General features: G+C 60.8%; 43 protein-coding genes and 2 pseudogenes (2 of these 45 cut by a window edge). 13 read left to right on the forward strand and 32 right to left on the reverse strand.

From position 1 onward, the window contains the following. The 6 genes from SOP85_RS07790 to SOP85_RS07815 form a co-directional block, all read right to left on the reverse strand. A protein-coding gene (locus SOP85_RS07790) for a tetratricopeptide repeat protein (protein WP_274076979.1) crosses the window boundary here: on the reverse strand, positions 1-285 show its 5' portion. 1,449 nt of this gene lie to the left of the window's left edge; the window shows 285 of its 1,734 coding nt (coding positions 1-285); the start codon lies at positions 283-285; the stop codon falls past the left edge of the window. Continuing rightward, positions 282-1,361 carry a vWA domain-containing protein gene (locus tag SOP85_RS07795; protein ID WP_274076978.1) on the reverse strand — a complete coding sequence of 360 codons (1,080 nt, stop codon included), beginning with the start codon at positions 1,359-1,361 and terminating at the stop codon, positions 282-284. Before SOP85_RS07795 ends, SOP85_RS07790 begins: the two co-directional genes overlap by 4 nt. Then, entirely contained in the window at positions 1,354-1,848 is a 495-nt protein-coding gene (locus SOP85_RS07800; RefSeq protein WP_274076977.1) for a DUF4381 domain-containing protein, read from the reverse strand. The genes SOP85_RS07795 and SOP85_RS07800 overlap by 8 nt, the downstream gene beginning before the upstream one ends. Beyond that, positions 1,845-2,789, reverse strand: coding sequence for a DUF58 domain-containing protein (locus SOP85_RS07805; RefSeq protein ID WP_274076976.1), 945 nt, complete (start codon positions 2,787-2,789; stop codon positions 1,845-1,847). The genes SOP85_RS07800 and SOP85_RS07805 overlap by 4 nt, the downstream gene beginning before the upstream one ends. A 5-nt stretch (positions 2,790-2,794) precedes the next feature. Then, positions 2,795-3,754 carry an AAA family ATPase gene (locus tag SOP85_RS07810; RefSeq protein WP_008150800.1) on the reverse strand — a complete coding sequence of 320 codons (960 nt, stop codon included), beginning with the start codon at positions 3,752-3,754 and terminating at the stop codon, positions 2,795-2,797. A 301-nt stretch (positions 3,755-4,055) separates the two neighbouring features. Beyond that, the gene (locus SOP85_RS07815; RefSeq protein WP_274076974.1) at positions 4,056-4,409 is read right to left on the reverse strand and encodes a hypothetical protein; all 354 of its coding nucleotides are present in this window, start codon (positions 4,407-4,409) and stop codon (positions 4,056-4,058) included. Between the two features lie 356 nt (positions 4,410-4,765). Between SOP85_RS07815 and SOP85_RS07820 the strand changes: the two genes are divergently transcribed. After that, the gene (locus SOP85_RS07820) at positions 4,766-6,160 is read left to right on the forward strand and encodes a hypothetical protein (protein WP_323626586.1); all 1,395 of its coding nucleotides are present in this window, start codon (positions 4,766-4,768) and stop codon (positions 6,158-6,160) included. Between the two features lie 502 nt (positions 6,161-6,662). Beyond that, positions 6,663-11,552 carry an NAD-glutamate dehydrogenase gene (locus SOP85_RS07825; RefSeq protein WP_323626588.1) on the forward strand — a complete coding sequence of 1,630 codons (4,890 nt, stop codon included), beginning with the start codon at positions 6,663-6,665 and terminating at the stop codon, positions 11,550-11,552. Between the two features lie 65 nt (positions 11,553-11,617). Here SOP85_RS07825 and SOP85_RS07830 read toward each other — a convergent pair whose 3' ends face one another. The 5 genes from SOP85_RS07830 to pdxR all read right to left on the reverse strand — a co-directional run bounded on the left by SOP85_RS07830 (position 11,618) and on the right by pdxR (position 16,578). After that, positions 11,618-12,868 (reverse strand): delta-60 repeat domain-containing protein, encoded by a 1,251-nt coding sequence (locus tag SOP85_RS07830; protein ID WP_323626590.1) that lies wholly within the window; start codon positions 12,866-12,868, stop codon positions 11,618-11,620. 314 nt (positions 12,869-13,182) lie between these two features. Continuing rightward, positions 13,183-13,893, reverse strand: coding sequence for an ATPase (locus tag SOP85_RS07835; protein ID WP_323626591.1), 711 nt, complete (start codon positions 13,891-13,893; stop codon positions 13,183-13,185). A gap of 228 nt (positions 13,894-14,121) precedes the next feature. Then, the gene (locus SOP85_RS07840) at positions 14,122-14,532 is read right to left on the reverse strand and encodes a cupin domain-containing protein (protein ID WP_323626593.1); all 411 of its coding nucleotides are present in this window, start codon (positions 14,530-14,532) and stop codon (positions 14,122-14,124) included. 194 nt (positions 14,533-14,726) lie between these two features. Then, positions 14,727-15,020: a putative quinol monooxygenase gene (locus SOP85_RS07845; protein ID WP_046818089.1), complete on the reverse strand. Its 294-nt coding sequence runs from the start codon at positions 15,018-15,020 to the stop codon at positions 14,727-14,729. Between the two features lie 124 nt (positions 15,021-15,144). Further along, a complete protein-coding gene (gene pdxR, locus SOP85_RS07850) occupies positions 15,145-16,578 on the reverse strand; it encodes a MocR-like pyridoxine biosynthesis transcription factor PdxR (protein ID WP_274076969.1) in 1,434 nt (477 codons plus the stop codon). Positions 16,579-16,783: 205 nt separating this feature from the next. Here pdxR and SOP85_RS07855 point away from each other — a divergent pair, with 205 nt between their 5' ends. Beyond that, positions 16,784-17,224 (forward strand): carboxymuconolactone decarboxylase family protein, encoded by a 441-nt coding sequence (locus SOP85_RS07855; protein ID WP_323626595.1) that lies wholly within the window; start codon positions 16,784-16,786, stop codon positions 17,222-17,224. A gap of 73 nt (positions 17,225-17,297) precedes the next feature. Beyond that, positions 17,298-18,278, forward strand: coding sequence for a LysR family transcriptional regulator (locus SOP85_RS07860; protein ID WP_323626596.1), 981 nt, complete (start codon positions 17,298-17,300; stop codon positions 18,276-18,278). 60 nt (positions 18,279-18,338) lie between these two features. Here SOP85_RS07860 and SOP85_RS07865 read toward each other — a convergent pair whose 3' ends face one another. Both SOP85_RS07865 and SOP85_RS07870 read right to left on the reverse strand, forming a co-directional pair. Further along, a complete protein-coding gene (locus tag SOP85_RS07865) occupies positions 18,339-18,596 on the reverse strand; it encodes a bacteriocin immunity protein (RefSeq protein ID WP_274076966.1) in 258 nt (85 codons plus the stop codon). Further along, positions 18,593-20,509 carry an S-type pyocin domain-containing protein gene (locus SOP85_RS07870; protein WP_323626597.1) on the reverse strand — a complete coding sequence of 639 codons (1,917 nt, stop codon included), beginning with the start codon at positions 20,507-20,509 and terminating at the stop codon, positions 18,593-18,595. Before SOP85_RS07870 ends, SOP85_RS07865 begins: the two co-directional genes overlap by 4 nt. A 300-nt stretch (positions 20,510-20,809) precedes the next feature. Between SOP85_RS07870 and SOP85_RS07875 the strand changes: the two genes are divergently transcribed. Both SOP85_RS07875 and SOP85_RS07880 read left to right on the forward strand, forming a co-directional pair. Further along, entirely contained in the window at positions 20,810-21,331 is a 522-nt protein-coding gene (locus SOP85_RS07875) for a GNAT family N-acetyltransferase (RefSeq protein WP_274076964.1), read from the forward strand. 109 nt (positions 21,332-21,440) lie between these two features. Next, positions 21,441-21,935: a hypothetical protein gene (locus SOP85_RS07880; protein ID WP_274076963.1), complete on the forward strand. Its 495-nt coding sequence runs from the start codon at positions 21,441-21,443 to the stop codon at positions 21,933-21,935. A gap of 94 nt (positions 21,936-22,029) precedes the next feature. Here the strand turns inward: SOP85_RS07880 and SOP85_RS07885 are convergent, their stop codons facing one another. From SOP85_RS07885 to SOP85_RS07965, 17 genes and pseudogenes are all read right to left on the reverse strand, one after another. Next, entirely contained in the window at positions 22,030-22,251 is a 222-nt protein-coding gene (locus SOP85_RS07885; RefSeq protein ID WP_323626598.1) for a cbb3-type cytochrome c oxidase subunit 3, read from the reverse strand. Further along, positions 22,251-22,451: pseudogene (locus SOP85_RS07890) on the reverse strand (cytochrome C oxidase Cbb3); the annotation flags it as partial. The gene SOP85_RS07885 and the pseudogene SOP85_RS07890, both read right to left, overlap by 1 nt. A 514-nt stretch (positions 22,452-22,965) precedes the next feature. After that, complete coding sequence (locus SOP85_RS07895) at positions 22,966-25,332, reverse strand: tetratricopeptide repeat protein (RefSeq protein WP_323626599.1); 2,367 nt, start codon at positions 25,330-25,332, stop codon at positions 22,966-22,968. A 187-nt stretch (positions 25,333-25,519) separates the two neighbouring features. Then, the gene (locus SOP85_RS07900; protein WP_323626601.1) at positions 25,520-28,033 is read right to left on the reverse strand and encodes a fused MFS/spermidine synthase; all 2,514 of its coding nucleotides are present in this window, start codon (positions 28,031-28,033) and stop codon (positions 25,520-25,522) included. Between the two features lie 184 nt (positions 28,034-28,217). Next, positions 28,218-29,792 carry an arylsulfatase gene (locus tag SOP85_RS07905; protein ID WP_323626602.1) on the reverse strand — a complete coding sequence of 525 codons (1,575 nt, stop codon included), beginning with the start codon at positions 29,790-29,792 and terminating at the stop codon, positions 28,218-28,220. A 75-nt stretch (positions 29,793-29,867) separates the two neighbouring features. Next, a complete protein-coding gene (locus SOP85_RS07910) occupies positions 29,868-30,896 on the reverse strand; it encodes an HAD family hydrolase (RefSeq protein ID WP_323626603.1) in 1,029 nt (342 codons plus the stop codon). After that, on the reverse strand, positions 30,893-32,320 hold the full coding sequence (locus SOP85_RS07915) for a hypothetical protein (protein ID WP_323626604.1): 1,428 nt from the start codon (positions 32,318-32,320) through the stop codon (positions 30,893-30,895). The genes SOP85_RS07910 and SOP85_RS07915 overlap by 4 nt, the downstream gene beginning before the upstream one ends. Beyond that, entirely contained in the window at positions 32,317-33,897 is a 1,581-nt protein-coding gene (locus SOP85_RS07920; RefSeq protein WP_323626605.1) for a VWA domain-containing protein, read from the reverse strand. The genes SOP85_RS07915 and SOP85_RS07920 overlap by 4 nt, the downstream gene beginning before the upstream one ends. Position 33,898: 1 nt before the next feature. After that, positions 33,899-34,891: a vWA domain-containing protein gene (locus SOP85_RS07925; protein WP_323626606.1), complete on the reverse strand. Its 993-nt coding sequence runs from the start codon at positions 34,889-34,891 to the stop codon at positions 33,899-33,901. Next, positions 34,878-35,453: a DUF4381 domain-containing protein gene (locus tag SOP85_RS07930; RefSeq protein WP_323626607.1), complete on the reverse strand. Its 576-nt coding sequence runs from the start codon at positions 35,451-35,453 to the stop codon at positions 34,878-34,880. Before SOP85_RS07930 ends, SOP85_RS07925 begins: the two co-directional genes overlap by 14 nt. After that, positions 35,450-36,385, reverse strand: a complete 936-nt coding sequence (locus SOP85_RS07935; protein ID WP_323626609.1) for a DUF58 domain-containing protein — start codon at positions 36,383-36,385, stop codon at positions 35,450-35,452. The genes SOP85_RS07930 and SOP85_RS07935 overlap by 4 nt, the downstream gene beginning before the upstream one ends. Next, entirely contained in the window at positions 36,382-37,362 is a 981-nt protein-coding gene (locus SOP85_RS07940; protein ID WP_323626610.1) for an AAA family ATPase, read from the reverse strand. The genes SOP85_RS07935 and SOP85_RS07940 overlap by 4 nt, the downstream gene beginning before the upstream one ends. 8 nt (positions 37,363-37,370) lie before the next feature. Beyond that, entirely contained in the window at positions 37,371-38,318 is a 948-nt protein-coding gene (locus SOP85_RS07945) for a SphA family protein (protein ID WP_323626612.1), read from the reverse strand. Between the two features lie 23 nt (positions 38,319-38,341). Continuing rightward, a pseudogene (locus SOP85_RS07950) lies at positions 38,342-39,115 on the reverse strand (DUF1254 domain-containing protein); the annotation flags it as partial. 26 nt (positions 39,116-39,141) lie between these two features. Next, positions 39,142-40,593: a DUF1254 domain-containing protein gene (locus SOP85_RS07955; protein ID WP_323626614.1), complete on the reverse strand. Its 1,452-nt coding sequence runs from the start codon at positions 40,591-40,593 to the stop codon at positions 39,142-39,144. 14 nt (positions 40,594-40,607) lie between these two features. Then, the gene (locus SOP85_RS07960) at positions 40,608-41,399 is read right to left on the reverse strand and encodes a hypothetical protein (protein ID WP_274076948.1); all 792 of its coding nucleotides are present in this window, start codon (positions 41,397-41,399) and stop codon (positions 40,608-40,610) included. A gap of 319 nt (positions 41,400-41,718) precedes the next feature. Beyond that, entirely contained in the window at positions 41,719-42,144 is a 426-nt protein-coding gene (locus SOP85_RS07965; RefSeq protein WP_323626615.1) for a YciI family protein, read from the reverse strand. 554 nt (positions 42,145-42,698) lie between these two features. Between SOP85_RS07965 and tpx the strand changes: the two genes are divergently transcribed. The 7 genes from tpx to SOP85_RS08000 all read left to right on the forward strand — a co-directional run bounded on the left by tpx (position 42,699) and on the right by SOP85_RS08000 (position 55,657). After that, complete coding sequence (tpx, locus tag SOP85_RS07970; RefSeq protein WP_274077334.1) at positions 42,699-43,199, forward strand: thiol peroxidase; 501 nt, start codon at positions 42,699-42,701, stop codon at positions 43,197-43,199. Positions 43,200-43,377: 178 nt separating this feature from the next. Continuing rightward, positions 43,378-44,694 (forward strand): MdtA/MuxA family multidrug efflux RND transporter periplasmic adaptor subunit, encoded by a 1,317-nt coding sequence (locus tag SOP85_RS07975; RefSeq protein ID WP_274077333.1) that lies wholly within the window; start codon positions 43,378-43,380, stop codon positions 44,692-44,694. Beyond that, positions 44,691-47,795 carry an MdtB/MuxB family multidrug efflux RND transporter permease subunit gene (locus SOP85_RS07980; protein ID WP_323626617.1) on the forward strand — a complete coding sequence of 1,035 codons (3,105 nt, stop codon included), beginning with the start codon at positions 44,691-44,693 and terminating at the stop codon, positions 47,793-47,795. The genes SOP85_RS07975 and SOP85_RS07980 overlap by 4 nt, the downstream gene beginning before the upstream one ends. Then, positions 47,792-50,899, forward strand: coding sequence for an efflux RND transporter permease subunit (locus SOP85_RS07985; RefSeq protein WP_323626618.1), 3,108 nt, complete (start codon positions 47,792-47,794; stop codon positions 50,897-50,899). The genes SOP85_RS07980 and SOP85_RS07985 overlap by 4 nt, the downstream gene beginning before the upstream one ends. Then, positions 50,896-52,359, forward strand: coding sequence for an efflux transporter outer membrane subunit (locus SOP85_RS07990; RefSeq protein ID WP_274077330.1), 1,464 nt, complete (start codon positions 50,896-50,898; stop codon positions 52,357-52,359). The genes SOP85_RS07985 and SOP85_RS07990 overlap by 4 nt, the downstream gene beginning before the upstream one ends. A 377-nt stretch (positions 52,360-52,736) precedes the next feature. Further along, complete coding sequence (locus tag SOP85_RS07995) at positions 52,737-54,818, forward strand: putative bifunctional diguanylate cyclase/phosphodiesterase (RefSeq protein WP_323626619.1); 2,082 nt, start codon at positions 52,737-52,739, stop codon at positions 54,816-54,818. Between the two features lie 92 nt (positions 54,819-54,910). After that, complete coding sequence (locus SOP85_RS08000; protein ID WP_274077328.1) at positions 54,911-55,657, forward strand: SDR family oxidoreductase; 747 nt, start codon at positions 54,911-54,913, stop codon at positions 55,655-55,657. A gap of 62 nt (positions 55,658-55,719) precedes the next feature. On the opposite strand, the gene mapR is transcribed toward SOP85_RS08000, so the two are convergent. Together mapR and ccoG are read right to left on the reverse strand one after the other, a co-directional pair. Continuing rightward, a complete protein-coding gene (gene mapR, locus SOP85_RS08005) occupies positions 55,720-57,129 on the reverse strand; it encodes a GntR family transcriptional regulator MpaR (protein WP_323626621.1) in 1,410 nt (469 codons plus the stop codon). 144 nt (positions 57,130-57,273) lie between these two features. Beyond that, positions 57,274-57,671, reverse strand: the final stretch of a protein-coding gene (ccoG, locus tag SOP85_RS08010; RefSeq protein ID WP_323626622.1) for a cytochrome c oxidase accessory protein CcoG. The gene runs 1,033 nt beyond the window's last position; only the last 398 of its 1,431 coding nucleotides appear in the window; its start codon lies beyond the right edge, outside the window — the gene reads right to left on this strand; the stop codon is at positions 57,274-57,276.

Below are 57,671 nucleotides of genomic sequence, written 5' to 3' on the forward strand. Positions count from 1 at the left end.
CAGCGGGTCAGCGGGTTTCTGGCTGATCTGCTCGACGCGGGAAAAGCTCGGTCCGATCAATGCGACGACAGCGATCGACCAGGCCAGGCCCAGGGCGATCCACGGCAGTTTGCTTTCGCGTCCGCTGCCGCCACTGAGCAACGCCGCATGGAACGCCGGCGGCAGGATCATCTGCCAGCGCCCCGCGCGCTTCTGCCGATGCCACAGTTTCCAGAGCAACCAGCCAAGCAGCGGCAGCGACAGCAGCCACCAGGGGCGGAAAAAGTACGGCCAGAGTGCGCTCATCGGCGCCTCCGCAGGCGCAGGCGTTTGAGGCGCTGGCGCCAGTCAGGCAATGGCGATTGCAAGAACAGGTCCTTGGTGAAAAATCGTTGCAGCGGGTTGTCCGGCCACAGCTCGCGCACCACCAGCAGCATGCTCAGCCACAACGCCAGCGCCAGCGGCCAGTGGTACAACGCCTGGGCCGGACGGGCCTGGGTCGGTTGCTGGGTCACGGGCTCCAGTTTGTCGAGGGTGCCCTTGATCGCTTGCAGTTCCTGGCCATCGCGAGCGCGGAAGTACTGGCCGCCGGTGGCGTCGGCGATCGCCTTCAAGGTGGGTTCGTCAAGATCCAGGCTCGGATTGATCCCCAGGAAACCGGGGGTGCCGCTTTCTTCCGGGTCGGCGCCGATACCGATCGGGTAGATTTTCACCCCTTCCTTGGCCGCCAGGCGCGCAGCGGTCAGCGGATCGATTTCGCCGCCGTTGTTGGCGCCATCGGTGACCAGAATCAACACGCGGCTTTGCGCCGGGCGTTGTCGCAGGCGCTTGAGGGCCAGGCCGATGGCGTCACCGATGGCGGTGTTCTTGCCGGCGATGCCGATACGCGCTTCGTCGAGCCAGACGCGCACGGTATGCCGGTCAAACGTCAGGGGTGCCTGCACGTACGCCCGGCTGCCGAACAGGATCAGCCCGACCCGGTCGCCGTCGCGACTTTCGAGGAAATCGCCGAGCAAATGCTGGACCAGGGTGAGGCGGCTGACGTCATCGTCCTGCCACTGCATATCGGGAAAGTCCATCGAACCGGACACGTCCACCGCCACCAGCAGGTCGCGCCCGCTGGCTGCAATCGGCAACGGCTCGCCGAGCCATTGCGGGCGCGCGGCGGCGCTCAGCAGCAGCAACCAGAGCAGCAAAAACGGCGCCTGCTGACGCCAGGCGGGCAAGTTGGCCCGGGCGCGGCGTTTGGCCAGGCCTTCGAGGTCAGCGAGAAAACTGACCTTGAGTGCCGGTTCGCCACTGTCGGCCACCGGCAACAGCACACGCATCAACCAGGGCAGCGGCAGCAGGGCGAACATCCACGGCCAGGCGAACTCAAACATGTTTGCGAATCCAGGTGTCGACCGCCTGGGTCAGGCCGGCGATGGCCTTGTCGTCCAGCTTGCATTCGGGCTTGTAGGCGCCTTCGACCAGCACCATCCAGCGGGTCAGGCCGGCAGCGGGGCAGCGGTTGTCGAGAAAAGCCAGCCATTTGCGGCCATTGAGGGTATGGCTCTGGCTGTAGGGGTAATGGTTGCGGCACAGACGCTTGAGCAGGCCATTGAGTTGCTGCAGCCAGGCACCGGCGGGCGCGCCGTCGTAAGGTTTGGGCATGCGCGCCAGTTCCGCCAGTGCGGCCACGCGCACCGGGTCCAGCGGTTGTTCGACGGGGGCTACCGGTTGCTGGCGAGTCAATAGGTGCCGCAGCTTCCACAGGCCAAAGCCGATGGCCGGCAGCAACAGCAGCAGCAACCACCAGCCCGGTGCCGGCGGCCAGAACTCCACGGGGGGCGGAGAAATCAGTGGCTGCAACTGCTCGAGACTGCTCATCGACCTTTCCCCGGCTGCTGTGGGTTGAGGTACTCGCGCAGTTGCTCGACCATTTCACTTTGCGTGCTCAGCGGCATCAACAACACTCGAAGCTTCTGTGCCAGCAGCTCCCAGCGGGCGATGCGCGCTTCGGCCTGGGCGCGGTAGGTCTGGCGCAGGTCGAAGTTGAGCGTGTCGAGTTCCAGTTGTGCGCCACGCTCGGCGAAGCGCAACAGTCCGGCGGCAGGCAGGGCATGATCCAGCGGATCGGACAATGGCAGCAGCAACAGGTCGCAATGGCGCGATAACAGGCTCAGCTGTTGTTCGGCGCTTTCGGACAAGGCGCGCTCGTCGCAGATCACGATCGCCAGGCTGCCGGGCCGCAACACCTCCCGCGCGCGGCGCAAGGCAATGCCGAACGCATCGCGATCGGGCTCGCTTTCGGTGTGCAGCGACTGGTTGACCCGCACCAGGCGGTTGAGCAGCTGCAACAGGCTCTGTTTGCTGCGCCTTGGCTTGATTTCGTAATGCTCATTGTCGCCGAACACCAGGCCTCCGACCCGGTCGTTATGCCCCAGCGCGGCCCAGCCGATCAGGCTCGCGGCCTGGGCGGCGAGCACCGACTTGAACATCAGCCCCGAGCCGAAGAACAACCGACGACTCTGCTCGACCATGATGAAGATCGGCCGCTCGCGTTCTTCGTGAAACAGCTTGGTGTGGGGTTCCTGGGTCCGGGCGGTGACGCGCCAGTCGATGCTGCGCACGTCGTCGCCGGCTTGATAAACCCGCACCTGATCGAAATCCACGCCACGGCCCCGCAGCTTGGAGTGGTGCAGGCCGATCAGCGGGCTGCGCTGGCTCGGTGTGGAAAACAGCTGCACTTCACGCACGCGATGACGCATCTCGATCAACTCGGCGAGGCTGACACGGATGCCCGGTTCGGGCGGCAGGATGGCGTTCATCGGGGTCAAGCGACGGCTACGACGTCGAGAATCCGCTGGACCACCCGGTCCTGGTCGATACCGGCGGCTTCGGCTTCAAAGGAAAGAATGATGCGGTGGCGCAATACATCGAACAGTACCGCCTGGATGTCTTCGGGGCTGACGAAGTCGCGCCCGGCCAGCCAGGCGTGCGCCCGGGCGCAGCGATCCAGGGCAATCGAACCGCGGGGGCTGGCGCCGTAGGCGATCCATTCGGCCATTTCCGGATCGAACTTGGCCGGGGTGCGCGTGGCCATGACCAGTTGCACCAGGTATTCCTCCACGGCGTCGGCCATGTACAGGCCGAGAATCTCCTTGCGTGCGGCGAAGATCGCCTGCTGGCTGACCCGGCGTTCGGGCTTGGTTTCGCCGTTCAAGGCTTCGCCACGGGCTTGTTGCAGGATGCGGCGTTCGACAGCCGCGTCCGGAAAACCGATTTTCACGTGCATCAGGAAACGGTCCAGCTGCGCTTCGGGCAGCGGGTAGGTGCCTTCCTGCTCGATCGGGTTTTGCGTGGCCATCACCAGGAACAACGGCGAAAGCTCATAGGTGCTGCGTCCGACACTGACCTGGCGTTCACCCATGGCTTCGAGCAATGCCGATTGAACCTTGGCCGGGGCACGGTTGATTTCGTCCGCCAACACCAGGTTGTGGAAGATCGGGCCCTGCTGGAACACGAAGCTGCCGGTTTCCGGGCGATAGATCTCGGTACCGGTGATGTCGGCGGGCAACAGGTCGGGGGTGAACTGGATGCGATGGAACTGCGCTTCGATGCCTTCTGCCAGTTCCTTGATGGCCTTGGTCTTGGCCAGGCCAGGGGCCCCTTCAACCAGCATGTGGCCGTCGGCAAGCAGGGCGATGAGCAAGCGCTCGATGAGTTTTTCCTGGCCGAGAATCTGCGTTGAAAGAAAGGTTCGCAGCGCTAGCAGCGCTTCACGATGTTCCATCGATGACTGTTCCTGGAGAGGGTGACCGAAGACGTTCGTATAACGCCAGGGCTGGGGGCGTTACTTTAATCCATCGCGGGGGGCGGCGACTAACGGCATTTTGTGCAAAATGCGGGAAATGGTTGGGGATTTGCTGGTTTTTGCAGGGCGACAGTCCTGAGGTGACTGTCAGGGCCTCATCGCTGGCAAGTCGAATCGTCGCGCCGCAGTCCTACAGTTATTGGCGGTGTGGATGCTATCAGTGCAACACATCGGTCACTGTAGGAGCTGGCTTGCCAGCGATAGGGCCGGTTCAGACACATCAAATCTGACTGATAAAGGTCCCGGTACCGTCAAGGATATTCTTCAGGGTTTCCTGAACCTCCGCCAGATCCACCATGTCCGGGTTAAAAGTGATCTCCAGCACATCATCCCCATTCAACGCATCGGCATCCGCCGCGGCGATCTCGATCTTCAGCAGGGTAGGGCTGAGGGTAACCTTCACGCCATCCAGGGTCGAAGGCTCGCCATCGAGGGTGATCTCAAGCTCATCCTCATCCGGATACCGACTCATGAGAAACATCTCACCCTTTTCGCTATGGCAGCACAGCATCGCCATGTCGTCTTCTTCTTCATCGCAAGGGTTGACGATCAAGAGGGCGGTGGTCATTTGCATGGGGAATTCCTGGCTCGGCGAGCGTGATGAACGTAAAAAAATGCAATTCTGCCAGTCCACGGATATTTCTGCTGCCTCAGGTTGCTGACGTGGCGGGAAAACACCGATTTCCATTATCACTCTGATGTATCGAAAAGCCGTTACAACTAGACCCTGTGAATGATGAGGGGTACTTCTCACGGACTTTTCCTAACTTGCCATAGGAAATTTCCGATCCTGTTGCAGGAGGTTTGCGAACCCTGAAAATAACGCCAGGAAGCAGGTTTTTTACTTGTCTTTGCGCATTTCAATCCCTTAGCGTGATCGCCCAGACGCAAAGGATTGCGCAGTCAATCATGTAAAAAGGACCTCTTTCGATGAGTCAGTATTTCGAACGGGCAGATGAGATCAAGCACCTGTCCGAGGAACAAATCGAGCAACTGTACCAGCGCTATCTGGACGGTGAAAAAAGTGCCGACCTGAAAATCGAGTTCAACATTGCGCCTGAAGTCCGCAGTCTGTTGAAGATATTGCCGCCGATCATCAGCAAGGACCTGACCTGCCCCTACTGCGACCTGCCCATGTGGGTGCGCCGGCACGCCAAGGGTACCCCTGTCTCACTTCGTAACCCTTTCAAGTGCGTGCGTTGCGAGCACTATCACCATGAGCCTGGCCACCAAGGGCGAATCAAGCGCTGTACCTGCAATGAGTGCTACAAGCTGCGCCAGCAGGAAATCGCCGCCCAGGCGCAGCGCGATCGTCTCGAGCTGCAGAAACGCTACGCCACGCCGCGTCCGTCGGTGCCTTATGCATCGCTGGGCTTCGTCCAGAAACTGGCACTGCTCGCCTTGCTCGACGACGGCCAGGTCGACGGTGGCGAGCGCATTGCCTCGCTCGCCACCGGGGTCAGGAGCGAACCTCTGGCACCCACTGATGAGGCCAGTGAAGCGCTGGTGAGGAACCTGCACGAGACCGGAGCGCTGGACGTCGACCTGGATGGCGACATCAAGGCCTTCGATCGGGCGTCCGGCTACCAGATCAAAGACTTCTGCTCCGTGCGCTGGCTACCCAATGTCGCATTGGAACCCGGCATGCGCGGCACTCGCGACGCACTGTACGGAGCTTTGTATCAAGAGCTGTCAGGCAGTGTTCAGCCCGCCTGGAAAAGCGAATTGTACGCCTTGATGTTGAGCCTGGCCCGGGACGAGTCGCTTCAGTACATCCAGATCCTGGCCAGTGAAGTGAGTTTTGTATTCAGTGCCCAGGGGCGCGCCGAAACCGTTGTCGGCCAGCTTCTGCAGGACTTTTCGGTGAGCCACATCTACTACTTTGCGCGGTTGGCGGTGAAGAATGCCGCGCATTTCTACGCCACCGGCAATTCCAAGGGCCGTAACCACGCTTGCAACACCATCCCGGGCAACATGTTGGGCACGGCGCAGGATGCAAAGGCGCGAAACTGGCGCAAAACCGCCTATCGCGATTCGCGAGTGCCGCAGTCGGCCTTGCACCGAATCCTGTATGACGTGGTACTCAAGGACAGCGGAGCAGGTTTCTCCAAGTCCCCGGGCCTCTACTGGCGTGACGAACTGGTGCCACGGTTTTTCTCTGGCAATGGCTGCACGGCGGACCAGGTCGGGCATCTGCAGCTGTTCTGTCGTGAATGTGATTCAACCAACGTCGATGCCAGCATGGACAAGAAGACGATTCAAATGCTCTGTTACGACTGCGCGACAGTGAGCCGATTTCAGGCGTTCGATGACTTGATCGACTGAATCGGTCGAGGTTCCTTCAATGAGCAGCATTAGCGTCCATGGTCGGTTCGGCGATCATGGATGTTGTCAATTTCTGGTTGGGGCGGGGAGGGCGCGTCCGGGCCTGCCGTTCTGGTACGGTTGTCCCGCAAAAACTGTGCAATCAGCCCCGAAATCGCCTTCGGCTGCTAGTGTTGTTCAAGGCGCGCCTGCAGAGCAGCGTACCGTTGACCGAATATGTCGCAGCACCGCAAGCATGGGGCTTGCCGCACTCGTTAAGCTGCGCAACGGATGAGCACCCGTAAAGGCATTGCGCTGCACGCAGCCCAGTCGCTTTTGCAGATGCCCATTCACGGAAGGTGAATGTGACCCGAGTGTCTCGTTTAGCTTCACCCTCCTGTCGCCCTGTTTCCTCTGCCCGAGAATCAGGAGCAGGGTGACGGATAGCTTTGAAACATAGCCCCGAACAGGGGTGTTACGCGCGACGCTTTCATCAATAACAAGCCCAAGCGGAGTACCACAGATGGCGTTCTTCACCGCAGCCAGCAAAGCCGACTTCCAGCACCAACTGCAAGCGGCACTGGCGCAGCACATCAGTGAACAGGCACTGCCACAAGTGGCGCTGTTCGCTGAACAATTCTTCGGCATCATTTCCCTGGATGAACTGACCCAACGTCGGTTGTCTGACCTCGCTGGCTGTACTCTTTCTGCGTGGCGCCTGCTTGAGCGCTTCGATCACGCGCAACCGCAAGTGCGCGTCTACAATCCCGATTACGAACGCCACGGCTGGCAGTCGACCCACACCGCGGTCGAAGTGCTGCACCACGACCTGCCATTCCTGGTGGACTCGGTGCGCACCGAGCTGAACCGTCGCGGCTACAGCATCCACACCCTGCAGACCACCGTGCTGAGCGTGCGTCGTGGCAGCAAGGGCGAGCTGCTGGAAATCCTGCCAAAAGGCACCCAGGGCGACGACGTGCTGCAAGAGTCGTTGATGTACCTGGAAATCGACCGTTGCGCCAATAACGCCGAACTGAACGTGCTGGCCAAAGAGCTGGAGCAGGTGCTCGCTGAAGTGCGCGTGGCGGTGGGCGATTTCGAGCCGATGAAAGCCAAGGTCCAGGAAATCCTCACCAACCTGGACAACAGCCAGTTCGCCGTCGATGCCGACGAAAAGAGCGAAATCAAGAGTTTCCTGGAATGGCTGGTGGGCAACCACTTCACCTTCCTCGGCTACGAAGAGTTCGTGGTCAGCGATGAAGCCGATGGCGGCCACATCGTCTATGACAAGGACTCCTTCCTCGGACTGACCAAACTGCTGCGCGCCGGCCTGAGCTACGATGACCTGCGCATCGAAGACTACGCCGTCAACTACCTGCGCGAACCGACCCTGCTGTCGTTCGCCAAGGCGGCGCACCCAAGCCGTGTACACCGTCCGGCTTACCCGGACTACGTGTCGATCCGTGAAATCGACGCCAACGGCAAGGTCATCAAGGAATGCCGTTTCATGGGCCTGTACACCTCGTCGGTGTATGGCGAGAGCGTGCGGGTCATCCCGTACATCCGCCGCAAGGTCGCGGAAATCGAACGCCGTTCCGGCTTCCAGGCCAAGGCTCACCTGGGCAAGGAACTGGCCCAGGTGCTCGAAGTGCTGCCGCGCGACGACCTGTTCCAGACGCCGGTGGACGAGCTGTTCAGCACCGTGATGTCAATCGTGCAGATCCAGGAACGCAACAAGATCCGCGTGTTCCTGCGCAAGGACCCGTACGGTCGTTTCTGCTACTGCCTGGCCTACGTGCCGCGTGATATCTACTCAACCGAAGTACGGCAGAAGATCCAGCAAGTGCTGATGGATCGCCTGAAGGCCTCGGATTGCGAGTTCTGGACCTTCTTCTCCGAGTCCGTGCTGGCCCGTGTGCAGCTGATCCTGCGCGTCGACCCGAAAAACCGCATCGACATCGATCCGCAGCAACTGGAAAACGAAGTGATCCAGGCCTGCCGCAGCTGGCAGGACGATTACTCGGCGCTGACCGTCGAAAGCTTCGGCGAGGCCCAGGGCACCAACGTGCTGGCCGACTTCCCGAAAGGCTTCCCGGCCGGTTACCGCGAGCGTTTCGCCGCGCATTCGGCTGTGGTCGACATGCAGCACCTGCTGAGCCTCAACGACAAGAACCCGCTGGTGATGAGCTTCTACCAGCCGCTGGGCCAGGTCGGCCAGCGGGAGCTGCATTGCAAGCTGTACCACGCCGACACCCCGTTGGCGCTGTCCGACGTCCTGCCGATCCTGGAAAACCTCGGCCTGCGCGTGCTGGGTGAATTCCCGTACCGCCTGCGTCACACCAATGGCCGCGAGTTCTGGATCCACGACTTCGCCTTCACCGCAGCCGAAGGCCTGGACCTGGACATCCAGCAACTCAACGACACCCTGCAGGACGCGTTCGTCCATATCGTGCGCGGCGATGCCGAGAACGATGCGTTCAACCGCCTGGTCCTGACCGCCGGCCTGCCTTGGCGTGACGTGGCGCTGCTGCGTGCCTACGCCCGTTACCTCAAGCAGATCCGCCTGGGCTTCGACCTGGGCTACATCGCCAGCACCCTGAACAACCACACCGACATCGCTCGCGAACTGACCCGGTTGTTCAAGACCCGTTTCTACCTGGCGCGCAAGCTGAGCAGCGACGATCTCGAGCAGCGTCTGGAACATGCGATCCTGACCGCGCTGGACGACGTCCAGGTGCTCAACGAAGACCGCATCCTGCGTCGCTACCTGGACCTGATCAAGGCCACCCTGCGCACCAACTTCTACCAGACCGACGCCAACGGCCATAACAAGTCGTACTTCAGCTTCAAGTTCAACCCGCACTTGATCCCTGAACTGCCGAAACCGGTGCCGAAGTTCGAGATCTTCGTCTACTCGCCACGGGTCGAAGGCGTGCACCTGCGCTTCGGCAACGTCGCCCGTGGCGGCCTGCGCTGGTCCGACCGTGAAGAAGACTTCCGTACCGAAGTCCTGGGCCTGGTAAAAGCCCAGCAAGTGAAGAACTCGGTGATCGTGCCGGTGGGTGCGAAGGGCGGCTTCCTGCCGCGTCGCCTGCCACTGGGCGGCAGCCGTGACGAGATCGCGGCCGAGGGCATCGCCTGCTACCGCATCTTCATTTCGGGCCTGTTGGACATTACCGACAACCTGAAGGACGGCGCCCTGGTGCCGCCGACCAACGTCGTGCGCCATGACAACGATGACCCGTACCTGGTCGTCGCCGCGGACAAGGGCACCGCGACCTTCTCCGACATCGCCAACGGCATCGCCATCGACTACGGCTTCTGGCTGGGTGACGCGTTCGCCTCCGGTGGTTCGGCCGGTTACGACCACAAGAAAATGGGCATCACCGCCAAGGGCGCGTGGGTCGGCGTACAACGCCACTTCCGCGAGCGCGGCATCAATGTCCAGGAAGACAGCATCACTGTGGTGGGCGTCGGCGACATGGCCGGTGACGTGTTCGGTAACGGCTTGTTGATGTCCGACAAACTGCAACTGGTCGCGGCATTCAACCACATGCACATCTTCATCGACCCGAACCCGAATCCGGCGACCAGCTTCGCCGAGCGTCAGCGCCTGTTCGACCTGCCGCGTTCGGCCTGGTCGGATTACGACACCAGCATCATGTCCGAAGGCGGCGGTATCTTCTCCCGTAGCGCCAAGAGCATCGCGATTTCCCCGCAGATGCAGGAACGCTTCGACATTCAGGCCGACAAGCTGACCCCGACCGAACTGCTCAATGCCTTGCTCAAGGCACCGGTGGACCTGTTGTGGAATGGCGGTATCGGTACCTACGTCAAGGCCAGCAGCGAAAGCCACGCCGATGTCGGCGACAAGGCCAACGATGCGCTGCGCGTGAACGGCAACGAACTGCGCTGCAAAGTGGTGGGCGAGGGCGGTAACCTGGGCATGACCCAACTGGGGCGTGTCGAGTTCGGCCTCAATGGCGGCGGTTCCAACACCGACTTCATCGACAACGCCGGTGGCGTGGACTGCTCCGACCACGAAGTGAACATCAAGATCCTGCTGAACGAAGTGGTTCAGGCCGGCGACATGACCGACAAGCAGCGTAACCAGTTGCTGGCGAGCATGACCGACGAAGTCGGTGGCCTGGTCTTGGGCAACAACTACAAGCAGACCCAGGCCCTGTCCCTGGCGGCCCGTCGCGCCTTGCCGCGGATTGCCGAATACAAGCGCCTGATGAACGATCTGGAAGGCCGCGGCAAGCTGGATCGCGCCATCGAGTTCCTGCCGAACGAAGAGGCGATCAACGAGCGCATCGCCGAAGGCCATGGCCTGACCCGTGCCGAGTTGTCGGTGCTGATCTCCTACAGCAAGATCGACCTCAAGGAGCAGCTGCTGGGCTCCCTGGTGCCGGACGACGACTACCTGACCCGCGACATGGAAACCGCTTTCCCGCCAACCCTGGTGAGCAAGTTCTCCGCAGCGATGCGTCGTCACCGTCTGAAGCGCGAAATCGTCAGCACCCAGATCGCCAACGATCTGGTGAACCACATGGGCATCACTTTCGTTCAGCGACTCAAGGAGTCGACCGGCATGAGCCCGGCGAACGTGGCCGGTGCCTACGTGATCGTGCGTGACATTTTCCATCTCCCGCACTGGTTCCGTCAGATTGAAAACCTGGACTACCAGGTGTCCGCCGACGTGCAACTGGAGCTGATGGACGAGCTGATGCGTCTGGGCCGTCGCGCCACGCGCTGGTTCCTGCGTGCCCGTCGCAACGAGCAGAACGCTGCCCGTGACGTCGCGCACTTCGGTCCGCACCTGAAGGAATTGGGCCTCAAGCTCGACGAACTGCTCAGTGGCGAGATCCGCGAGAACTGGCAGTCGCGCTACCAGGCATACGTCGAAGCCGGTGTACCGGAGTTGCTGGCGCGCATGGTGGCGGGTACTTCGCACCTGTACACCCTGCTGCCGATCATCGAGGCCTCCGACGTGACCGGCCAGAACCCTGCGGACGTGGCCAAGGCCTACTTCGCCGTGGGCAGCGCGCTGGACATCACTTGGTACCTGCAACAGATCAGTGCCTTGCCGGTTGAAAACAATTGGCAGGCCCTGGCCCGTGAAGCGTTCCGCGATGACGTCGACTGGCAGCAACGTGCGATCACCATCTCGGTCCTGCAACAGGGCGACGGCACCCAGGACGTGGAAACACGCCTGTCGCTGTGGATGGCACAGCACGGCAGCATGATCGAACGTTGGCGCGCCATGCTGGTGGAAATCCGTGCCGCCAGCGGCACGGACTACGCCATGTACGCGGTGGCCAACCGTGAACTGCTGGACCTGGCTTTGAGCGGGCAAGCGGTGGTGACTACCCCCGTACCTGCCAGCGAAGTGCTTGAGCCGGCGGCCTGATCAGGCGTTGATTGAAAAAGCCCCGCATTGAGAGATGCGGGGCTTTTTTTTCCCTGTCCCGTAACTCAGTTCAGATAGCGAGCAGCAAACTGCCGGAACCCCATGAAGGTTCCGTCAATGGAAGCTGCTCCACAAACGACAATGCGACCATCCTTCTGGATGAACATTCCACGGCCTTCATCAACCGAGTCCGTCAGTTTGGTACGAACCCATCCTTCGCCGCTTCCGAATGTCTGATCGGGTTTGCCACTGGTTAAGTAGCGTGCGAGAAGAACATCAGCCTCCTCACCGCCGAGTGAATTACCGTGAACAATTATCTTGTCCTTCCCTTGATAGGCTACATTCCTGAAATTCACACCGATGTTGTTTTCATCCAATTTGGTCAATAATGGAGCTCCGTCATTGAACTCAGGATCAACGCATCCATCGTTGGTAAGGCACAGTAACAATCCATGTTGCGTGCCAGATACGATTGAGCTGCCGACGGCCGCAATTCTTCCGTCCATAGACAAGTTTATATCCAGTATCTGATCGACGATGCCCATGACTGGGGCGAGAAAGAAACCATTTTCGCCGAAGGTGATGTCAATCTTGCCGTCGATATTGCAGCGAGCTACATAACATACAGACTTATCAATGACATACAATGTTCCCGCGACTAGTAACTTTCCGTCGGGTTGGACCCGGATTGAATTGATAGATGTCTGGTGTTCAGGGTGCCTGATATAAACAAAACCGTTACCGTCACCAAATTGATGATCAATTCGGCCGTTTTTATGTAAACGATAAAACATGCCGATGGATTCACCATTTGGTAAACTTTGAGTCGAACATACTAGAATTCCTCCATCGGCACATGGGGTGGACTTAATGGCTGGGAATTGAGGTTTTCTCAGCTGGGGGGTAGTTGGAATAACAACCTTGCCTGCAATCCCAAAGTCAGTATTGATGGTTCCATCCTGTCGGTACATGGCAAAGGCGTGATGAGATAAAACGTCGGTTTCATGGTAAAAGCCAGATATCAATATTTGATTACTGCTAGTCATTGCAATATGTCTAGCTTCGGAGAAGAAACCATTTTTGAAGACGCTTTGGACGACGCCGGTATTGTTGAATTCAGTGTTCATTGATCCATCTGTATTCAAGCTGACAATCGAGTAATCGTTTAGCAATCTCCCGGGAATGAATAGCTTTGAATTATCGCTAACCAACACGTCGTTTGCGTATCCGAATGTATTATTTGATACAAGAGGGAATGCTTTTCCATCTTTATCAAAACTTTCATCAAGGTCACCTGCGCCACGAGCAGCAGTCATATTCATTACTCCGTCCTCAACTATTAATTGGCTCTATTTAAGTCAAAACGCCATTAATTTGCGGTGCGGATAGCATTTTACATAGAGAACTTTATTTTTTATGCGACATTGTGATTTCTGTCTACTGTCAGGGTTGACAGTAGACAGAAATCAGCTTTCATGGTTGAACACTGTAAGCGTCTTGGAAGATGCTTTTTATGAAGTTTTTGTGGTGGCAGGTCGGCCACTTTCGCGAGCAGGCCCGACACACACCGCTTTGCGGTGTACGCAGAGCTCAGGTGGGAGCGAGACTGTTCGCGAAGGGGGCAATGAGGTCAATACAATTTCTGCCCCTTGTCACTATCAACCATCGACACTTTATCTGTCGGCCTGGTCAATAAATTACTGAGCGACTGGTCAAACTTCTGCAGTGCCCTTACTTGCACATTCTGCTGTTCATTAATATCGGCAACGATCTCTTCACTGCGTTTATAGTCGGCCCACACCGGGCTCAGTGCTACGGCGTCATGGCCTCTTGCAGTGCCGATATAGTTGAAGTTGCGATCGTAGAAGTCGGCACTGACATTGGCCTCGACGTCCGAACTGCGCGAGGTGATCAACTGGCTGCGGCTGTCGACGATTGCAACCACGTCCGGTTTCGCCGCCTTGAGGCTCTGCATGTCCGGATACACCGTGACCGAACCGAACTGCCGTTGCAGCGAGGCCTTGACCCAGTCCACCGCCAGGTCGGGCTTGGACGTGGCGACATACGCATCGTGAATCGGTTGAACCAGCAGGCTCTGGCCGAAGCCGGTGCCGGCATTGGCCTGGTACTCCTGCAGGTAGGCGCGATTGGCCTGGGTATTGCGGCTGTAGACCACGCCCAGGGAAACGTCATGGCCGTTGGGAATGCTGGAGGCGCTACTGCGACCTACGGGGGCGGTGAAGATGCCGTCCAGCGAAGAGACCGCGGAAGGTGCCGTGGGAATCGAGCAGCCGGTTAACAGGGCCGTTATTGTCAACGTACTGACAAGTGCAAGTTTCATGGTGTTTCTCCACTGAAACAACATCAGTCGGAAAGTTAAGTTGCCGGGCATGGCCGGCAGTGACTTCAGACTAAACCGGGAGTCACTGAATGAAATGGCCAATATCCGCTATTATCCGTAGATCAATAGTTTTATTTGCTTTAAAGAAGTGCCGTTAAGTGCCCGGAGAAATAAAAAGACCCCAATCGCAGATTAAAGCCTTTTTATTTATGGCTGTTCGTTCAGCGATCAGTTTTTCAAGGGGACCAGGACTTTTTCGTCGGGCGACAACACCATGAACACCAACAGTTTTGCAGGTTGGGTTGCGCTGGCGTTTTTCGAGACCAGATGTTCCGAGCCAGCGGGTTCGTACCAATACTCACCGGCCTTGTACGTGATCTCTTTTTCGCCCTTCACCTGAGAAGTGATCGACCCCGAAAGCACATAGGCCATGGCCGTGCCGTCATGTTTGTGGGCGATCGACGCTTGGCCTGGCTTATAGTCGACCTCGATCATCAAAGCCTTTTTGCCTGGGGCGTTTTTCAGCATCTGGTCCTGCAACACCGTGACCTTTTCTGAAGGATCACCGGCCTCATGGGCAAACGCCGAGGCGCAAACGGTCAAGGCAAGGGCAGCGAGAGAGAAGCGCAAAACGTTCATGGTTGATCACCTGCAGTGGTTAGTCGTCAGGGACCAATCTATGGCGTCGGTGGGAACAAACAAACAGCCAATTTTCGGGAAGGACAGGGGACCAATGTGCGGCGATTGAACGAAAAAGATCGCAGTCCCCGACCACGTTTGCAGAGGTACCCATACTCTGCAAGCGCGACCAGGGACTGCGATCTTAACCGTGTTTATCTGATCGGAAAGCTGTTGAAGTCGACGGCGTTGGCCAACTGGCAATCGATCAGGTCGATGAAGCCTTGCACCTGGGGACTGTTGAAATGCGATTGCATGGCCGTTTCCGATTGCCAGTGGGCGCTGACGGTCCAACGGTTACTGTCCTCAGGGCAGCGGTCGACCATATAGGATTCACAGCCCGGTAGTTCGCGCAGGGTATCGACAATTTTTTGCAATTGCTGACCCAGTTCATCCGAGCGGCCGGCGACGGCCTGCACCTTTACGGTATTGATCACGTTGTAGGACATTGGCACACACTCCTGAATCAGGCCGGACGAATCCTGCTCATTGAGGGATAACGCCTATGCAGGATAGGCCTGCACCTCCGGACCACCAATAGCCAATCGCTTAATAAAGCCGCAGACCAATCCGTCAGGCGACCTGCTGCAAAATGTCCCGAAAACGATCCAGGGCGATGTCGATGTCCAGGGTCTCGATAGCGCCGAAACCGAGGAAAAACCCGGCCTGGGGCGCTTGCTGATAGAAAAAGCTGTCGATGGCATAGAGCCCGACTTCAACTTTTTTCGCCAGCTCGATCACCAGTGCCACATCCACTGGCACCTTGCACAGCACCACCATGTGAAAACCCGCCGTGGTCGGCACCGCCTCGAGCCAGGGCGAGAGATCGCCGGCCATGCGCGCCAGGATACGCTCACGCCGGCCCGCGTAGATCGTGTGGCAGCGACGAATGTGCTTGAGCAGGCAGCCTTCGGCGATGAATTTTGCCAGTGCCCATTGGGGCAGGGTGGAGGTGTGCAGGTCGGTGAGCTGTTTGGCGCGCACCACCGCCTCGAGAATCGCCGGCGGCAGGATCGCGTACCCCAGGCGCAGCTCCGGCAGCAGGGTTTTCGAGAAGGTCCCGACATAGGCGACGATCCCGCGTTCATCCATGCTTTGCAGCGAGTCCGTGGGGCGGCCTTCGTAGCGGAATTCGCTGTCGTAGTCGTCCTCGATGATGATCGCGCCCAGTTCATGGGCCTTGGCCAGCAAGGCGATTCGCCGCTCCTGGCTCATGGGCATGCCCAAGGGGAACTGGTGGGACGGGGTGACGTAGATCAGCCGCGTTCCGCGGGGGATTTGCTCCACCACAATGCCTTCGGCGTCCACCGGCACGCCCATCACAGTGGCGCCGTGGGTGCCGAACAACAGGCGCGCCGGTGGATAACCGGGGTCTTCCATGGCCACGATGCTGCCAGGGCGGGTCAGCACCCGGGAAATCAGGTCCAGGGCCTGTTGCGCACCGTTGCACACCACCACGTCCTCATCCCGGCAATTGACCCCGCGAGAAAAGGCGATGTGTTGCGCGATGGCATTACGCAGGGCCGGCAGGCCTTCAGGCAGACTGTAGAAACCCTTGGACCCGGCAATCTGGCGCAACGCATGGGACGTGCAGCGTCGCCAGTCGTCCTGAGGGAACTGCCCTTTGCTTGTGGCACCGCCGATGAAGTCGTAACGCAGCGACCCTTCCAACGTGGGGTGGCGTAGAAATACCGGAAGTTTGCGCCAGGACTCGATCACCTCAAAGCCGGCGAGCTCGTCAGGGCTCTGCTTGCGCTCGACTTTCGTGGCGCGGGCGTTGACGTAGGTGCCTTTGCCGATCACCCCGGTGAGGAAGTTTTCATAGGTCAGCTGGGCATAGGTATCGGAAATGGTCTTGCGTGAAATGCCCAGTTGCTCGGCCAGCAGGCGGCTTGGCGGCAGTTGCGAACCGGCTGCCAGGCGGCCTGATTCGATAGCGCTGCGCAGTTGCTTGTACAACTGGCCCGCCAGGTCCTTGCGGCCGTTAATGACGACGTGTAGTTCCATACCGGCAAGGCTCCTGGGCTGTTGAGGCGCGTGTGCATCGCGCCAGATTAACCGCAACTTGTGTTTATACATAAGTTGCGTGCAGGAAAAACCGCCAATTGGTCTGCAGCCCGGTGGTCCACGGAAAATTCGCCCAATTGGATATGTAACGCAGGGTTATCAACGACTACCTTGGGGGCACATCGTCGCTACCTGAGATCGCGCCATGAAGCCCCGCCTGGATTACTACAGCGCCTCGCCCAAGGCGATGAAAGCGATGATCGCCATGGAAGCCCTGACCAGCAGTCTGAGCATCGAGCCGGCGCTGCTGCACCTGGTCAAGATCCGTGCCTCGCAGCTCAACGGCTGTGCGTTCTGCACCGACATGCACTCGGTGGACGCCCGGCGCCTGGGCGAGACTGATCGCCGCCTGTATTCGATTGTGGTCTGGCGCGACAGCAACTTCTTCAATCCGCGCGAGCGCGCGGCCCTGGCCTGGACCGAGGCGGTGACGCTGCTGTCCCAGGACCATGTGCCGGATGCCGTTTACGAGCAGGCCCGGGCGCAATTCAGCGAAGGAGAGCTGGTCGATTTGACAATAGCTGTCACTACCATCAACAGCTGGAATCGACTGGCCGTGAGTTTTCGCCAGACGCCCAGCGCCTGAGCGCCTGTCACACGTCTTTCATGCACGATGCGCAAGATGGAGCTCCCGGTGAAAGATCGACAGGGAGTCATCGATGTCCTTCATGGAAACCCGCAGTGCTCAGCCTGTAGCGCAATATCGCGCAGCCTTCGATAAAACCACGTCCTGGCGCACCCGCGCGGCGCAGATCGATCCGCTGCTGGCGCAGTGCTTCAGCGTCACCGCCCGCTGCGGCTGCTTCATGCAGGCGGCCCGCCGCCTCAACATCAAGGCGACCCGGTTGCGCCAGCAATTGACGCAGCTTGAAAGGCAGTTGCAGTGTTCGCTGTTCAGCGCTTCGGAGAACGGCCTGGTGCTCAGCCGCGACGGCCTGCAACTGCACAGGCAGCTGACCGCGCTGGCGCACGAACGCGACTTGCCGGTGATCGAGCAGCCACGGGTGCGCCTGGCCGTCGCCGAGACCATCCTGCACGACATCCTCGGCCGCGACCTGGTGGGGTTGCTGCGACGCAATGCCAGTGCGCGCCTGGACATCATCAGCCTCGACAGCGAATTGTCCCTGCAGGCCGTCAGTGCCGATGTCGTGGTGTGGCTGGCGGGGCCCGACTCGCCGATGCCGGGACCGAGTTTCGCCGTCAGCGAACCGCGCTGCCTGGCGCGACTCGACTACGTGCCGCACATCGCCAAGCGTTATTCCCGGGTCGCCGCGCGGCCGGAAGGCCTCGATGACCTCGCCGACTTCATGCTGGTGCAATGGCAGCACGATCGGCAGATCGACAGTTTTCGGCCATGGAACGACCTGGTCGACCAGCGCCTGGCCGGGGTCGTGCAGTCGCATTCCTACGAATTGATGCTGGAGATGGTCCGTTGCAGCGCCTGCATCGGCCTGTTGCCCGGCTACATGAGCCACTTTGATCGTGCCTTGATCGGTTTGCCGGGGTTGTTCGGCCAGCCGATGCAGCGCCAGTTGTGGATGGCGGTGAATGCCGAATCCCTGGGAGAGGTGCAGGTGCAGACGATTGTCGAGTTGATCCAGGACACCTTCGAAGAGCGGCGGGAGTGGTTCGAAGGTTAGACAAGGCGAATAACCCAGTCGCCGGGATTTTTCCTGGGGACTGGGCTTGGCAGGTTTTGACTAGGACGTTTTGAAGCCAGGTTTGCCATTGGCGGCTCGCCATTCTTTTACTTTAGCCACAATAGCTTCCGGGGTGGATTCTTCATCGGATGCGGCGTAGTAAATCAAGTCAGACCCATCTGGATGCTCTGCGATAGCTTCGAACTCCAAAACCGCGGCCACTTGTTCTTTTTCCGTTTTGTAGGTCGATTCACAGATCATTTTAACAAACAGCAGAAACTCTGCTTCTGTGTGCTCTTCAAATTTTCTAATGCTCATATTGATTTCTTCTCATTATGTATCTGGCCGTGTAGCTTCGGAGTGACTATGCGAATGTTATCGACGTCGAAAACCTTTCCTTCTTTCGATAGGTATGTTACATGATGAAGCTCAAATTTGACTTGCCCTCCGACTCTATCTCCTTTTTTAACGAACGGTGCGCGACCGCTCTTCATCTCGAAAATGTTATTGCTCCGGAATTGTTTCGTTAGCTCCGGGTCATTTGCCACCGTTTTCCAAAGCTGTTCTCGAAACGATCTGAAATTCCTGAATTCTCTACCTCTCAACTGATCGGCAATGTGCGTCGGAATTGGCACTCCTTCACCTTGCGACGATGTTTCTAACCACACACCCGACACGTTTTGCCCAGTACCCGTTGCAACCCCTGCATCCTCCCGCGGATCCCTGAACACAACATAAATCGGTGGTAGACCCGAGTCTGCCGGGAATACGGTGATGAAGTCATCAAAGCCAGCTTCCGCAACCGCTGGAAAGGTGTCAATCCTCCCCTCAACAGGCGTAACCGATGCACCAGTGTAAACCGGTGGAGCAGGCAACTCAGCAGGCGAAGTGGTTGAGCTGTTTCCTGGATTGACGATGGGAGTCCACGTCAAGGTTCTCGGTGGCGTGTCTGTAGTCTGGACGCTGTAGACATTCTGCTCAGAGTTAAAAGTAGCAGTCACGACCCGCACGTTTGCCGGAACGCTCACGCCATCGGTCAAGGCGACAAATACTTCTGACAGATCCTCCGCCGTTGATTTCGAACTGATACGAACGGGCAAAACAACGCTACCACCAGCGGCGGCAATTGCTGACAGATCTTGCCCTTGATCAGGCGCCAGATCTGCGAGGGGAATACTCAATGCGTAACGCCCGGGCAGCTCCCCATTCGCCAGCTTGGGCGAATAGATCAATGCAGAAACGCCAACAAATAGACCCGCAGCGGTGCTGGCCACAAAACTGGTCAACGCAGCAATGGCGGAACGGATGGCCGCCTGCAGGGTAAGTGCCGTCTCTATGGCCGCTATGTTTCCCGCCGAAGTCAATACAACCGGGCCTGTGGATGAAAGTGGCCCAGATGCATGGAACGTATTGGCGCTACGGATAGCCTCCTCTAGCTGACGGGCCTGTTCTGCTGCCAACCGCTGAGCCTCTGCCTCAGCGGCAATCCGCGCTTGTTCTTCAGCGATGCGCTTGGCTTCCGCCAGTGCGGCAATTCGCGCCTGTTCAGCAGCTTCGGCAGCGAGTCTTTGCGCCTCTGCTTCAGCAGTGAGTCGAGCCTGTTCCGCTGCTTCGGCCGCCAGGCGCTGAGCTTCGGCCTCAGCAATGAGACGTGCCCGTTCTGCCTCTTCAACGGCCATCAATTCGGCAACGATATCGGTTAGACGGTCATTGAGGATTTTCGCTTCCGAATTCAATAGGCGAGCGCTCAATGCCGCCTTGTAGGATTTAATCCAGTCCTGCGCGAATATGTAGTATTCGATGGGTGGCCAATTTCCAGGGCGCATCCTGAATCCAGTCGTCGGATCCGCTCCGTCGTACGATTGGGCGACAGCCAGTTGGGCTTGGTAATCTCTTGCCTTGTGCGCAATAAGCGCCTTGATTGCTGTTATTTGTAATGCCAGTTTTCCACTGGGTGTTGAATCCTTGATGGCCGCCTCAGCGGCAATTGCGGAAAGCTCCGCTACACTTTTTTGGATCGTTGAGTTTGCGCTTGCCTCATATTCATTTTTTGCTGCCTGGCTTCCCTCAAAGAGTAGTTTGTCAGTTCTTCTTATAATTTCTCCATGGACACTTGCTGTCCATCCAGGTACGGGTGGAGGTCCATATCCACCGCCAAACCCATCGATTGAATAATCCTGTTCTGTATCGGGAGTAATGACAATGGGGCCAATATCTAATTGTTTGATCATAACCTTTCCTTGGTTAGGGGGTATCAAAACAATAAAGCAAAATATAACGTGGGTGCACGGTTCAGTATCCAGCTGCCTGGTACTCGTGCAAGTAGTAAATTAATACATTTGTAACGAGCTCTGGTCTCTTGAGGAGTTCGCAATAAGCAAAGGTTGTTTGTTTTAAAAATGAATCTACGAATACCACCACGGATTTTTTGCCGCTACAGCACTGGTAATTGGCGTACTCTTCTTATATTCCCGCCCAGTGCAAAGCGGTATAGAGTAACTGGCCATGACTGTCTCAAGGATGAATCACCCATGACCGCCACCGACGCTGTCATCACCCTCGAACGCCTCAACGATTCCCACGTTGAAGGCATCACCGCGCTTTACCGCGAACCGCTCGTCGCTCGTCAAACGCTGCAAATGCCGTTTCCGTCCTCCGAAACCTGGCACAGACGCCTGGCGACGGACAACGAGCGTGTCTTTCAACTGGTGGCCGTGCACCAAGGGACGGTTATCGGCAGCATCACCCTGGAACAATTTTCCCGTATCCGTCGCAGCCATGTCGGCAACTTCGGCATGGGCGTTGCACCTGCGTGGCAGGGCAAAGGCGTGGGTTCGACACTGTTGGCGGCGGCGCTGGATATCGCGGACAACTGGATGAACCTGCGGCGGGTCGAGCTGAGCGTGTATGCCGACAACGAAGCCGCCATCGGCCTGTACCGCAAGTTCGGTTTCGAAAACGAAGGCCTGTTTCGCGACTATGCGGTGCGTGACGGTGCCTTCGTCGATACCTTGAGCATGGCGCGCCTGCGCCGCATGCCCGGAGCCGATTGATCGCTCGCCAGGGGTAAACGCCACCGCTCGTACGTTTAGTCGTACGTCGGTGGCGCGCATCTGCCATGCTCAATGTCCGCAGCACTGCTCCAACCATAGGAACACCGCAATGGACGATGTACAGCAACTGGGTGAGATGCTTCGCCACTACGCAGAAAGCGAAGCGCACAAGAAGCAGCTGTTCGAGACGCAATCGAGCGAGTGGGCGGCGCGCATTGGTGAGCTGTTCGACCAGATCCAGCAATGGCTGGAGCCGGTCAAGGCGCCCCATTTGCTGGAGGTCAGCCGCGAGGCGTATGTCGCGTCGGGGCCGAGCGTGCCGGTGGAGAGCTCCACCTTCAAGACTGAAAAGCTGAGCATCCTGATCGCCGGCAAACCGGTGGAGTTCGTGCCCGACGTGATGGGTGTCGGCGGTCAGATTTCACTGGCGGTGATGGGGTTTACCGCGGCGCGTTATGGCAGCGTATCGCTGGTCTGCCTGCCGCCGTCCACGAGCTGGCAGTGGCGCAAGACCAATGGCTTGAAAGACCCCGATACCTTTGCCTTCGACGGGAATTTCCTCGCCCAGCAGTTGCAGAGCCTGATTCCTCGCGAACGCGGCTGATCCAAGACCGCGATGGCTGGCTAGCCAGCTCCTACACGGGTTGTACGGTCCCTGTAGGAGCTGGCTTGCCAGCGATGGCGTCCTCAGCTTTACCTCAAACCTCCAGATTACCCCAACCCTTTCGAAGCTCTTGCGGCGCCACCGCATTGATGGTCTTGCCCGTCGCGGCTTCCACCCGCCGCGCAACCTCCGGATCATCGGCAAACGGAATCAAACTGGCATCGTTCAGGCTTTCAGCCGTCTGATGGCGCAGGCAGTATTCGATGGCGACCCACCCAAACACTACCCCCAGGATATTCAACAGGATCTCGGCCATCAGGCTATCTGCGCCTCACGTTCAGCCAACGCCACGCCGGCCACCCGCACCGTGCGCCACAGGTTGTATGCCATCACCAGCATGCCGGTGAGGAACAGCACACCCCCGGCAAAACGCACCACGAACCCCGGGTGGCTGGCCTGCAAGGCCTCGACGAAGGAATAGGTCAGCGTGCCATCGTCGTTGATCGCGCGCCACATGCGGATCAGAACCAGCATGACGTGAATGCGCGGGGTATTTCTCTGATATGGTTTTTTCACATATGGCTGAATCTGTTACGAAGATTAGCATCGGTCCATAGTCATATGCCTCTGTAGGAGCGAGCTTGCTCGCGAAAAAACCCGAGAGCGCCACGGGGTGTCTGGTTTCACGCGTTATCGTTGACGTCCATCGCGAGCAAGCTCGCTCCTACAGGGTTATGCGCCAAATCCTGTTGAGGTATTTACATGTATCAGTACGACGTGCAGAACGGCCTGTACATGCAAAAGCACGTTGCCGGAGGTCTGGATGACGTGCATCCACCTGAGCCAGGCGTTCGAGGATATCCGGCACCTGGGTCAGGCGGTGAGTCAAGTTGTTCATTGGCAGGGCTGACGTTTTCGCGAGCAAGCCCGCTCCCACATTTGATCTTCAGAGTTCACAAAATCTGTGACTCGAACAGATCCAATGTGGGAGCGGGATTGCTCGCGAAGGGGCCTTGGGATCAGCCACCAATCACTTCAGCGCCGGATCTCCCATGTTCATTTTCTTCCAGCCCTGCAACAGCACCTGGGCCTTGGGTTCCTGGCCGTTATCCAGGTAGTACTGGATCAACGACAGCCGGGCATTACGGTTGGCAGGCTGCACTTTCAACAGCCGTTCCAGCTCCTCACACGCCGCATCGACCTTGCCGCTGTCATGCAGGGCCACGGCCAGCACGTAGCCGTACTGCGCACTCTGCGGCTCCAGTTGCGCGGCCTTGCGCAGGAACGGCATGGCCTGTTCGGCTTTGCCGGCACGCACTAGCGACAAGCCCTGGGTGTGTTGCAGCAGTGCGGCGTTGGGGTGTTCCTTGAGGCTTTGCGCCATTAGCGCCTGGGCTTCCTGGCTGCGACCATTGGCCTCCAGCCACTGCACCAGGGTCACCAGCGCCGGGTAGAAGTCCGGGTCGCGCTGCAGTGATGTGCGCAACAAGCCTTCGACCTCGCCGCTGCGGCCGCTGGCTTGATACAGCATGGCCAGGTTGAGGTTGGCTTCGGCGCGTTCGGCCAGGCTCTTTTGCACGGCTTCGTATTCGCCGATGGCAGACTCCCAGTTGCCCTGGGCGCTGCCCAAGCCATTGCGGGCGACGCTGAGCAAGTCGCGGGCCGCCGCGATGCGCACGGCCTTCACCGGGTCGCTCAACAGGGGCGTCAACAGTGGCGCACGCTCTGGCGGCGGCAGGAATGCGCTAATGGCACGGATGGCGCTTTCGCGCACTTGCGGTGCCGGGTTGGCCAGGTCCTTGGTCGCCAGTTTCAGCGCCTGCTCACTGGGGTACAGCGGCAACTCCGTCAACAGCGTCGCCCGTTGGATCGCCGGCAGGTTGCTGCGTTGCAGTTGCTCGTACAAGGCTTGCGCGGCGCCGGGCTGGCCGTTGCGAATCAGCCACAGGCTTTCATCGTAGCGTGGGGCTTGCAAGGCGCTGGCGTTGGCGGTGTTCCAGAGCTTGAACTGCTCGGTGACCTTGTCGCTGGCCTTGCCCTGGTGGCAGGTCAGGCAGGCGTCCGGCGTGCCGAGTTTTTTCGCGCGCTCGGGGTTGGGGATGCTGAAACTGTGGTCATGCCGAAAGTCATTGCCCATGTAGAACTTGCCGGGCATATGGCAATCCACGCACTGCGAACCCGGCTGGCCCATGGTGTGGCGGGTATGTTCGATGGAGTCGTAGTTCTTGGCTTGCAGGCCTTTGCCGTCGACGGTTGCCACCGGTGTCTTGCCAGCGGTGTTGTGGCATTGCAGGCAGACGCCGTTACCCGGTGCCTTGAGTTCGCTGCTGTGGGGGTTGTGGCAGTTGCTGCAACGCACCCCCTTGTCGAACATTTTGCTCTGGGCGAAGGAGCCGTGCTCGAACACTTCGTCCTTGATCTTGCCGTCCAGGGCGTACAGCTCGCGGGTCAGGGCGCTTGGCAGGTAATCATCCATCAGGCGCTTGCCGACGGTGAAGCCATCGCCCAGCGGCGCGCGGCGCGAGTGACAGCGGGCGCAGGTTTCGATTTCGACGGTGGCGTTCTTGTCCTTGAGGTCGACGGCGAACCCTGCGTGGATCAGGTCGGTCTTTTTCGCCGTCCATTCCAGGTGATTGGAAGCCGGACCGTGGCAGGCCTGGCAGCCGACGCCGAGGCTGTTCCACTGGCCGTCGAAGGTGTTTTTCGCGGCATCGAAATTGCGCTTGTAACCGGTGGTGTGGCACTCGACGCACATGAAGTTGGCATTTTGGCTAGGTTTGCTCCAGTGCAGCGGGTCCTTGAAGGTCACGCCCTGGCCCGGATAGAGATGAAACCAGCGGTGCTTCTCGGTATCCCAGGCGATGCCCAGGGCTTGCAAGCGACCATCGCCCACCTCGATCAGGTACTGCTGCAACGGCGCGATACCGAAGGTGTAGGCGACCTTGAAGTCGGCGTTCTTGCCATCGATGCCGGGGGTGTTGACCCAGAATCCGTCGTCCTTGCGCGAGAAGCGGGTGGTTTCGTTTTCGGCTTTGAAAGTGACGTTGTTGAAGTCGCCCAGCATGGTCTCGGCGTTGGCTTCCTGCATCGCCAATTGGTGATGGGAACCTTGCCAGTCTTTGACCTGGGCGCTGTGGCAGCCCTGGCATTGTTGTTCGTCGACCATTTTCGCCGGTGCCACGGCAATGGGTTGCGGTTGTGGTTTGGCGGGCTGGACGACAGGTGCGCTGACTGGCGCAGGGGGCACGGGGGCCGGTTGGCTGCTGAACAGGAACCAGCCGATGCCCGCGACCGCCAGCAGCAGGATGCCGATGGTGACGGGGAACAGGTAACGATTGATCAGGTTCGGTTGCGAATCAGGGTTTGGCTTTGCTGCGTTATTTTTATGTGTCGGCATTACGACTTCCGTAGTCCAGGTGCGTTTGCCGTCAGGCGCGCGTTGAGGCTCGAGGCAGCTTTGCCGCAAGGGCGGCGTGTGTCAAATGATGGTTGTGGTGAAGCGGGTGGCTCCTTCGCGAGCAAGCCCGCTCCCACAGGGGAACGCATTCCAATGTGGGAGCGAGCTAGCTCGCGATAGCGATCTTTCATTCCCCGACAAACCAGCGGAAATACGGATTCCCGCCATCCCCGCGCATCACCTCGCGCACATCCCTGGCCCAGGCATCCCGATCGCCGTCATAGGCATGCAGGCTTGCCCGATAAAACTGCATCAGGCGTTGCCGATGAGCATTCATGCGCTCATTGAACCCGGCATCGGCATTCACCAGCGGCGGCGCAACGTGCAGATCCAGCAGCGCCGGAAGCACCCGGCCGATTTCCTTGGCTCGCACCCACGGCGCGTATTCGATGCGCGGCTGATCGTCCGTCACCGCGGGGGCGTCAGCGGCGAAGCGCTCCAGGCCGGTGCGATCGGTCACCCAGGTCGCGAGTAGCGCGGCGGCCGAGCCGATACCGACGTCCTGCAAGGTGCTGCGTACGTTGTCCTGCTGGAAGCGCTGGTTGATTTTCGCCGCATCCAGCTCGATCGGCTCCATCGAGCCCACCAGCAGCATCTCGTGGAACTCGCTGGTCCACAGCGTGGCGTAGGGGAAGACATCCAGAAAGCTGCGTACCAGCGAGCGCGAGTCGTCGATGTTCTGCGTCGGCAACGGCAACCACTGGGCGACGAGGCCCTGTTTCTGCAGGCGACTGGCGGCCAGTTGATAGAAATCCCGGGAATACAGGTTGACCACGCCGGCAGCGGAGGGCGGTGGCGGTTCCAGGGTGATCAGGTCGTAGGGCTGCGGGTTGCGCAGCAGTTCCTGGCGACCGTCGCGCAGGCGCACGTCGACACCCGGGTCGGCAGCCGCATTGAAGTTGCCCTTGAACAAGGGCGCCGCCTTGACCACCGAAGGCAGCAGCTCGGCGACCACCCGGTGTTCCAGGCCCGGATAGCGGGTGAGGGCACCCGCCGTGATGCCCGTACCGAAACCGATCACCAGCGCCGAACGCGGTTCGCCGTTGTGGATCAACAGCGGCAACAGCGCCTGAATCCGCATGTAGCGCAGCGAAGGCATGGCATCGCCGGTATTGGACACACCCTGGATGTACAAACGCTGGAACGCCCGCTGGCCCTTGCCCTGGGTGACCACGGCCACGGTGCCGCCGCGTCCTTCCTCGTAGAACGCCAGGGTACCGTTGCGCGCGCCGGGCAGCAGGCTGGCCAGTTTGTCCACCGGAGTCAGCAGCGCCAGCGCCAGCGAGACCAGGCCGACCGCGATCACACCCTGGCGCCGGCCTTTCTTCACGCCATGACCCTTGCGCACCGCGAAGTAGCCGATTCCGGCGGCGATGATCGCCAGCAATCCCAAGGTTCGTACCAGCCCTAGCAGCGGGATCAGCACAAAACCGCAGAGCATCACCCCGACGATGCCGCCCAGGGTATTGAACGCTACCACCTCACCGACATTTCGCCCGACATGCTCGCGCCCGACGCTCAGGCGCAGGGCCACGGGAAACGCCGCGCCGAGCAGCACGGTCGGCACGAACACGATGCTCAATGCGGCCACCGCAAAGCGTACGCTCATGCCCAGCAATTCACTGGCACCCCATGACAACACCCAGGCTTCGGCCACGCTTTGCGCGAGCACCAGCCAGCGTCCCAGCAGGGCAATCTCCAATAATGCGATCAAGCCGGCACCGGCGATCAGCAGGCCGAACACCCCCCAGGGATCGCGCAGGCGATCGACCCGGCGGGCGAGCAGGGCGCTGCCGAGGAACAGCCCGGTGAGGTAGGTCGCCAACACCACGGCAAACGCGTAGGTGCGGGTACTCATGAACTGCACGATGGATTGCGACCAGACCACTTCGTAACCCAGGGCCACCCCACCGGCAATCGAGTACAGCCACAGGGCCAGGCGATCCGGCTCCTTGTTGGCGTGGTGCTTGACCGGTGCCTCAACGGCGGGCGAACGATGGCGCTGGAACCACAGGGCGCCCGCGGCCGCCAGCAGGTTGAGCATCGCGGCGGCCAGGGCACTGCCGCGCACGCCGAGGGTGGCGATCAGCACGAACGCAGCGAGCAGCGTGCCGGCGATGGCGCCGGCGGTGTTGGCCGCGTACAGGTGGCCGCCGGCCTTGCCCAACTGCTGCGGGTCGCTGGCCAGGGAGCGAACCAGTACCGGCAACGTACCGCCCATCAGCAGCGCCGGAACGCCCACCAGCACAAACGGCAGCACCCAGGCCAGCAGGCCGATGTGTTGTTCCAGCCAGGCGAAAGGGCTGGCCGCGACGCTCATGGCGAAGGTCGCGCCGACACCCAGCACCGCCACCAGCACTTCCAGCCCGGCGTACAGCAGCACCGGTTGCTGCAGGCGGTCCGCCCAGCGGCCGAACAGCAATCCACCCAGGGCCAAGCCAGCGAAAAATGCGCTGATCCCGGTGGTGATGGCGTACACCTCGACGCCCACCACCAGCGACAGCTGCTTGATCCACAGCACCTGATACACCAGCGCCGCGGCGCCGGAGACGAACAGCAGCAGGGCGGGGATCAACAGCGCCGGGGAGGCGACGTGGGGGGCGGGTATGGCCGACGACTTGCTGGCGACACGTGAGGACATTGCGGATTGCCTTGTTCCGGTTCAAGAACACCTGTGACTGTGCCGTCCCTTTCGCGAGCAAGCCCGCTCCCACATTTGGAACGCGGCCCCCTGTGGGAGCGGGCTTGCTCGCGAAGGGGCCGATGCGGTCCCAAGTCGAAAATAAGTCCGCTCGCCGGTGAAGGCGAGCGGCGGTCGAGCAGTCTTACTGTGCAGCTTTCATTTTTTCTTCGATCTTGGCGTCCACCGCCTGACGGATCTGGTCGATGCTGAAGCTCGCCGGCCGCTGGCTTGGCGGGTAGTCGACGAAGGTCTGCAGGAAGGCTGCAGATCGGCGGGTACCGTCGAAGATCAGGTAGTCGTTCTTGGTCAGCCAATCATAGTATTGGTCAGACACGACGTCGGCACGCTCGTACGGGTCCATGCGCAGGTTGAACATTTTTGGCACACGCAGGCAGACGAAAGGTTCGCTCCACACTTGCAGGCCACCGGGTGCACGCTGCTCACAAAAGACGATTTTCCAATCGTTGAAGCGCATGCCCACGAGCACGCCGTCATCGTTGAAGTAGTAGAACTCGTTGCGCGCACTCTTGTCGGTCTTGCCGGTCAGGTAGTCCAGCTGGTTAAAGCCGTCCAGATGCACCTTGAAGTTCTTCCCGCCGACGTCAGCCCCTTTTAGCAGGCGATCCTTGATGTCGGTATCGCCCACCGCGGCCAGCAACGTCGGGAACCAGTCCAGACCGGAGACCATTTGTGTCGACACTTCACCCGGCTTGACCTTGCCAGGCCAGCGGATCATCGCGGGTACCCGATAAGCGCCTTCCCAGTTGGAGTTTTTCTCGTTGCGGAACGGGGTCGTCGCCGCATCCGGCCAGGACCACTGGTTAGGACCGTTGTCGGTGGTGTAGACCACGATCGTGTTGTCGGTGATCTTCAGGTCATCCAGCGTTTTCAACAGCTTGCCCACGTCGCCGTCGTGCTCAAGCATGCCGTCGGCGTAATCGTTGCCGACCATTCCGCTTTGGCCTTTCATGGATTCACGCACGTGCGTGAAGGCATGCATGCGCGTGGTGTTCATCCAGACGAAAAACGGTTTGTCCGCCTTGGCCTGCTTCTCGATAAACGCCTGGGCAGCGGCCGTGGTTTCGTCGTCGATGGTTTCCATGCGTTTTTTTGTCAGTGCGCCGGTGTCCTCGATCTTGCCGTCGGCAAAACTGTGGATCACACCCCGCGGAGACGCTGCCTTGACGAACTCGGCATCATCCTTGGGCCAGTAGGGACGCTCCGGTTCCTCTTCGGCATTGAGGTGGTAGAGGTTGCCGAAGAACTCATCAAAGCCGTGGTTGGTGGGCAGGTACTCGTCTTTATCGCCCAAGTGGTTTTTGCCGAACTGCCCGGTTGCATACCCGTGGGTCTTCAGCGCCTGGGCAATGGTCACATCCCTGGCCTGCAGCCCGACCGGCACGCCGGGCATGCCCACTTTGGACAGGCCTGTGCGCAGAGGCGTCTGCCCGGTAATGAATGACGATCGTCCTGCCGTGCAACTGTTCTCCGCGTAATAGTCGGTGAACATCATGCCTTCCTTGGCGATGCGGTCGATGTTCGGCGTCTTGTAGCCGACCACGCCCATGGAATAGGCACTGATGTTGGTCTGGCCGATGTCGTCGCCAAAAATCACCAAAATGTTGGGTTTGTCGGCAGCCCCGGCCGTTGCCGAGATTGCCATCACCGACGTCGCGACCAGGGCGAGTTTGGGTAGCCACTTGCGTATGCGAGTCATAAGACTTGCTCCTTTTTGCTCATTGGCGTCGCTTGAATACGACAAACGTTTATTGCAGTCCTGCGTTACGCTTTCTTATTGCACTTGCCCGGCTGTGGCGGCATCGAACGGATAGATCCGGCGCCATTCGGCGGCCATGTCAACGACGGTCCATCCACGTTTGTTTGCTTCGTCCAGCGCCTTGTCCAGCCGGCCGATCTGCGATTGGCGGTCATAGGCCCATTCGCGTTTGGCGTCGGTGTGGTGCACCAGCCCCATGAATCGTTTGCCCGGCCCGGCCGCGGTCCACTGCAGCATCTGCAGGTCGCCGTCGGAGTTGCCGAAGGCGAGAATCGGTCGACGGCCGATCACGGCGTCGATGCTCACCGGTTTGCCCGGCCCGTCATCGTTGTGGGCCAGTTTCGGAGTGCGCAGGATCGATGCCTGGCCATCCTTGTAGTCAAAAGTGGTGACAAATGTGGTGCCGATCACCTGCTCGGGCGGGATGCCGTAGACCTTTTCGGCGAAGGCGCGCATGAAGCCGGTGTCGCCCCCGGAAACGATGTAGGTCTTGAAGTTCTGGCTGCGCAGGTAGTCGAGCATTTCCAGCATCGGCTGGAAGATCATCTCGGTGTAGGGCTTGCCGGTTTTCGGATGGCGGGCCTGGGTCAGCCAGGTCTTGGCGTAGTCGTCGAAGGCTTCGGTGGTCATGCCGGTGTGGGTCGCACCGAAGATTTTCATCATGCCGTCGAGGCCGCTGGCGGCGAGGGCCTTGTGATCGTTTTCCAGCACGGCCTGGAACGGCTGGGTGGTTTTCCACTCCGGGTGCTGCGCTGCGGTGCGCTTGACCTCTTCCAGGGCGAACAGAAACTCGAAGTACATCGGCTGCTCGCTCCACAGGGTGCCGTCGTTATCGAACACGGCGATACGGTCCTCGGGTTTGACGAAGTCCTTGCTGCCCTGATCGGTCACCGCTTGCACGAACTCGATGATGTTCTTTTTTGACGGACCATCATTCCAGGAAGGCAACGGCTCAGCGGCCTGCACCAGCAATGGCAGGCTCAGGGCAAGGGTCAATAGAAACCGGAAACCGTGCAGTTGGCGCAGCGATACGGAGCTCATCATGGGACATCCTTCTCGTGAACGGGGTTGAGTGGTCGCAGTGCGGTAGCGAGTGATTCCTGCTTGTGTTCGTCCAGACTATGCAGCGTAGTCAAGGATTCCTTGAGTTGGTGCAGCGCCTGATCCTTGGTCGGCTGGCGGCCGTAGCACGCACGCAGGAAGGCTTGCAGGCGCGGGCCGAAGCCGGTCAGCTTCAGGCCGTTGCGGCTGCGGCGGGTCCACAGGTACAGGGCGCCCAGTTGTGGCGGTTGGCCATCCAGTTGCGCCGGGATCTGGCGCCAGGCGTAGTCGGGCGATTGCAGCCACGCCGCGTGGCGGGCACGGCGGCGGGCCTGCCAGGCGAGGTGCGCGCGGTGCACATACGGGCGGGCAAACCAGGCGAGCAAAATCACGCCCGACAGCAACGCCAGCAGGCTCAGGGCAACACCCGAGAGGTGCAGGCGATTGCCCTGACCGAGTTTTTTCAGGTCTTCGGTAATCGAGAACACGGGCTTGTAAGCGCTGTTGGCGGCGGCGTCGATGCTTACGGCCGGGACCTGGGCGATGCGGGTCTGCTGGCTGCTGGCGTCAAACCATTTCAGCTCGATGGCCGGCAGGTTGTATTGGCCTTGTTTGTCGATGCGGTAGGTCACGCTGTCGATGCGCTGGCCGCCGGTGAAGTTGCCGCGCCCGTCGTCCAGATTGCTGATTTGCGGGTTTTTCGGGTATCGACTCAGACCGCTGACATCGCCCAGTGAAGGTGTCGGCAGCGACATGGCCAGGGCACCGTCAGCCTGAAGCGTAAGCTCTCGGGTGAGGCTGTCGCCAACTTTGGGCGGCGAGGACGAATCAACGATCTTCTGGCTGAACCGCAGCCCTTGCGCAACCAGCACCGGCTCGCCGGGCTGGAAACCTGGCGGTCGCGTCGCGGTGAAGTGCAGTGGTTGGCTTTGCGCGCTGAGCTCGCTGGTGGCTTGGCCCGGGGTGACCCGCACTGTCAGCGGTGGGATGTCGAAGGCCTGGGCCAGGTTTGGCGTGATCAGGTAGGTGTAGCGCATGCCGTTGAAGGATTTGCCGTCGAGCGTCTGGTTCAGGTGCTCGGCGTGGCCATCGGACGGCATCACCAGTGCGCCGGGCAATTTGAGGTCGGGCAGGGTGGGGGCGCTGGTGAACCAGGTGTCGGTGAGTACGTCCAGGCGCAATTCGACGAGGCTGCCGACCATGGCGGTGTCGGCGGGTTGCAGGGTGGCCTGGACGCGCAGGTCGGGTTCGGCGGCGAGGGTGGTGGTGGAGATCAGCAAGGTGAGCAAGAGGCCGAGTTTTGCGGTGATTGGTCTGACGCCTTCGCGAGCAAGCCCGCTCCCACAGGGGATTTGCGGTGCACATAGATCAAATATGGGAGCGGGCTTGCTCGCGAAGGAGGCGACTCGGTCTTTGAGAATGATCATGGCCTGCCTCCCACCTGATCCTGCAAACTGAACTTCTGTTTCAGGAACTTCGCCGGCGATGTCGTCAGGTTCTGCAACCACTGGGCATCCGACGCCGCCTGTTCGGTCTGCACCTGTTTGCTCTGGCCCTTGCCCGGTGCCTTGTCCATCTTGATTTCGTCGGGTTTGACCTCAGGGTCGTTTTTCTCCGCGTCTTCGGTGTCTTTCTGCAGGGCGATGGCCAGGGCCAGGTTGGCCGTGGCTTCGGGGAACTGCGGCTGCAACTTCAGCGCCTGGTTGTAGGCCGCGATGGCCTGGTCGAACTTGAAGCGGCGCACGTAGATGTTACCCAGGTAGAAATACGCCTGGGGCGTTTCCAGGCGCGCGAAGCTGGCCAGGGCCAAGTCAAAATCGGCGGCGTTGTAGGCGGCGATGCCTTTCCAGTACGGGTCGACGAAATGCGCGGCGGCCTGGGGGAAGTGTTCGTGCTCGAAGGCCCAGCGACCTTGCTGGTCCGGGGTGAAAAATGCATCGGTCAACGCATTGGCTTGTGCCGGTGCCGGTTGATAGCCGATACCGATGGCCAATAAAAGACCGGCCATCCAATTCACACTCCAGCCCTTGCGCACACTGAAAAACGCCAGTAGCAGCAGCGGCCAGCACAACCAGTAACCGGCATCCTTCCAGTGCAGCTCGCGCTGTTCATCGCTGGCCGACTGGAAGTGCTGCTGGGCGTGCAGGTCGACCCAATCCAGGTCGTCGTCATTGAGTGTCAGACTGCCCAGCGGCGCATCCAGGGCTGACGCCAGTTGCTTGAGGGCGGCCTGATCGAAACTGCCCAGCGCCGGGCGACCATTGCTGTCGGTGCGCGGCTGGCCGTTGGCATCGCGGATGATCCCGCCGTCTTGGCTGCCGACCGCGAGGATCAGCACTTGCAGCGCGCTGTCTGCCAGTTGTTTGTCCAGGCCGGCCAGTGCCAAGGTGTCGGCGCCGTCGGTGATCAGCAACAAGGTGCCTGGAGTTTTTTCCGCTGCCAGCAGGCGCTTGGCCTGCTCGATCACCGCGCCGACGTTTTTCCCCGGTTTGCCGATCAGTTCGGTGCCCAGCGCCTGGATGAAGGTGTCGAGCAGGGCCGGATCGTCCGTCGGCGGCAATACCAGATGGGCGCTGCCCGCATAGGCGATCAAAGCATTGCGCGCACCGGCGCGACGCTGGATCAGGTCATGCAGCTTATGCTTGGCCGCTTCCAGGCGACTCGGTTGCACGTCGGTTGCATCCATGGACGGCGACAAGTCAACGGCGATGATCAATGGCGCCCGGTTCTCCAGGAAATCCGGGCGATCCTGTTCCCAGGTCGGCCCGGCGGCGGCAACCGCACCGATCATCAACAGTGCGCAGACCAGATGCACCGGACGCAGCCATTGTTGATCCTGCGGGGTAATCAGCAAGTGCGGCAGCAGGTGTTCGGCGATGTTGCCGCGCAAACGCCGCTGCAAGTCGCGGCTGCGGCGCCAGAGCAGTGGCAGCAACGCGGCGAAGGGCAGCAGCAACAGCCAGAGTGGGCGCAGGAAGTGGAAGTCGCTGAGGTTGATCTCCATCTCAGGCCTCCTGCCGCTGGCGTGCGATGGACAATCGAGGAGATAGCATGGCGATCACGTGATAGAGCGCGAGCAGGGCAATCGCCGCCCCAAGCGGCCACCAGAACAGATCGCGTTTGGGTTGATGGCTGAGGGTTTTCACCTGATGCGGGGTGAGCTGGTCGAGGGTGCTGTAGACCTGATCCAGGGCGTTGCGGTCTTCGGCACGGAAGGACTTGCCTCCCGTCGCCGTGGCGATCTGTTGCAAGCCTTGCAAGTTGACCTTGGCTTCACCGGAAGCCTCGGGGTCGCCAATGCCGATGGTGTGGATCACCACGCCTTTGGCCGCGGCCATTTCGGCTGCGTGATCCGGGGTGATGGCGCTGCTGGTGTCGTTGCCGTCGGTGAGCAAAATCAGCACTTTTTCCTGCTCATGAGCCTGATCGAGCAGTTTCAGGCTCAGGCCAATGGCATCGCCGATCGCCGTGTTGGGGCCGGCCATGCCGATGCCGGTGTCGTCCAGCAACAGCGACAGGCTGGCGTGATCGAGGGTCAAGGGCGCTTGCGGGTACGCGCCGCTGCCGAACACGATCAGGCCCAGGCGATCCTCTTTGCGTTTGTCGATAAAGCCATGCACCACTTCCTTGACCGCGGCCAGGCGATTGATCTGCTGGCCGTTGGCGTCGGTGAAATCGGTGGTTTCCATGGACTGGGAAATGTCGATGGCCAGCATCAGGTCGCGCACCGGTTGCTGGCGCTCGATGGGTTGTTCCACGTACACCGGTCTGGAAGCCGCCAACAGCAACAGCGCCCACACCAACAGGTTCAGCAGCAATTGCCAGTGATTGGTGCGCGTACCGGCCTGGCTCGGCGCCTGGCCGACCGCTCGGCTCATGGCGGCGAAAAAAGGCACACGCACCGCGCTGCGCGCCTCACGGTAATCGGGTAGGTAGCGATAGCCCAGCCATGGCAAGGGCAAAAGCAGTAACAGCCAGGGGTAATCAAGCTGCCACATGGTGATGCTCCACCCAGTGTTTGCAGGTGTTGAACAGTTGCTGGCGCTGCTCGTTGGGCATGGCGCGTAACACGGCATCGGGTGAGTAGGCCAGTTGTGCAAGCTGTTGGCTGAAATCGGCGGGTAGGGGGGCTTTACTGTGCCGTTGCAGGAAGGCCTGCCAATCCGCATTCCCAAGCGCACCGGGACCCTGTAGGAGCTGGCTTGCCAGCGAAGGCGGCCGCCAGAACACTGCACGCCTCAAGGCCCCCTTCGCTGGCAAGCCAGCTCCTACAGGGGATGTGTTCGGCATGGAGATGGCGGTGCGTTTGAGCAATTCTGGAAGCTCGCGCAACGCATTCAGATCGTCACTTCGCTTTTGCAGCTGCGCCAAGCGCACCAGGGCCTCACGCCGATAACGATCACGTCGCCATTGCACATAGCGCCGCGCGCTCAGCAGCACAACCGCCACCACCAACACAGCCAACAACACCCACCAACCCCAGGTCTGCGGCGCGTAGCTGACCGGCGCGGGCAGGGCGATCTCCTTGAGTTGCTCGATGCTCGGCACATTCGGGTTCACCGCCGTGCTCCCGCTCGTTTGCCCAGCTCGGCGCGCAGTTGTTCGTGAGCTTCGGTGGCGGTGCTGAACATCATCAAGGGCACCTGGCTGCGTCGCAGCAGCGTGGCCACGTCCTTGAGCCGACCGCTGAGAAAGTCACCCAACGGCTGGTGCACCTGGCGGCGTTCCACTGCCAGTTCAACCTGCAACTGGCCCTGGGTGATCAGCAGGCGGCCGTTCCTGGGCAGGTTCAGCCCCAGCGGATCGTAGACCTGCATGGCGATCACATCGTTGTGCGCCGCCAGCTGCCGCATCAGCTGCAAGGTGCGCTCGCCCGCGCCGGCAAAGTCGCTGACGATGCAGATCAGATGATCATGCCCGGCCAGCGCCAGGCACCGCTGCAAGACCTTGTCCAACTGGTCTTCGCCTTCGGCGTCGGCATTGGCCGCATTGAGTTCCTGATTCTGCTGGGCGATGCGGCTGCACAAGGCTTCGATGCGCTTGCGGCTGCGCAGGGGTGCGATGCTGTCGATGCGCAGATCGTTGAACACCAGCCCGCCGACCCGATCCCCCGCGTTGAAGACCATCCACGCCGCCAGGGCGCCGAGTTCGGCGGCGACGGCGGATTTGAAGCTGCGTTGCGAGCCGAAAAACATCGACATGCGCTGGTCGACGACGATCAACGCCGGGCGGTCCCGTTCTTCGGTAAAGGTGCGCACCACCGGTTTGCCGGTGCGCAGCGACGCCCGCCAGTCCAGATGACGCAAATCGTCCCCCGGCTGATAGCGGCGCAATTCATCGAAATTCAGGCCACGACCACGCAGGCGCGACGCATGGTTGCCGGCCAGGATGCTGCCTTGAGGTTGGCGGGCAGCAAAACTCAGGTCACGGGCCTTGAACTCCAGCGCCATCAATTGCGCCAGAGAGACATAGACCAGACCGTCGACATTCATGCCGCAATCGCGACTTTGTCGAGCAGACGGTCGAGCACCTGATCGGTCGTTACGCCGTCAGCCACCGCGTCGTAGCTCAGTTGCAGGCGATGGCGCAGCACCGGGTGCACCACGGCGCGCACGTTGTCCGGCGAGACGAAGTCCTGGCCTTGCAGCCAGGCATCGGCGCGGGCGCAGCGATCCAGGCCGATTCCGCCGCGCGGGCTGGCACCGATGTTGATCCAGCGCCCGAGGTCGGCGTCGTAATCGGCCGGGTGGCGGGTGGCATTGATGATGTCGATCAGGTAGCGGTCGATGGCGGGGGACACATGCACCGCACTGACTTCCCGGCGCGCGGCGAAGATCACGTCCTGGGACAGCTCGAAGCCTTGTACCGGCGCAGTCCTGGCACCCAACGCCACTTCTTCCTCGCGCAGCAGGCGCAGCACCTGGCTCTCGTTTTCCGCGCTCGGGTAATCCAGCAGCACCTTCATCAGGAAGCGGTCCATCTGCGCTTCAGGCAGCGGGTAGGTGCCTTCCTGTTCAATGGGGTTTTGCGTTGCGACGACGATGAACAGTTCCGGCAGCGCATGGCTGTTGCCGGCCACGGTGATCTGCCGTTCTTCCATGGCTTCGAGCAGCGCGGCCTGGACCTTGGCCGGGGCGCGGTTGATTTCGTCGGCCAGGATCAGGTTGCCGAACAGCGGCCCCGGCTGGAAGCGGATCTCGTTCTTGCCCTCGACCTGGTGCAGAACCTCGGCGCCGGTAATGTCCGACGGCAGCAGGTCCGGGGTGAACTGGATGCGACTCATCTTCGCGTCCAGGTGTTTGGCCAGCGCCTTCACCGTACGGGTCTTGGCCAGCCCCGGCAGGCTTTCCAGCAGCAGGTGCCCGTTGGCCAGCAGGCCGACGAGAATCTGCCGGATCACCTGGTCCTGGCCGAGCACCGCTTCGGCGATGCTCGCTTGCAGGGCGTTAAGGTCGTTGAGTGCGCTCATGTCTGCTCCTAGAAAAACGCCAGGGTCATGTTGGCGGCGACGCCGTTGCCTTCAGGGCGGTTCTTGGTGTCGAACTCCGGCACCCAACGCAGGCTGAAGTTGGCCTGGGCATCGACGAACTTGCCGGTCCAGCCAATCACCGGGCCGGCACCGACCGAACGCCCGCGAAAGCCACTGCTGGCGCCCGACCCGGAGTCGTCGTTGATCTGCTGGATGTAGCCGGCCGCCATGCCGGCCGCCCAGCCATTGCCGAAACCGTGGGTCCACAGCAAGTCCAGGGTGAAGAGATCGCCGTTCTGATAATCCGTGTCGTCGTTCTCGGTATAGAACTCCAGCCCGCTGGACAGGGTGAACTCGCCGCCCTTGCCGTCGAGATGGGTGAAGGCCACGGTGGGCATGAAGGTGTAGGTGTTCTGCCCGGCGTTGGCCAGGCGATCGACGTCGTAGGCGCCTGTGGGCACGTAGATCGGCAGCGAGAACGAGATGTGGTTGACCTCGTCGAAGTGATAGCCGGCGGCGATCGGCGTTACCAGCATGTCGGCGAACTGGGTGGCCTTGTCCTCGGTGCCCAGGGTGCGGCCACGGGGGCCGGTGATGCTCGCGGTAACGTCGGTGTACTGCACCGGCACGCCGATGGCCGAGGCGTAGTTCCAGCGACCCTTGCCGGTGTCCCAGACATGGGTGAAGTTGGCCATGGTGTAGGACACCTTCATGTCCAGGTCGGTACTGATTGCGCCGCCTATCGGTATCTGCGAGTTGCCCTTGAGATCACCGTCGTACCAGATGCTGGTCAGGGACATCACCCAGCCCGGTTCCGGCGGCACGATCCCGGCATTGGAAAACACTTGTTGCCCGGTGATTGGCCGGCCAACGCCACCCTCGACTGCGAGCACCAGCGGACTACTGCCGACCAGGCATAGCGCTAACAACGAGCGCACTACGTAAGGCTTGATCATGACTTGCTCCGCTTACTGGCTTCGATGCCGATTTTCGCGAAACGCCCGAGCAGGTCTTTTTCCACGTCCTGGGGCGGGGCGAACGACAGCATGAAATTCAGGTAGCGAAACAGGTCCGGGGTGTCGCTCATGGTCGGCGTGGGTTTCGGCCAATCGACCTTCGGCACGGCAGGCGGGGCTTTTTGCTTGTCGTAGTGGCTGAGGGTTTCAACCTTGTAGCCCTTCTGGATCTGCTTGACCTTGGCCAGGTCCTTGTCATCGAACAACTGCGTGCGATACAGCGCGTAGGCGATGTTGCTTTCGCTGCGCAGCAGGCGGTCGATGTTCAGCGGCTGCCGGCCTTGCCAATTGGGGCCGGCAATCATGAAATGGCCGCCGTTGTTGCCGGTGCTGCGGGTGCCCAGGTAGGCGAAGTTCTGCGTGTAGGCGTCAATCAATTGCACCGAGTAATAGCGATGCTCTTCGATGGGCGGCAGGGACAGCACCACCGGTTCGGCGCGCAGGTCCATCCAGACGAAGGAGTAGGGCGTGTCTGCATTCGGCGTGACGAACGCGGTGTCCTTGGCGGTGAATGCCTTGGCGGTGTTGCCGATCTGGTTGAACGGCGCCTTGAAGTTCGGGCTCTGCTTATCCACGGCCTGGGTGTAGAGGGTCTTGTACATCTCCACCACCGGGAAACCGTACAGATAGGCCTCCTTGGCGATGCCCCGGGCTTCTTCCGGGGTGGCGGTGAAATCGGCCCAGGCACTGCTGCTCAAGGTGAGTACAAGGGCGGATAACAGAATGCGGTTATTCATGACACTTCCTTAATGAACACGCGGCGTCATTCCACGGCCGTGATGTCGTCGAGTTTCCAGCTCTTGTCGAAGTAGGCCAGGGTCGGGGCATACAGGCGGAAATAACTGAACCAGTGTTTGCCCGGCAGGGTTTGTACCCAGTTGCTCTCGAAGCCTTTTGGCGGGGTGGGGCCGAAGTACAGGTCTACCGAACCATCGGCGTTCTTTTTCAGATCCTGGCGCGACGACAGGTCGGCCTTGCGCTGCGGGTTGTCGATCAGGCAGCGGCTGTCGATGTCATACACCGTCATCGACCAGAACTGCTTGGCCGGCGGGTTGGCGCCGACGTGCAGGCGATAGCTCTTGGCACCGTCGAGCCAGTTGCCCTTGGCGTCGGTGTAGGCGCCGAGGTAGGTCTGGCCCAGGCCCGGGGTTTTCGAAACCATGCCCTTGGTGTTGGTGACCGCCTCGTAGAACCAGGCACTGCGTTCCCACAGTTGGTCGTAGTAAGCGACGCGCTGGGAAGGGTCGGCGATGTTCAACACCGTGTCCCACTGCCGGTCCGGCCAGTACTGAGCACCGGGAAAGCGCTTGGCGAAAGTGTTGGCCTTGGCAATCAGCTCGCCGACTTGTGCACCTTGTTCCAGGGCCTTGCGCTGGACATCGGTCGGGTTGAACGGTTTGCCCTTCTCGATGCCAAGGCTCGCGAGCATGGCCATGTAGAAGCGATCACGTTCGTTGACCGGTTCTTTCTGGATGATCTGGTGCAAGCGTTCCCAGTAGGCCATGCCCCGTGGCTGGGTGCCGGACCAGGCTTTGCCGCCGGGGGAGAGCAGTTTGGTCTGGCTGGGCTCCGCACGCTTGGCGTAGGGGTACATCCGGAATTGCTCGACCAGTGCCTTGCCCTTGGCCAGGTCGGGGTCGAGCACGCGAAAACCTACCAGCACGTTCATGGTTTGTGACCTGGCCAGGTAATACTGGCCTGCATCGGCCGGTGGTTCGGCACCCGGTGGCAGCACCAGGTATTTGCCGCCCTTGCCTTTGTCCGGGCCGGTCTGGCCCATGTCGATGATCGCCCGTTGCCAGAAATCGCCAATACCACCCGCAGTGGGGCCAGGGGGCAGTTCGATCACGAGCGGCCCGGTTTCATTCAGATCGACGAAACCCAGGATGTAGGGTGTGGTGGCGTTGGCGGTGATGACGCCAAGCTTGTCTTCATAACTGTCGAGCACCATCAGGTCGCCATTGTGCGCGCCCAGCTTGTCGCGGAATTCTTCCTGCCATTGTGCGTAGGACACCAGCGGCAAGGCCCACAGATAACTCTGGGTCGCCTGCTGGAAGTCCAGTTCGGCATAGAGTTTGGCAATGGCGTCATGGGCGGGCAGTTCGCCTTCCATGGCGATCTTGCCGATCCGGGTGTCCAGTTCCTGGGCACCCACTCCGCAACTGACGAACATCGTCATCAGGCTGAAACCGGCTGCGCGAATGGCACCGTGCATAGGCGGGGGATTCCTTATTTACCGAAAGTGGCGTTGAGGCCGACGAACAGGGTGAATTGCGGCATGCCATCGCCTTTTTTCTCGACGGTCCATTGCGGTTCGATGAAGGCGTTGAGGATATTGGACCCGTCCTTCCACACTTTGCCACCACCCAAACCGAGTGGGATGTAGTGGGTGTCGTTCTTCAGGTCGAAGGTCCAGATGCCGGTGGAGCGCAGGTACCAGCCCTTTTCCAGGTTATGGATGATGAAGGGCTGCATCGTTGCGCTTTCGACGTTGGGCCGGTCGTGGTCGCCGGCGAACGAGCTCTGGTATTGCACCAGCGCGCCCAACAGGCCGCGGGGTGAAGAGTCGATCGCAACCGCGGCCAGACCGGCTTGCCATTTGCCGGTACCGAGCTCGTCCTGGTCGGCAGTGGGGGCGGTGATCATCGGGCCGATGCCCAACTGCACGCCTTCGGTCTTCACCAGGAAAATATCGAACAGGTTCAGGTCACCTTCGCCGGTGCTGTAGCCACTGTTCGGGTCCGGGTGGGTACTGATCGGCGCCGTGGCGCGTATCAACTGCGGCACGCTAATGTAGTCGTTGGGCGCAATCGGCAGGGTGCCGCGTATCAGCAGGTCATTGGTATGGATGTTGGTGTCGTAGTACTTCGGGGTGTAGTAGTCCTGAGCGCTCATGCCCGGCGCGAAATTCAGCGGGTTGTTGCTTTTGTTGGCGGTCTCGGCGTTGTCCGCCTGGGCGCAAACAACAGGCGCGAGCAAGGTCGCCAAAAAAAAGGCGCGCGTCCCCGGTTTGTTCAACATGATTCCCCGATTCCTTGGTGGCTCATTTGGATGACTCGGCACTTGGCGGCCGTTACTGCGTAAGCTCTTTCCTATCAGCCTGTAGGATATGTCTGTAGACGCTAGCAGTTAACCAGCGATTCGCTAGTCGAAGGGGTTAATTCTTTGGTTTTGTGTGCGGGTTCGTATTAATTTTGTGTACTAAAAGGTTGATACAAATCAGGGGGTTGCGGGGAGTAATTAGAAGCTGGCGTATTGGGGCGCGCTTTGGTGGCAAGGCTCGCGCCTGCAAGAGGTTGCTACCTGCAGGCGCGAGGCGTCTGGGTATTTGCTGTAACCTTCAGCTCTTTTTCCCCTGCCCGAACGCCCGCTCTTCCTGCTCGCGCAACTCCGGTGTCAACTCTTCGCCGAAATCCTCCAATTCGAATACCTGGCGAATCTCGATCTCGGCTTCGGTGCCTGGCATCGGGTTGGGGCAACGCTTGACCCATTCGATGGCTTCTTCTTTGGACTTCACTTGCCACAGCCAGAAACCGGCGATCAGTTCCTTGGTTTCGGCGAAGGGGCCGTCGATTACCTTGCGTTTGTCACCGGAGAAACGCACGCGGGTGCCTTTGCTGCTCGGCTGCAGGCCTTCGCCGGCGAGGAGGATGCCGGCCTTGGCCAGTTCCTCGTTGTAGTTGCCCATGGCGGTCAGCAGTTCGGTGCTGGGCATGATGCCGGCTTCGGAGTCCTGGCTGGCTTTGATGATGATCATGAAACGCATGGTGGAGTCTCCGTTGGATTTGGATGGTTCAGTTATAGTCGAACGATCACCAGCCAAATCGACAGCGGTATTGCGATAAACTTATGAATACCCAGCTCCCAAATGTGATCGGGGCGCATACAAGTTCAATGCAAGGCAAGAACCTCTGTAGGAGCTGGCTTGCCAGCGATAGCGGTCTAACATCCAGCATCGATGTCGACTGACCCGGCGCCTTCGCTGGCAAGCCAGCTCCTACAGTTGATCGGGGCGCACACAAATTCAATGCCAGGCAAGGAACCCGTGATCGGGTCGTACACAAATGCCGTGCCTGGCGAAGAACCCTGTAGGAGCTGGCTTGCCAGCGATAGCGGTCTGACAGCTGGCATCAATGTCGACTGACGCGGCCCATCGCTGGCAAGCCAGCTCCAGGGGGCAGGATTGGGTCGCCAGTTGTATGCGACTTCGTGCGCCGACACATGACAATTTATGTTTGGCCATAGGTCGTCGGACAATTTCGTGGTTAACTTCTGCCTCTTCAAAATTCTCCACCACCAACGTTCAGAAGGACTCCGTTCATGGCTCAAGTCACTCTTAAAGGCAACCCGGTTCAAGTCAACGGCCAACTGCCACAAGCCGGTTCCAAGGCGCCAGCCTTTTCCCTGGTGGCCGGCAATCTGTCCGACGTCACCCTGCAAGACTTCGCCGGCAAGCGCAAAGTGCTGAACATCTTCCCAAGCGTCGATACCCCGACCTGCGCCACTTCCGTGCGCAAGTTCAACGCCCAGGCCAACGATGTCGCCAACACCGTGGTGCTGTGCATCTCCGCTGACCTGCCGTTCGCCCAGGCTCGCTTCTGCGGTGCCGAAGGCCTGGAAAACGTGCAGAACCTGTCGACCCTGCGCGGTGCCGAGTTCATCGAGAACTACGGCGTGGCCATTGCTGACGGCCCACTCAAAGGCCTGACCGCCCGTGCCGTGGTGGTACTGGACGAAAACGACAACGTGCTGCACAGCGAGCTGGTCAAGGAAATCGCTGAAGAACCTAACTACGAAGCCGCGCTCGCCGCTCTGAAGTAAGTAAAGCATTACAATTGTTAACGGCCTGGCCCTGTCCAGGCCGTTTTCATTTGTGTTTCAGTATGTTGGATATCTCTCCTGTTACGTAAGCCGAAGGTAAATTGCCGGTAAAGGCGCTTTGCTTATGACCCACCAGTGCTTATCGTTCAGCCTCATGTAAAACAAGCCCACGCGCCCAATGGTTGATCACTCAATGCAATCCTCCGCTTCCCGTAGTCCTCGTCGCTGGCTGTTTGGCCTGCTTGTCCTGTTGGTCATCGCCGCCCTGTGCTGGAAATTCTGGCCGGGCAGCGCTGCGCCGAAAGAGGGTGCGGGGCAAAAAGCCGTGGCCGGGCACACCGGCAGGTCAGGCGGGATGCGGCCGGGGTTTGGCGGCGCGGCAGGGCCTGTGCCGGTGCGTGTGGCGCCGGCGGTCACGGGGGATTTCCCGCTGTATTACAAGGCGCTGGGCACGGTGACGGCGCTGAACACCATCAACGTGCGCAGCCGTGTCGGTGGTGAGTTGATGAAGATCTATTTCGAGGAAGGGCAGATGGTCAAGGCGGGCGACCTGCTGGCTGAAATAGACCCGCGTCCCTACCAGAACGCCTTGCTCCAGGCTGAAGGCACCTTACTGCAGAACCAGGCACAGTTGAAAAACGCCCAGGTGGATGTCGAGCGCTATACCGGCCTGTACCGCGAGGACAGCATCGCCAAGCAAACCCTGGACACCGCCGTGGCACTGGTCGGTCAGTACCTGGGTACGGTCAAGACCAACCAGGCGGCGGTCAACGACGCCAAGCTCAATCTCGAATTCACCCGGATCCGCGCACCCATTGCCGGGCGTGTCGGCCTGCGCCAGCTGGACGTCGGCAACCTGGTGGCGGCCAACGACACCACGGCGCTGGCAATCATCACCCAGACCCAACCCATCAGCGTGGCCTTCACCTTGCCGGAAAACAGCCTCGACGTGGTGCTGGCCCGCTATCGCAGCGGTGCCAAGCTGCCGGCCGAGGCCTGGGATCGTGGCGACACCAAGCTGCAGGCCACCGGCGTGCTGCAGAGCCTGGACAACCAGATCGATGTCACCACCGGCACCCTGAAATTCAAGGCGCGCTACGAAAATCGCGACCAGGCGCTGTTCCCCAATCAGTTCGTCAATGTGCGCCTGCTGGCGGACACCCTCAAAGGCGTGGTGCTCGCGCCATCCGCAGCGATCCAGTTCGGCACCAATGGCACCTTCGTCTATGCCCTGGACGGCGACAAGAAGGTCAAGATCCGTCAGTTGAAGATCGGTGCCAGCGACGGCGAGAACACCGTGGTCACCGAAGGCCTGTCCGCCGGTGATCGGGTGGTGCTGGAGGGCACCGACCGCCTCAAGGACGGCAGCGATGTGGAAGTGGTCAACGACCCGCAGCAAGTGCCGACCAACCCCGCCGGCCACCTGCAGGGCAAATCGGCGGCCACCACGACTGAACCGGCACCTGCCAACAAGGCGAAAAAGGGCGGCGCATGAATCTCTCGCGGCTGTTCATCCTTCGCCCGGTTGCGACCACCCTGAGCATGCTGGCCATTATCCTGGCCGGCGTGATCGCCTATCGCCTGCTGCCGGTGTCGGCCTTGCCCCAGGTCGATTACCCGACCATTCGCGTCATGACCCTGTATCCCGGCGCCAGCCCGGATGTCATGACCAGCGCCGTGACCGCGCCGCTCGAGCGCCAGTTCGGGCAGATGCCCGGTCTGACCCAGATGGCGTCCACCAGCTCCGGCGGCGCCTCGGTGCTGACCCTGCGTTTCAGCCTCGACATCAACATGGACGTCGCCGAGCAACAGGTGCAGGCGGCGATCAACGCCGCGACCAACCTGCTGCCCAAGGATTTGCCGGCACCGCCGGTGTACAACAAGGTCAACCCGGCCGATACCCCGGTGCTGACCCTGGCAATCACCTCCAAGACCATGCTGTTGCCCAAGCTCAACGACCTGGTCGACACCCGCATGGCGCAGAAAATCGCCCAGATCAGCGGCGTCGGCATGGTCAGCATTGCCGGTGGCCAGCGCCAGGCGGTGCGGATCAAGGTCAACCCCGAGGCCCTGGCGGCCAACGGCCTGAACCTGTCGGACGTGCGCACCCTGATCGGCGCCTCCAACGTCAACCAGCCAAAAGGCAACTTCGATGGCCCGACCCGGGTGTCGATGCTCGATGCCAACGATCAACTGACCTCGCCCAAGGATTACGCCAACCTGATCCTGGCCTACGCCAACGGCGCGCCGTTGCGGCTCAAGGACGTGGCGGAAATCGTCGACGGCGCCGAGAACGAACGCCTGGCGGCCTGGGCCAATGAAAACCAGGCGGTGTTGCTGAACATCCAGCGCCAGCCAGGGGCCAACGTGATCGAAGTGGTGGACCGGATCAAGGCCTTGCTGCCGAGCATCACCGACAACCTGCCGGCCGGCCTCGATGTCACCGTGCTGACCGACCGCACCCAGACCATTCGCGCCTCGGTCACCGACGTGCAGCACGAACTGCTGATCGCCATCGCCCTGGTGGTGATGGTCACCTTCCTGTTCCTGCGCCGGGCCAGCGCCACGATCATTCCGTCGGTGGCCGTGCCGCTGTCGTTGATCGGCACCTTCGGCGTGATGTACCTGGCCGGCTTTTCGGTCAACAACCTGACCCTGATGGCCCTGACCATCGCCACCGGCTTCGTGGTGGATGATGCGATCGTGATGCTGGAGAACATTTCCCGGTTCATCGAAGAGGGCGACAGCCCATTGAACGCGGCGCTCAAGGGCGCCAAGCAGATCGGCTTCACCCTGATTTCCCTGACCCTGTCGCTGATCGCCGTGCTGATCCCGTTGCTGTTCATGGCCGATGTGGTGGGGCGGCTGTTCCGCGAATTCGCGATCACCCTGGCGGTGGCGATCCTGATTTCCCTGGTGGTGTCCCTGACCCTGACGCCGATGATGTGCGCGCGATTGCTCAAGCGCGAGCCAAAGGAAGAAGAGCAAGGCCGTTTCTACCGCGCCAGCGGTGCAGCAATTGATTGGATGATCGCGGCTTACGGGCGAAAGTTAAAGTGGGTTCTCAAGCACCAGCCGCTGACGCTGATGGTGGCCATTGGCACCTTGGCGCTGACGGTGTTCCTGTACATGGTGGTGCCCAAGGGCTTTTTCCCGGTGCAGGACACCGGGGTGATCCAGGGCATTTCCGAAGCACCGCAGTCGATTTCCTTCGCCGCGATGAGCGAGCGGCAGCAGGAGCTGGCCAAGGTGATCCTGGCGGATCCGGCGGTCGAGAGCCTGTCGTCCTACATCGGCGTCGACGGCGACAACTCGACGCTCAACAGCGGTCGGTTGCTTATCAACCTCAAGTCCCACAGCGACCGCGACCTGAGCGCCACTGAAGTGATCGCGCGCTTGCAGCCTGAGATGGACAAACTGGTGGGCATCCGCCTGTTCATGCAACCGGTGCAGGACCTGACCATCGAAGATCGGGTCAGCCGCACGCAGTACCAGTTCAGCATGTCGTCGCCCGATTCCGAACTGCTCAGCCTGTGGAGCGGGCGTCTGGTCGATGCCCTGGCCCAACGGCCGGAGCTGACCGACGTCGCCAGCGACTTGCAGGACAAGGGCTTGCAGGTCTACCTGGTGATCGACCGCGACGCCGCGTCGCGGGTCGGGGTGTCGGTGTCGAACATCACCGACGCGCTGTACGACGCCTTCGGGCAGCGGCAGATTTCCACGATCTACACCCAGGCCAGCCAATACCGCGTGGTGTTGCAATCGCAGTCCGGCGAGAAGATTGGCCCGCAGGCGCTGGACCAGATCCACGTCAAGACCACCGACGGCGGGCAGGTGCGCCTGTCCAGCCTGGCGCATATCGAAGAGCGCCAGGCGCAACTGGCGATCACCCACATCGGCCAGTTCCCGGCGGTGATGATGTCGTTCAACCTCGCCCCCGGCGTGGCGCTGGGGCATGCGGTAGAGATCATCGAGCAGGTACAGCAGGACATCGGCATGCCGATTGGCGTGCAGACCCAGTTCCAGGGCGCGGCCGAGGCCTTCCAGGCGTCGCTGTCGAGCACCTTGCTGCTGATCCTGGCGGCGGTGGTGACCATGTACATCGTGCTGGGCGTGCTCTACGAGAGCTACATCCACCCGATCACCATTCTCTCGACCTTGCCCTCGGCGGCGGTCGGCGCCTTGCTGGCGTTGATCCTCAGCGGCAATGACCTGGGGATGATCGCGATCATCGGCATCATCCTGCTGATCGGCATCGTCAAGAAGAACGCGATCATGATGATCGACTTCGCCCTCGACGCCGAACGCAACCAGGGCATGGACCCGGAAACGGCGATCTATCAGGCGGCATTGTTGCGTTTCCGGCCGATCCTGATGACCACCCTGGCAGCCTTGTTCGGCGCGGTGCCGTTGATGCTGGCCACCGGTTCCGGCGCGGAATTGCGGCAACCCTTGGGTCTGGTGATGGTCGGCGGCTTGCTGTTGAGTCAGGTCCTGACCCTGTTCACCACACCGGTGATCTATCTGTATTTCGACCGTCTCGGTCGGCGCTGGGGTCGTAAGCCTGAAGCCGTGGAAGCGGTAGAGCAGCCATGAACCTCTCCGGTCCTTTCATCAAGCGCCCGGTGGCAACCATGTTGCTCAGCCTGGCGATCATGCTGCTGGGCGGCGTGAGTTTCGGCCTGTTGCCGGTCTCGCCGTTGCCGCAGATGGACTTCCCGGTGATCGTGGTCCAGGCCAGCCTGCCTGGCGCCAGCCCGGAAGTCATGGCTTCCACCGTGGCCACGCCGCTGGAACGTTCCTTCGGCGCCATCGCCGGGGTCAATACCATGAGTAGCCGCTCCAGCCAGGGCTCGACCCGGGTCATCCTGCAATTCGACCTGGACCGCGACATCAACGGCGCGGCGCGGGAAGTGCAGGCGGCGATCAACGCCTCGCGCAACCTGCTGCCCAGCGGTATGCGCAGCATGCCGACCTACAAGAAGGTCAACCCGTCCCAGGCGCCGATCATGGTGTTGTCGTTGACCTCGGACGTGCTGGAAAAAGGCCAGCTCTATGACCTGGCGTCGACCATCCTGTCCCAGAGCCTGTCGCAAGTGCAGGGCGTCGGCGAAGTGCAGATCGGCGGCAGCTCCCTGCCAGCGGTGCGCATCGAGCTCGAACCCCACGCGCTCAACCAATACGGCGTGGCCCTGGACGATGTGCGCAACACCATCGCCAATGCCAACGTGCGCCGGCCCAAGGGCTCGGTGGAGGATGGCCAGCGACTGTGGCAGGTGCAGGCCAACGACCAGCTGGAAAAGGCCAAGGACTACGAGTCGCTGATCATCCACTACGCGGACGGTGCCGCCCTGCGCCTGAAGGACGTGGCCAAGGTCAGCGACGGCGTCGAGGACCGCTACAACAGTGGCTTCTTCAACGACGATGCGGCGGTGCTGCTGGTGATCAACCGCCAGGCCGGGGCCAACATCATCGAGACGGTCAACGAGATCAAGGCCCAGTTACCGGCGTTGCAGGCCGTACTGCCGGCCAGCGTCAAGCTGAACCTGGCCATGGACCGCTCGCCGGTGATCAAGGCCACGTTGCACGAAGCGGAAATGACCCTGCTGATCGCCGTGGCGCTGGTGATCCTGGTGGTGTTCCTGTTTCTCGGCAACTTCCGCGCCTCGCTGATCCCGACCCTGGCGGTGCCGGTGTCGCTGGTCGGCACCTTTGCCGTGATGTACCTCTACGGTTTCTCGCTGAACAACCTGTCGCTGATGGCGTTGATCCTGGCCACCGGGCTGGTGGTGGACGATGCCATCGTGGTGCTGGAGAACATCTCCCGGCACATCGACGCGGGGGTGCGGCCGATGAAGGCGGCGTACCTCGGCGCCCAGGAAGTCGGCTTCACCTTGCTGTCGATGAACGTCTCGCTGGTGGCGGTGTTCCTGTCCATCCTGTTCATGGGCGGGATCATCGAGAGCCTGTTCCGCGAATTCTCCATCACCCTGGCGGCGGCGATCGTGGTGTCGCTGGTGGTCTCGCTGACCCTGACGCCGATGCTCTGTGCCCGCTGGCTCAAGCCACACACACCGGGCCAGGAAAACCGTTTGCAGCGCTGGAGCCGGCGAGCCAACGACTGGATGGTCGGCAAATACGCCACCAGCCTCGACTGGGTGCTGCGTCACAAGCGCCTGACACTGCTCAGTCTGTTTGTGACAATTGGCGTTAACGTTGCGTTGTATATCGTTGTTCCTAAAACGTTTCTTCCTCAGCAGGACACCGGTCAGTTGATCGGTTTCGTGCGCGGCGACGATGGTCTGTCGTTCAGCGTGATGCAGCCGAAAATGGAGGTCTTCCGCCGCGCCGTGCTCAAGGACGAGGCGGTGGAAAGCGTCGCCGGATTCATCGGAGGCACCAACGGCACCAACAACGCGTTCATGCTGGTGCGCCTGAAACCGATCAAGGAGCGCAGTATTTCCGCGCAAAAGGTCATCGAACGCCTGCGCAAGGAAATGCCCAAGGTCGCCGGCGCGCAACTGATGCTGATGGCCGACCAGGACCTGCAGTTTGGCGGTGGCCGCGAACAGACTTCGTCGCAGTACTCCTACATCCTGCAAAGCGGGGATCTGGGCGCGTTGCGCGAGTGGTATCCGAAAGTGGTGACCGCCCTCAAGGCGCTGCCCGAACTGACCGCGATCGATGCCCGCGAAGGGCGGGGTGCCCAGCAGGTGACGCTGATCGTCGACCGCGACCAGGCCAAGCGCCTTGGGGTGGACATGGACATGGTCACGGCGGTGCTCAACAACGCCTACAGCCAGCGCCAGATCTCGACCATCTACGACAGCCTCAACCAGTATCAGGTGGTGATGGAGGTCAATCCGAAGTACGCCCAGGACCCGATCACGCTCAAGCAGGTGCAGGTGATCACCGCGGACGGCGCGCGGATACCGCTGTCGACCATCGCCCATTACGAGAACAGCCTGGCAGACGACCGGGTCAGCCACGAAGGCCAGTTCGCCTCGGAAAGCATTGCCTTCGACATGGCCGAAGGCGTGACCGTGGAGCAGGGCAGTGCCGCCATCGAGCGGGCCATTGCCTCGGTGGGACTGCCCGAAGACGTCATTGCGAAAATGGCCGGCACCGCCGATGCCTTTGCCGCGACCCAGAAGAGCCAGCCATGGATGATCCTCGGCGCGCTGGTGGCGGTGTACCTGGTGCTGGGCGTGCTGTATGAAAGCTACATTCATCCGCTGACCATTCTCTCGACCTTGCCTTCGGCGGGTGTCGGCGCGCTGTTGTCGATTTATGCCCTGGGCGGTGAGTTCAGCCTGATCTCATTGCTTGGCCTGTTCCTGCTGATCGGCGTGGTGAAGAAAAACGCCATCCTGATGATCGACCTGGCGTTGCAGCTCGAGCGCCATCAGGGCATGGCACCGCTGGAGTCGATTCGCAATGCCTGCCTGCAACGTTTGCGGCCGATCCTGATGACCACCCTGGCCGCGATCCTCGGCGCCTTGCCGCTGTTGCTGAGCCGCGCCGAAGGGGCGGAAATGCGCCAGCCGCTGGGCCTGACCATCATCGGCGGGCTGATCTTCAGCCAGGTGCTGACCCTTTACACCACCCCGGTGGTTTACCTCTATCTCGACAAACTGCGCCATCGCTTCAACCGCTGGCGTGGGGTGCGTACCGATGCTGCCCTGGAAACTCCGCTATGACTGACCGTTCGCTGTTCAACCTGGCTACACCGCTGATCACCGCCCGTGGCTCGCGCTTGCTGAGCCTGTCGCTGTGCGTGGCGATGCTCAGTGCCTGCGCCGTCGGCCCGGATTACCAGCGCCCGCAAACCGCGGAACCTGCGCAGTACAAGGAAGCGGCCGGCTGGCGCCAGGCCAATCCGAGCGATTCCCTGGCTCGCGGTGCGTGGTGGGAGCTGTACGGCGATCAGCAACTCAATGGCCTGATCGACAAGCTCAACAGCGCCAACCAGACCGTCGCCCAGTCCGAAGCCCAGTACCGCCAGGCCCAGGCCCTGGTGCGCAGCGCCCGGGGTGCGTTTTTTCCGACGGTGGACCTGACCCTGGGGAAAAACCGCTCCAGCCAGGGCACCGGCAGCAGCAGCTCCAGCCTGACCAGTTCCTCCAGTGGGATTCGTGACACCTACACCGCCCAGGCCGGGGTCAGTTGGGAAGCGGATGTCTGGGGCAAGTTGCGCCGCGGGCTGGAAGCCGATACCGCCAATGCCCAGGCGAGTTTTGCCGACCTGGCGGCGATGCGCTTGAGCCAGCAGTCGGAACTGGTGCAGAACTACCTGCAATTGCGGGTGATCGACGAGCAGAAACGTTTACTTGAGGCGACCGTCGCGGCCTACCAGCGCTCGCTGAAGATGACCGAAAACCAGTACCGCGCCGGGGTTTCCGGCAAGGACGCGGTGGCCCAGGCGCAGACGCAACTCAAGGGCACCGAGGCGGACATGGTCGACCTGATCTGGCAACGCGCCCAATTGGAAAACGCCATCGCCGTGCTGATCGGCTTGCCGCCGGCCGAATTCAGCCTGGCGGAAACCCAGACCATCCCGGCCTTGCCGGCGGTGCCATTGAGCCTGCCTTCGCAACTGCTGGAACGCCGCCCCGACATCGCCTCGGCCGAGCGCTCGGTCATCGCCGCCAACGCCAACATCGGGGTGGCCAAGGCCGCTTATTACCCGGACCTGACCCTGAGTTTGAACGGCGGTTACAGCAGCAGCACCTCGAAAGACCTGTTCAGCCTGCCGAACCGTTTCTGGTCGGTCGGCCCGCAACTGGCCATGACCTTGTTCGACGGCGGCCAGCGGTCGGCGGAAGTGGACCGCAGTGAAGCGGCCTACGACGAAACCGTGGCCAAATACCGCCAGACCGTGCTCGACGGCTTCCGCGAAGTGGAGAACTACCTGGTCCAGCTCAAGGTGCTGCAGGACGAAGCCGTGGTACGCCAACAGGCGCTGGACGCGGCCCGCGAGTCGTTGCGCCTGACCGAGAACCAGTACAAGGCGGGGGTGATCGCGTACCTGGATGTGGTGGTGGTCCAGGCCGCGGCATTGAGCAATGAACGCAGCACCCTGGACCTGCTGCAGAGCCGCCTGATTGCCAGTGTGCAGCTGATTGCGGCGCTGGGTGGCGGATGGGACGGTCAACTGTAGGAGCTGCCGCAGGCTGCGATCCTTTGATCTTGATTTTTAAAGGCAACGTCAAGAGATCGCAGCCTGCGGCAGCTCCTACAGGGGGGTGTGTTATGCCACAAGATCTATGTATCACCGCAAAACCTGTAGGAGCTGGCTTGCCAGCGAAGACGGCCGAAAGACTGGCGCAAGGGTCGAGGACGCCTTCGCCGGCAAGCCGGCTCCTACAGGGGACACGAGTGTGGACGGAGTTAATGTAAAACCTTAAAACAAGCGTTTCATCGCCTTGCTGGCCTTTTGCTCATTTTGTGAGTGCGTTCTCATTTGGAATCAGTACAATCGCCGGATTTATACCTCCGAGAACGGAAGCAGTACGGGGGTGATAACGAGACATCTTCATGTTCATCGGTAGTTACTCCCCAACGCTGGTAATTATTTCGCTTTGCGTGGCCATCCTCGCCTCTTACACCGCACTGGACCTGACCGGGCGCATTGCCACGGCCAAGGGCCGGGCGGTGCATTGGTGGACGGCAGGCGGGGCGTTTGCCATGGGCGTCGGGGTGTGGTCGATGCATTTCATCGGCATGCTTGCGTTCAAGTTGCCTATCGACCTGGGATACGACCTTCCCATCACCTTGCTGTCACTGCTGATCGGCATCCTGTCCTGCGGTTTCGCCCTGTGGCTGGTCAGCCAGGCGCGGTTGCCGGCCTGGCAGCTGGCGTTCGGTGCGCTGGTCATGGGTGCCGGGATCAGTGCCATGCATTACACCGGCATGGCGGCCATGCGCATGCAGCCGGGCATCGATTACGACCCGACGCTGTTCGGCGCGTCGCTGTGCATAGCGGTTGGCGCCTCGGGCGCTGCACTCTGGATTGCGTTCCGCCTGCGCCAGCACACACCTTATGTGCGCCTGATCCGTGGTGGCGCGGCGGTGATCATGGGCATTGCCATCGTCGGCATGCACTACACTGGCATGGCCGCCGCGCAATTTCCTGAGGGCAGTTTTTGCGGCGCAGCCGTCAATGGCTTGCGCGGCAATGGCCTCGACAACCTGGTCCTGATCACCACCCTGGCGGTATTGTGCATCGCCTTGCTGACCTCGATCCTCGATGCGCGCCTGGAAGCCCGGACCGCCAACCTTGCCCAGTCGTTGACCGAGGCCAATCGCGAACTGACCCAACTGGCCCTGCACGACACGCTGACCGGCCTGCCCAATCGCGTGTTGCTGGCCGATCGCATCGATCAGGGCATGTCCAGGGTCGACACCGAGGGGGGATGTCTGGCGTTGATGTTCATCGATCTCGATGGCTTCAAACCGGTCAATGACGCCTTCGGTCACCACATGGGTGACCAGTTGCTGCGCGAAGTCAGCCTGCGCCTGCGCGAGGATCTGCGTGGCCAGGACACCCTGGCGCGCATCGGCGGCGATGAGTTCGTGCTGCTGGTGCAATTGAGCGAGCCGGACGACGCGATGAACCTCGCGGCCCGCCAGGTCAGCCTGATCGGCCGTTCGTTCCGGGTGGCCGATCATGATTTGCAGATCTCCGCCAGCGTCGGCATCGCGCTGTATCCGGGCAATGGCCAGACCGCTCACGAATTGCTGATGAACGCCGATGCGGCGATGTATCACGCCAAGGGCACGGGCAAGAACGGCTACAGCTTTTTCGATGCCTCGATGAACAGCAACGCGCGCAAGCAGCTGCAATTGCTCCAGGACCTGCGCAATGCCGTGGAGCAGAAAGAGTTCAGCCTGCACTACCAGCCCAAGTTCGATGCCAACAACGGCCGCCCGGTGGGCGCCGAAGCGTTGTTGCGCTGGGAGCACCCGACCCAGGGCATGCTGTTGCCGGACAAATTCATCGAACTGGCGGAGAAGACCGGGCTGATCATTCCTATCGGTGAGTGGGTGCTCAACGAAGCCTGCCGCCAGATGCGCGAATGGTATGTGCTGGGCTACACCGATTGGCGCATCGCGGTGAACCTCTCGGCCTTGCAGTTCTGCCATGTGGGCCTGGTGCAGAGCGTCGCCAAGGCGCTGGCCACGCACCGTTTGCCAGCCAACAGCCTGACTCTGGAAATCACTGAAACCACGGCCATGAGCGATGCCGATGCGAGCATGACGGTGTTGCAGGAGCTGTCGGACATGGGCGTTGACCTGTCCATCGATGATTTTGGTACCGGTTACTCGAGCTTGATGTACCTCAAGCGCCTGCCGGCCAACGAGCTGAAGATCGACCGCGGTTTTGTACGCGACCTGGAGCGTGACAGCGATGACGCCGCGATCGTATCGGCCATCGTCGCCCTCGGCCAGGCACTGGGCTTGCGGATCGTCGCCGAAGGCGTGGAAACGGGCTCGCAGCAGGACTTCCTGACCCAGCTCGGTTGCGATTCGTTGCAGGGTTATCTGCTGGGGCACCCGTTGCCAGCCGAACGCTTCATGAAAGAAATCCACCGCGCCGAGCAGTTGGCCTTGGCTTGATCCGGCCGGACCGATGAGGGTTTCATGCAAAATCCGCCAATGGCGGTTATTCTTCCCCCCGACTGCATAGGGTTGAAAGGGGGAAAGTTTGCATGGAAAAAGTCATCGTCATCACCGGCGGGAGTCGCGGCATCGGTGCCGCTACGGCGCTGTTGGCTGCCAAACAAGGCTATCGGATCTGCATCAACTACCAGGCCGATGAGCAGGCCGCGCAAACGGTGCTGGACCAGGTCCGCGCTTTGGGCGCCCAAGCCATCGCGGTGCGCGCCGACGTCAGCATCGAAGACGAAGTCATCGCCTTGTTCAACCGGGTGGACAGCGAGCTGGGCCGGGTCACGGCGCTGGTGAACAACGCCGGCACCGTCGGGCAAAAATCCCGGGTCGACGAGATGTCCGAATTCCGCATCCTCAAGATCCTCAAGACCAATGTGCTGGCGCCCGTACTCTGCGCCAAGCACGCCATCCTGCGCATGTCGCCCAAGCACGGCGGGCAGGGCGGCAGCATCGTCAACGTATCCTCGGTGGCCTCGCGTCTGGGCGCACCCAACGAGTACGTCGACTACGCAGCCTCCAAGGGGGCGCTCGACACCTTCACCATCGGTTTGTCCAAGGAAGTGGCGGGTGAGGGAATTCGGGTCAACGCGGTGCGACCGGGCTACATCTACACCGATTTCCATGCGCTGAGCGGCGATCCGGATCGGGTCAGCAAGCTGGAGTCGGCGATTCCCATGGCCCGTGGCGGGCGCCCGGATGAAGTGGCGGAGGCGATTGTGTGGTTGCTGTCGGACAAGGCGTCCTATGCGACGGGGACCTTTGTCGATTTGGGTGGTGGCCGGTAAAGATCAAGATCAAAAGATCGCAGCCTGCCCGTAGGAGCTGCCGCAGGCTGCGATCTTTGCTTTTAAAATGATCTGACTATCCGCCCCAACGTCTCCATCGCCTTCTCCGCAGCCTCATCCCAAGGGCTGCCATAGTTCAACCGAATACAATTCCTGAAGCGCTGGGTCGGCGAAAAAATCGGCCCCGGTGCAATGCTGATCCCTTGCGCCAACGCCATCTGGAACAACTTCAACGAATCCATCTGCTCGGGCAGTTCCAACCAGAGGAAGTATCCTCCAGCCGGCTGGCTGACACGGGTCTGCGCCGGGAAATAGCGGGCAATGGCTGACAGCATGGCGCTTTGCTGCTCCTCCAGGGCGTAACGCAATCTGCGCAAATGGCGGTCATAACCGCCGTGTTGCAGGTAATCGGCAATCGCGGCCTGGGCCGGCATCGAGGCACAGAGCGAGGTCATGAGTTTCAGCCGTTCGATCTTCTGCGCATAACGTCCGGCGGCGACCCAGCCGATGCGGTAACCCGGGGCCAGGCTCTTGGCAAAAGAGCCGCAATGCATCACCAGGCCTTCGGTATCGAAAGCCTTGGCCGGTTTGGGCGCCTGTTGGCCGTAATAGAGTTCGGCGTAGACATCGTCCTCGATCAACGGCACTTGATGAACGCGCAGCAATTCCACCAGTTCGCGTTTTTTCGCTTCGGGCATGGTCGCGCCCATCGGGTTCTGGAAGCTGGTCATGCACCAGCAGGCCTTGATCGGATGGCGTTCCAGGGTTTGCGCCAGCACGCCGAGGTCGATGCCGTCGCGCGGGTGCACGGGGATTTCCACGGCCTTGAGTTTCAAACGCTCCAGCACTTGCAGGCAGGCGTAGAACGCCGGGGCTTCGATGGCCACCAGGTCGCCGGGTTGCGTCACGGCTTGCAGGCACAGGTTCAGCGCTTCCAGGGCGCCGTTGGTAATCAGCAACTCTTCCATGGGCAGCATCAGGCCGCCGACCATGTAGCGCAGGGCAATCTGCCGGCGCAGTTGCGGGTTGCCCGGCGACATGTCGGTGACCACCATGCGCGGGTCCATGTCGCGGCTGGCGCTGGCCAGCGAGCGCGACAGCCGCTGCAGTGGAAACAGGGTCGGGCTGGGGAACGCCGAGCCGAAGGCGACGGTATTCGGGTCCTTGATCGAGTCGAGGACCGAGAACACCAGTTCGCTGACGTCGACTTCGGTGGATTCATTGACCTGGCTGCTGATCTCCGGCTCGGAAAACGGCCGTGGCGCATGGGCGTTGACGAAGTAGCCGGAGCGCGGGCGGGCGCGGATCAGGCCGCGCCGTTCGAGCAGGTAATAGGCCTGGAACACGGTCGAGGGGCTGACCCCGTAGGTCTGGCTGGCGTAGCGCACCGACGGCACGCGCTGACCGGGCCCGAGGACGCCGGTGCGGATCAGTTCAGCAATGTCATCGGCGAATTTTTCGTAGCGTTTCATCGTTAGCCTGGATTGGTGTCATTCAAGAAACCGAGGTGACTTTTTCGCTGGCAAGCCAGCTCCTACAGGTATTGCATCGTTCATGTGGGAGCGGCGGTGCGACGATTCGACTTGCTCGCGAATGGCGCACCGCAGTCTAAAGCCTTAACGGTTCATCGGCGCAACAAACCGGCTCTTGGCCACGCTGTAGACGCTTGGCTCATCGCTGTCGACGACCTTGAAGCTGATGCTCTGCGAGCTGCTGCCTGGCCGTTCCGTGGTCATCGCCACCGACACCGGCACATCGACAATCTCGCCCGGTGCCAGGCTAAGCTCGGTCCTGCCCTGCAACTGGAAGCCCTCGCCGTCGACCAGGGCCAGGTGGTAGTCCTGGCGTTGCTGGGTCTTGTTGATGACCTTGAGGCTGTAGATGTTCTCGATCTGCCCCTGACTGTTCTCGCGAAACAGGCCGCGGTCCTTGCTCACGTCCAGCGACACCATCGGCCGCTCCATCAGCGCGATGACCAGTGCAACGATCATCACCAGCAGCACGGCGGTGTAAC

The sequence above is a fragment of the Pseudomonas sp. YuFO20 genome (assembly GCF_035064975.1).
Lineage (GTDB): Bacteria > Pseudomonadota > Gammaproteobacteria > Pseudomonadales > Pseudomonadaceae > Aquipseudomonas > Aquipseudomonas putida_AE.

Coding starts and splice junctions, on each gene's coding strand:
- SOP85_RS07860 (WP_323626596.1), top strand. CDS start 17,298: ATGTCCTTCATGGAAACCCGCAGTGCTCAGCCTGTAGCGCAATATCGC.
- SOP85_RS07835 (WP_323626591.1), bottom strand. CDS start 13,893: ATGAAACTTGCACTTGTCAGTACGTTGACAATAACGGCCCTGTTAACC.
- SOP85_RS07910 (WP_323626603.1), bottom strand. CDS start 30,896: ATGATGAGCTCCGTATCGCTGCGCCAACTGCACGGTTTCCGGTTTCTA.
- SOP85_RS07940 (WP_323626610.1), bottom strand. CDS start 37,362: ATGAGCGCACTCAACGACCTTAACGCCCTGCAAGCGAGCATCGCCGAA.
- SOP85_RS07925 (WP_323626606.1), bottom strand. CDS start 34,891: ATGTGGCAGCTTGATTACCCCTGGCTGTTACTGCTTTTGCCCTTGCCA.
- SOP85_RS07900 (WP_323626601.1), bottom strand. CDS start 28,033: ATGTCCTCACGTGTCGCCAGCAAGTCGTCGGCCATACCCGCCCCCCAC.
- SOP85_RS07960 (WP_274076948.1), bottom strand. CDS start 41,399: ATGTTGAACAAACCGGGGACGCGCGCCTTTTTTTTGGCGACCTTGCTC.
- SOP85_RS07915 (WP_323626604.1), bottom strand. CDS start 32,320: ATGATCATTCTCAAAGACCGAGTCGCCTCCTTCGCGAGCAAGCCCGCT.
- SOP85_RS07935 (WP_323626609.1), bottom strand. CDS start 36,385: ATGAATGTCGACGGTCTGGTCTATGTCTCTCTGGCGCAATTGATGGCG.
- SOP85_RS07905 (WP_323626602.1), bottom strand. CDS start 29,792: ATGACTCGCATACGCAAGTGGCTACCCAAACTCGCCCTGGTCGCGACG.
- SOP85_RS07945 (WP_323626612.1), bottom strand. CDS start 38,318: ATGATCAAGCCTTACGTAGTGCGCTCGTTGTTAGCGCTATGCCTGGTC.
- SOP85_RS07885 (WP_323626598.1), bottom strand. CDS start 22,251: ATGGCCGAGATCCTGTTGAATATCCTGGGGGTAGTGTTTGGGTGGGTC.
- SOP85_RS07805 (WP_274076976.1), bottom strand. CDS start 2,789: ATGAACGCCATCCTGCCGCCCGAACCGGGCATCCGTGTCAGCCTCGCC.
- SOP85_RS07830 (WP_323626590.1), bottom strand. CDS start 12,868: ATGACTGCTGCTCGTGGCGCAGGTGACCTTGATGAAAGTTTTGATAAA.
- SOP85_RS08000 (WP_274077328.1), top strand. CDS start 54,911: ATGGAAAAAGTCATCGTCATCACCGGCGGGAGTCGCGGCATCGGTGCC.
- mapR (WP_323626621.1), bottom strand. CDS start 57,129: ATGAAACGCTACGAAAAATTCGCCGATGACATTGCTGAACTGATCCGC.
- SOP85_RS07875 (WP_274076964.1), top strand. CDS start 20,810: ATGACCGCCACCGACGCTGTCATCACCCTCGAACGCCTCAACGATTCC.
- SOP85_RS07880 (WP_274076963.1), top strand. CDS start 21,441: ATGGACGATGTACAGCAACTGGGTGAGATGCTTCGCCACTACGCAGAA.
- SOP85_RS07815 (WP_274076974.1), bottom strand. CDS start 4,409: ATGCAAATGACCACCGCCCTCTTGATCGTCAACCCTTGCGATGAAGAA.
- SOP85_RS07870 (WP_323626597.1), bottom strand. CDS start 20,509: ATGATCAAACAATTAGATATTGGCCCCATTGTCATTACTCCCGATACA.
- SOP85_RS07920 (WP_323626605.1), bottom strand. CDS start 33,897: ATGGAGATCAACCTCAGCGACTTCCACTTCCTGCGCCCACTCTGGCTG.
- SOP85_RS07955 (WP_323626614.1), bottom strand. CDS start 40,593: ATGCACGGTGCCATTCGCGCAGCCGGTTTCAGCCTGATGACGATGTTC.
- SOP85_RS07965 (WP_323626615.1), bottom strand. CDS start 42,144: ATGCGTTTCATGATCATCATCAAAGCCAGCCAGGACTCCGAAGCCGGC.
- SOP85_RS07840 (WP_323626593.1), bottom strand. CDS start 14,532: ATGAACGTTTTGCGCTTCTCTCTCGCTGCCCTTGCCTTGACCGTTTGC.
- pdxR (WP_274076969.1), bottom strand. CDS start 16,578: ATGGAACTACACGTCGTCATTAACGGCCGCAAGGACCTGGCGGGCCAG.
- tpx (WP_274077334.1), top strand. CDS start 42,699: ATGGCTCAAGTCACTCTTAAAGGCAACCCGGTTCAAGTCAACGGCCAA.
- SOP85_RS07800 (WP_274076977.1), bottom strand. CDS start 1,848: ATGAGCAGTCTCGAGCAGTTGCAGCCACTGATTTCTCCGCCCCCCGTG.
- SOP85_RS07895 (WP_323626599.1), bottom strand. CDS start 25,332: ATGCCGACACATAAAAATAACGCAGCAAAGCCAAACCCTGATTCGCAA.
- SOP85_RS07985 (WP_323626618.1), top strand. CDS start 47,792: ATGAACCTCTCCGGTCCTTTCATCAAGCGCCCGGTGGCAACCATGTTG.
- SOP85_RS07990 (WP_274077330.1), top strand. CDS start 50,896: ATGACTGACCGTTCGCTGTTCAACCTGGCTACACCGCTGATCACCGCC.
- SOP85_RS07825 (WP_323626588.1), top strand. CDS start 6,663: ATGGCGTTCTTCACCGCAGCCAGCAAAGCCGACTTCCAGCACCAACTG.
- SOP85_RS07855 (WP_323626595.1), top strand. CDS start 16,784: ATGAAGCCCCGCCTGGATTACTACAGCGCCTCGCCCAAGGCGATGAAA.
- SOP85_RS07845 (WP_046818089.1), bottom strand. CDS start 15,020: ATGTCCTACAACGTGATCAATACCGTAAAGGTGCAGGCCGTCGCCGGC.
- SOP85_RS07995 (WP_323626619.1), top strand. CDS start 52,737: ATGTTCATCGGTAGTTACTCCCCAACGCTGGTAATTATTTCGCTTTGC.
- SOP85_RS07980 (WP_323626617.1), top strand. CDS start 44,691: ATGAATCTCTCGCGGCTGTTCATCCTTCGCCCGGTTGCGACCACCCTG.
- SOP85_RS07795 (WP_274076978.1), bottom strand. CDS start 1,361: ATGTTTGAGTTCGCCTGGCCGTGGATGTTCGCCCTGCTGCCGCTGCCC.
- SOP85_RS07865 (WP_274076966.1), bottom strand. CDS start 18,596: ATGAGCATTAGAAAATTTGAAGAGCACACAGAAGCAGAGTTTCTGCTG.
- SOP85_RS07810 (WP_008150800.1), bottom strand. CDS start 3,754: ATGGAACATCGTGAAGCGCTGCTAGCGCTGCGAACCTTTCTTTCAACG.
- SOP85_RS07820 (WP_323626586.1), top strand. CDS start 4,766: ATGAGTCAGTATTTCGAACGGGCAGATGAGATCAAGCACCTGTCCGAG.
- SOP85_RS07975 (WP_274077333.1), top strand. CDS start 43,378: ATGGTTGATCACTCAATGCAATCCTCCGCTTCCCGTAGTCCTCGTCGC.